Consider the following 42,794-nt stretch of genomic DNA (forward strand, 5'->3'; position numbering starts at 1 on the left):
ATTGCAAAAATACAGCAATAGATGATGAGAATAGTGTTAATAGACACTCATAAAAAAAGGCCATCAAAACAATGTTTTGATGGCCTTTTTAAGCTTATTTAAGAACAACGCTAGTAATTCCAGAGATCCTGCTCTATATCACGTATGCCTTCTTTAATACGATTAGACTCAAGTAACTGCATCATTGCATTGTCACTTATGTACTCTTTAACCTTACGATCTCCTTGTACATTGTCTTCTTTATAAATTGTAGCATTAAATCGTCTACTATTGAGTAGATGGTCAAATGATATGGGTAATGAGGTATTCTTGCGGTTAAAGGCTTTTGCATTATGCAATACCTCTCTTGCTCCTGGAAACCATATCCAGAAGAGCTCAATATCTGCCGCACTAGAATCATCTAAAAAGTTTACATCACCAGATACTGGTGCGATACCTAATAGACGGTACTTTAACTCACCTTGACGCTTATCTATATACCAGTACCCACGTACGTGATATGCATTAATGTCATAAGATGTAATCTCTGTACGCTCAATGTTATAATCTGAAATAGACTCTCCTGCGTTAAACTGATCATACCCCTCATCTGAAGTATCGATCTTTACCATTGCCGCAGAAAGGTCTTCTAGCTGAATCTTTTCTGTAAAATATGAGTCTCTATATATCGCATCAATTTTACCGTTTTTAATGTTCTTTACAAGAACATCAAAAAGTGAACGACGATCTGACCCCATATTTACCGTATCAATAGGGTAATATAAAGGAAAGTTAACGCGCTCATCAAGATCAATAACTTCCCACGTATTTTTTGCCCATAATACATCACGTTTTTCAACGTAACCATATGGTAATGGTTTGTCATTATCTTTTGCTTTTTGCTCTTCAGTTACTTCAAACATCTCGTCTGGCGTCTTTGCATTAAGGATGTTTCCTTGTGCAAATGCAGGTACAGCCATTAAAAGACCTAGTGCAACAAAAATTAAACGTTTAAGACTCATAATAAAATTTATTTTAGTTTGATAGCTCAATGATAATTGGAGACACCGTCTTCAATCTTATAGAGTTACCTGGTATACTTGCTTTAATATCAAATATCTGTACTGAAGATCCTCTCTTTGCTCTTTTAAGAGCAGACTTTGCAGCAGCATTAAGCTTGTTTCCTTGTACAGCAACAGTAGCTTGATCACCAGCTCTAAACTTGAAACTATTAACTCTTAAGTTAAGGTCAAAGTCAAAATCTGGAAGTACTGCATTAATAGGCGCAGCACCTACTGTGTTACGAGGTTTCTTAAGGTTACCACCGTCATCTCCTCCTAAAGCTCCTACTGGACGTGGGATATCTTTAATACGGAAAACAGCTTTATCAGAAACAGTTCCACCACCATCTGGCAACTTTGCTGTAACGTTAATAGTCACCTCTCTACCTTGCGAAGGTTTCATATTGTACTTGCTTCCTGATCTTTTAGAAAGGCCTGCTCCAGATGCTGTAACAGCATTATCTGCAACACCAGCAAATGATATCGTCATAGGGTTATCTACACCACGGTATACAACATTCATCTTATCTGCAGCTATTGTTGCAGAGTTAGGCTTGTTTATTGTTGTAAAAGCCTGCTCTACAGCAACCTCTATTTCTTTACCGTCTTGAGGGTAAAATAATGTACCTGTGATTTTGTGATCACCTACTCCACCAGTGTTTACTCCTAATACTAGTTTACCACCGTCATAAGAAATCTTATCTGAAGGTATTGCTCTTCCATCAAGCTTAAGCTCAACTCTAGAAGGTTTTGTAGAAGCATCTACACGACCTAAAGAAAGAACACCATCAAATGTTGACCCTGTGTAATAAGCACCTTTTGAAGTAGTCATTACAGTCTCGTAATTATCTAAAGAAGCAAGCTCCTTAAGATTACCAGAAAGTAACTTTGTTAAAAGCTCGTTTTCTACAACCTTGATATCATTTTGTAATTGAGACATCTTAGTTAATGAAGAAACAGATGGAAACCCTACAAAATTGTAAGAGATATAATCTTTTTCTACACCTTCTCCATCTACAACATCACTTGTACTAAAATCTTCATTGATTTGAGCAACTAGTGCTTTATTGTCACCTGCAAGCTTTACCATACCGTCACGGTACTTTGCCATCTCATCAAGAAAAGTTTGCCCTTCTGGTGTGATTTTTCCTCCTTTATAGAAGCGCTCATCTAGAAAGTTAGACTTATCCATCGCTTCATAATCTGTCTTATCTTCTACTTCTGCAAGTAGCGCATCTTTCTCTGAAGCTAGATAAGTAAAGTATGCATCTCCTAGTTGCTTTGCAGACTGAGCTGTTGCTGCAGCTGCTTTGAACTCTTCATTTTCGTTTGCTTTCTTAGAAAGATCTGCTAGTGCCAGATTATTCTTAGTTTCAAACGTAGTATTAGAACGATCAAATTTTTCATTTATCGATCCAAAAGCCGATAGTACCTCCTTAGACATATTAAGTGCTAGCATAGCTATAAACACTAGATACATCAGGTTAATCATCTTCTGCCTTGGGCTTTGTTTTCCTCCTGCCATTGTTTTTAATTTTAGCTGTTAGTTAGTTAATTGTAAAAACAACTAGAATTAGTTTTTGTTCATAGCAGAAAGCATTCCTCCATACACACCGTTCAGTGAAGAAAGGTTTGTTGCAAGGCTTTCCATTTGCTCTTTAAGTTTTCCTGCGTTTGCAGTTACTTGCTCATTGATTTCTGCCTGACGGCTAGAAGACTCAACCTGCACTTTATAAAGGCTATTTAAAGATTCCATTTGAGCAGCAGCTAGTGCCATCTCTTCAGAGTATTTTTTAGTAGAGCTCATTGCATCTGCAGTAGGCGCTATTTCTTTTGCTGCTCCTTCAAAACCTCTTATGCTTGCACCTAAGCTAGACATAAGTTCAGAATCGATTTTTGCTTCTTTAAGCATATTATCTAATTTTTTAGATAATTGTGCTTCTGCATCTGCAGGAGCTGTAGCTTTTTTCTTAGATCCACCTGCTCCGCCTGCTAGTTCTGGATATACTAGAGCCCAATCAAGTTCGTCATCTACTGGTTCAAATGCAGAAATTGCGAATACTATTGCCTCTGTAACAAGACCTACAATAAGCATCTCGTTTCCAAAAGGCCAGTGCATAATTTTAAATAAAGCACCAATAATTACAACTGCTGCTCCTAGTCCGTAGACCATATTCATTAATTTCTTTCCAGTTTTAGATTTTGCCATGACTAATAAAATTTTTTAGTTTAGTTAAGTTAATTTAGTTAAGTAATTGAATAATATAATTTGGGTAAATAATATTAGTTATTTCTTCGGTTTTCTAAGGTTGATTTTCTCATCAATTCCCATAAAATCCTGTACGGTTCTAAAACCGATATAACTACGTGCAGAGTCTTGATACTCATAATCACGTGAGCTTACCTGTAGGAAGTAAGCAACGTCTTTCCAAGAACCACCACGTATAACTTTACGACGGTTGTCCTTATCGTTTACGTTAGGGTTAATAGTAGACATATATTCATAAGAAGCTGGATCATAAGAAGAAGCTACCCACTCAGACACGTTACCTGCCATATTGTACAGGTTGTAGTCGTTAGGTTCGTAAGCATCTGCCTCTACAGTATATAGCGCTTGGTCTGCACCATAATCTCCTCTTAAAGGTTTAAAGTTTGCTAAGAAGCATCCTCTATCATTTTTTGCATATGGTCCACCCCAAGGGTAATCACCACTTTCCAGTCCGCCACGAGCAGCATATTCCCACTCTGCTTCACCAGGAAGTCTAAAACGATTTACAAATTGTCTCTTTTTTGATTTTTGGTAAGAGTTCTTATACATTGTTCTCCACTCACAAAATGCTTTTGCTTGCATCCAAGTAACACCTACAACAGGGTACTCTCCGTAAGCATCGTGCCAGAAGTAATCATTGTGCATAGGCTCATTGTAAGAGTATGCAAAATCCTTAATCCATACAGTCGTATCAGGGTAAACCGGAACAACCTCTGTCTTAATGTGATCTTTACGACGACCACCGTTCTTCTTTGCGGCAGCTTGTATGTCTAAGTATGTGTAACGGAAGTTAAGTTTATCTACGTCTATGGTGCGCTGTCCATTATAAGCCTCTTCTAGCGGGATATACATTGTATCCATCACCTCAGCATAATACTCATCTGGATACTCTGCAGTATCCCATATGATATCTATATCCTTATTAAGTTTACGACCTTCAAAGCCAGTCTCGCCTAACCCATAATAGTTATCGTACATATATTGCTCGTATGGCGTCATATTTTCTGGATCTGCATCACTAAATGCAAAATCACCTATACTCGCACCATCACCAGCTCCTGGAGTCTCTCCAAGCTCATCTGCCAGTATAGCAAGTTTTGTACGTACAGTAGAGTCTTTAACCCACTCTACAAACTGCCTATATTCGGCGTTTGTGATTTCTGTTTCATCCATATAAAAAGAACGAACCGTAACAGTTTTAGTAGGAGCATCGTTTACCGCAGCAAAGTCATCATCACTTTTACCCATTATGTATGCACCTCCAGAAACGAGAGTCATACCAAATGGTTTTTCGGGATTCCATCGCTTGCCTTGAGCGCCAACGAGTTCTCCACGATCGCCTTTGCCACAACTAGACAGCAAAGCTACTATCGCAATAAATGCAATATACTTTTTCATAGGATATTAGGTTAAGTATTCTAAGTTAAGGGCGTAAACCTATTTATTTTATTTGAAATAAACAATTTATTCGCCAAAAATAATCTTTTCATCGTTGAAACACACAATCAAACCTCGTTTTTCTTTCTCGCTTTAAACCATCTTTCGGGGATATTTTGGTTACAAGCGTCCAGATAATCTTGGTATGTGCAAGGTAATAACGTGTGCCTTTTTAATTTATTATTCAAGCCCATAATAAATGGTATTTCTATCCACCATCGGGCTGTTTTCTCACTTTTATAAAACGTAAGCACCTCATCTTCAATAGGTACTTGATAGGTAAGGAAATTACCTTTTTCTACATCCATATTTTCGCTTGCGCGAAAATTCACTCCCTCAATAAAGTACCACATCATCTGTGCAACTAGCATAGCAGCCTTTTCTTCTTGTGCATCATTATGGTATTCAAAAATCCCAAAAGAACTTACACGATCACTTATGCCTGCATATCTTGCAATGGTACAAATCTCTTTTCCATCAAAGCCATTAGGCATTTTATTATGTCGTGTACTCAACTCACTACTGCGTATAGCATTAAGATCTATAGCTACAAGATCTGCATCACGCATAACAGGCTCAGTAATATTTATAGCTGCCGAAACATTACCTAGTCTATAGGAGTCAAAATACAACTTATCCATCAAATCTATTTCCTCTTGAGGATTAAAATAGGTTTGATACCCAATATTTGAGTAATTAAATAAATTATAAGGCTCTGTGACAATAATTTTACCCACATAAGACTTGTTGTTTATGGGCTGGCTGGCATCACCTAGATCAAAACGGCTATCTACATTAACGATATTAACCATTTGATCTAGCTTATCGTAAGAACGATAAATAGGATACACTAGATCCTGACTTCCTCCTATATAAATAGGTATGATTCCTTTTTTAAACAAAGACTCATTAAGTGTGCGTATTGCAAAGTACGTATCATCTACAGATGCGCCCGGGTCTATATCTCCCAGATCTGCAATAGTAGTATGCCAGTTTCCGGGAAACAGTTCATAAAATGTTCGGCGCACTTCGGTAAAAGAGAGCCCATCTGAAAGATTATTGGGGTCTCTTCTTTTTTCGCGTAAGCAAACTATAGCTATGCGCACCCCTTCTAATTCTGGTAGTCCTTCTTGCTCGCTGTGCAGCCTTATGTTATTACCTAGTGACTGGTGGTGCTGCAACTGTATATGTGCAAGCGCAAGATCTGGAATAGGGAGGAGCACCTCAAATGCCATATATTATTTCTTTTTTGCTGTGGTTTTTTTCTTAGCCGGAGCTTTCTTTTTTGCTGGCGCCTTCTTTTTGGTAGCCTTCTTTTTTGGAGCTTTCTTCTCGATGTAGTCTTTTATCTCATCAAGACTTAAAGCAGCAGCATCTATATCTTTACTAAGCTCTATTTTGAGCTTACCTTTTATAATATTAGAACGTCCCCAGCGTGCTTTTTCTACACGTATTCCTTCTTCTGGAAAATCCTGAAGTACTTTATCTATTTCCTTTTGCTTTTTGACTTCTATAAGCTCTACAATATCCTCATCAGAGAGGTTATCAAAATCGTACTTCTTGTTTACGTTTATAAACATTCCGTTCCATTTTATATACGGGCCAAAACGCCCTGTACCTTTTTGAACCGGAAGGTCCTCATACGTATATATAGGAGCATCTGCCTTTTGCTTTTCTTTGATGTACACTATAGCCTCATCTAGATCTACATCCATTGGGTCACGTCCTTTAGGGAGTGATACAAATGTTTTTCCAAACTTAACATATGGTCCAAAACGACCATTATTTACAGACACTTCCTCTTCTTCAAAAGTTCCTAAATCTTTAGGTAGTTTAAAGAGGTCCATTGCCTGCTCATACGTAAGGTTACTAAGCGTTTGATCTGGGCCTAGACTTGCAAATCGAGGCTTCTCATCATCCTCTACAGAACCTATCTGAACCATAGGACCAAATTTACCTAGACGCACACTCACAGGTTTACCTGTTTCTGGATCTTTACCTAGTATGCGCTCTCCTACTTCACGCTCTGCATTTTTTTCTACATCTTTTACGTGAGGATGAAAGTCTTTATAGAAATCCTTCATCATTTTAGTCCACTCCTGCTTTCCTTCTGCTATGTCGTCAAAATCTGCTTCGACCTTTGCAGTAAAGTTATAATCAAGGATGTTTTCAAAATGCTGAACCAAGAAGTCGTTTACGACCATCCCTACATCTGTAGGAACAAGCTTTCCTTTATCTGACCCTACAGTTTCTGTAAGAGTTCTATCTTTTATCTCGTTGTTTTCAAGACTAAGCACATCATAAGATCGCTCCTTCCCTTCTACAGTACCTTTTTCTACATACTTACGATTTTGGATAGTCGTAATAGTAGGTGCATATGTAGATGGACGTCCTATACCTAGCTCTTCAAGTTTCTTCACTAGAGAAGCTTCTGTATAACGGTATGGTGGTCTTGTAAAACGCTCTGTGGCGGTAATGTATTTATTAAGTAATGTCTCTCCTGTTTTAAGATCAGGAAGTAAACCTGTTTCTTCTACATCTTCATCATCACTACCTTCTAGGTATACTTTTAAGAAACCTTCAAACTTTAAGATTTCCCCATTTGCTGTAAAATTATCTGTACCTGCACTAGAAGCTATTTGCACATTTGTGCGCTCTAGTTGTGCCTCGCTCATTTGTGAGGCAATCGCACGTTTCCATATAAGTTCATATAGACGTATCTGGTCGCGGTCCATATTTACAGAATGCTTTGAGAAATCTGTAGGACGTATCGCCTCGTGAGCTTCTTGTGCTCCCTTAGACTTCCCTTTATAGTTACGTTCTTTATGAAACTCCTTACCATAAGCAGCTACAATCTCTGCCTCTGCTCCAGCCTTTGCATCTTTAGATAGATTTACACTATCTGTTCTCATATATGTAATATGCCCAGCTTCATAGAGTCGCTGTGCCATCGTCATCGTTTTACTTACAGAGAAGTACAGTTTTCTACTTGCTTCCTGTTGTAAGGTAGAGGTAGTAAATGGTGGTGCTGGTGATTTTTTTGCTGGCTTTTTAGTAAGCGCATCTACTTTAAAAGTAGCACTAAGGTTTTTCTCAAGAAAAGCCTTCGCCTCTTTTTTGGTAGTTATATTTTTAGGAAGTTTTGCTTTAAAAGATTTTCCATCTTGCGTAGTAAACTCTGCATCTACTCTATATGATGCTTTAGGCTCAAAACCTAAAACCTCACGCTCACGCTCTACAATAAGTCTTACAGAAACAGATTGTACACGCCCCGCCGAAAGACCTCCTTTTACCTTTCTCCATAATACTGGAGAGAGCTCATACCCCACTAATCTATCAAGCACTCTACGCGCTTGTTGTGCATTTACAAGATCATAATCAATCTTACGAGGGTTCTCAATCGCTCTTAATATAGCCGTCTTTGTAATCTCGTGAAAAACAATACGTTTTGTACGGTCTGGTGTTAACCCAAGCTCTTGTTCTAAGTGCCAGGCTATAGCCTCTCCCTCGCGATCCTCATCACTAGCGAGCCACACCATCTCTGCCTTATTTGCAAGAGACTTAAGATTTCTCACCACCTTTTTCTTATCGTCTGAGACTTTATATTTTGGAGTAAAATCTCCATCTACATCAACACCTAACTCCTTAGAGGGAAGGTCTGCAATGTGTCCAAAACTACTCTCAACTTTATAGTCTGAGCCTAGAAATTTTTCTATCGTTTTAGCCTTTGCAGGTGACTCCACAATGACGAGATTCTTTGCCATACATTTTATTTTTTCAGATTACAAAAGTAGATGTTTTATTTATATCGCAATCCGCAAGGCCGTTATTTCTGTAATAAATGCATTTTTAAAGCCTTGTAAATTGTGGTTTAATAGGGCTTATTACGCTTTCGCGAAAGCGCACTCACACTACACACCTATCTGAGCAATGAGGTCTTCATCTTCGGTAAAGCCTACCACTTCTTTATACACCAGGTAAGCCGGTAAATACACAATTGAAATCGTTGCATACACCCCTACAAAACAAGCCATCACCCCTACCACAAGCGCAAGAAAACCTATAATAAGACAAGCCCCAAAGGTGATTCCCCACTTTTTTGTTCCAAGAGCAAAAGCAGCTTTTAAAATATCGTTTACAGAGAGTTCTGGGTTAAAGGCAAATATGATAACGGCAAATTGCAACGGCACAAGCACAAAAAACAAGGGGAGAATAAAAAATAACATCGCAACCACGGCAATGCCTATTTGAGCCATAGACAAGATGAGCACCTTTTTTATATGCTGTTTTTTTATAAACATCCCAAAGCCTACACCCAGCTCGCTGCGCTTGTTTCTATCTTTCATACGCACGATTCTATAAAACGCGGCTTGCAATGCAAAGTTTACCACCGCCATTACAACGGTAATTATTAGGTATAAAAAAAACATTGTGATAATTGCCACGATGCCTACTTCCTCATCACTATAACTATTGATATCATTATAATCTATAAATGCTCCACCTAGACTAAAAGGCAACATAACAAGCATAGATATCCCGTAAGAAATAGCTACGGTTAGTATCTGCAAGAGTAACCCTTGTAAGAACACTTTTTGAAATAGGCTGATAGACTCTCCAAAGAGATTGCCAAAATCTACGTGTGGTGCATTTTTTATTTTGGTGAGTAAGTCTGTGTGGGTCATAAATAATACTGGTTTATACTTATAAAGATGAACGCTCTAAAATAAGGTAATTTAAAATCGTCTGGCAAATTCAAAGGTTACGTACTGACTTCTTCCCTCTCTTTTGGTTTCTTTGGTTCTAAATTTATAGATTATACGGTAGGTGTTGCGATGCGATCGATAGACACCTCCTGCCTTAAAAGAAAAAACTACTGGCACTGCAGGTAAGGTAAAAGGAGAACCATCACCTAGGGGATTACCTTCTATAAGCGCGTTAAGCACTACATACTCAACTCCTACACCGCCTACACCATAAAATTCTGTTGTGTTTCCTACTTGGCCATATGCACTAGAGGTACTCACTTGCGCCCTATCACCTATGTACAAAAGTGCTTCCTGACGTGCATACATTCTTCTTGAACCTATAGCCACAGAAGATTGTAGTGCAGCGTTTTTAAACAGATTAGAATTAGGTATCACATAGTCCTTTACATAACTTCCATAAAGATTAATGTGTGTACTATTTGCAATCTGGCCAGACCATACGGGCATAAATGCTCCTATAAGGCTGTGATAATTGAGTTGTAAGGTACGCGCTCCAGATTGCTCTCCAGCAAGACCTATCTCAAGACCCACAGCATACAAGCTATTTTTCTGAGCTTTTGTAAGATTAAACCTTGCAAATAAATAGCCCGCATAAGGTCGCTCTAAGCTGTCAAAGTTTTCTACAAATAGCTCACGTGGTGTATAAGTCTCTTGACCTATTATGATATCATATTGTAACGGCGCCTCTTGCGTATTTTTAAAAATAAAATCCTGTTCTAACTTTCTACTATATCTCAAAAAACTTCCTGCGGTATAATAACGGTCTATTGCAAAAAGAAAGTCATTATCGTGTTGTATAGAAAACTCTTGTGTATACAGTTGCTTAGAAGCAGGCTCGACATCTTGAGACCAAGCTTGATGCGTGAGTATACAAACTAAAATAGGGAGTAGCTTGAGTTGCAATTTTTTAATTTTTGCTACAAATTACGAGAATTTATGTCAATTCTAAGCGCCTGCCACTTTGTCACAATTCTTTATTAACTGTATCTTTGCATAATCCTTGACAACGTATTCAGGACGATTAAGCAGATGGAAAAAATAATAGACGAGCATAAACAAGGGGAAGCGCTTACACTAGAGCGAAAACTCGAGAACAGTAAAAAACTTTTTATTGAAAGTTACGGTTGCCAGATGAACTTTGCAGATAGTGAAGTGGTGGCTTCTATACTAGCAAATGAAGGATATAACACCACTCAAAATCTTGAGGAAGCAGACCTCGTGCTTGTAAACACGTGTTCTATACGCGAGAAGGCAGAGGTTACTGTAAGAAAGCGACTCGAAAAATACCAAGCCGTAAAGCGCAAACAAAACCCTACAATGAAGGTAGGTGTGCTAGGCTGTATGGCAGAGCGTCTTAAAAGCAAATTTCTTGAAGAAGAAAAAATTGTAGATCTCGTTGTAGGTCCAGATGCCTATAAAGACATTCCTAACCTACTAAGTGAGGTAGAAGAAGGACGTGATGCTGTAAACGTTATCCTTTCTAAAGAAGAAACGTATGGTGATATCTCACCAGTGCGATTACAAACTAACGGAGTTACCGCTTTTGTATCTATCACACGTGGTTGTGATAATATGTGCACATTTTGTGTGGTACCATTTACAAGAGGTCGTGAGCGTAGCCGTGACCCGCAATCTATACTAGAAGAAGTACAAGATCTTGCAAATAGAGGGTTTAAAGAAATTACCCTACTGGGTCAAAACGTAGATTCTTACCTATGGTATGGCGGTGGCCTCAAAAAAGATTTTGACAAAGCCAGTGAGATGGCAAAGGCTACTGCGGTAAACTTTGCACAGCTTATGGATATGGTGGCTAGAGCACAGCCTAAAATGAGAATACGCTTCTCTACCTCAAACCCTCAAGATATGACGCTAGACGTTATTGAAGTGATGGCGAGCCATAAAAACATCTGTAACTACATACACCTACCAGTTCAATCTGGAAGTGACAGAATACTCAAGCTTATGAACCGCCAGCATACGGTAGCAGAGTATAAAACGCTTATAGATAATATAAAAAACCTTATTCCAGACATTGGGATAAGTCAAGATATGATAACAGGTTTCCCCACAGAGACCGAAGAAGATCATCAAGGCACACTAGATCTTATAGACTACGTAAAGTATGACTACGGTTTTATGTTTTACTACTCTGAACGCCCAGGAACCCTTGCTGAACGTAAAATGGAAGATGACATTCCTCTAGAAATTAAGAAAAGAAGATTGCAAGACGTCATAGACTTACAGCGTGAGATCTCAAGAAAAAATCTATTAAGATATCAAGATCAAACCATAGAGGTATTAATAGAAAAAGAGTCCAAAAAGAATAAAGATGAGTGGAGCGGCCGCAATGACCAAAACGTAGTTGCCGTTTTCCCTAAAGGTGATTATAAAGTAGGTGATTTTGTAAACGTTAAAGTAAATGAGTGCACTACTGGAACGCTAATAGGAGAGGCTGTGAGTTATGCAGATTACTGGTATAACAATGTAGACTAATACATTTTAAAGGGCTTAATTACGCTTTCGCGAAAGCGTAAAAACAACCATCACAAGCGAGCGCTGTGACACGACAAACGAGTTAAGTAATTATGGAAGGAATACAAACCACAAAACAAAGATTTGGTATTATAGGAGATAATCCTGGGCTTAATCGTGCAATCGAAAAAGCAATACAAGTGGCGCCTACTGATATATCTGTACTTGTTACGGGAGAGTCTGGGGTAGGTAAAGAAAGTATCCCACGCATTATACACTCGCTTTCACATAGAAAACACAATAAGTACATCGCCGTAAACTGTGGAGCAATTCCAGAAGGAACGATAGATAGTGAACTTTTTGGCCACGAGAAGGGAGCTTTTACTGGAGCTACCTCCACCAGAAGTGGCTATTTTGAAGAGGCAGATGGTGGTACCATTTTTCTAGATGAAGTAGGAGAATTACCGCTGCCTACACAAGTGCGCCTTTTAAGAGTTTTAGAAAATGGAGAGTTCCTAAAAGTAGGATCTTCAAAAACACAAAAAACAGACGTACGCATTGTCGCTGCAACAAACGTAGCGATGTTTGATGCCATTGAAGAAGGAAAATTTCGTGAGGATTTATATTACAGGTTAAGTACTGTAGATATTGCTTTGCCACCATTAAGAGAGCGCAAAGGCGATATACACTTATTGTTTAGAAAGTTTGCTTCAGACTTTGCTATGAAGTATAAGATGCCTACCATACGCCTAAGTGATGAGGCTATACAACTACTCGTGCAATATAGATGGAGTGGTAATATAAGACAACTACGCAACGTAGCTGAACAGATATCTGTACTTGAGACTAACCGCGAGGTAGACGCTACAACTATAAGAAACTATTTACCAGATACAGGATCTAGACTTCCTGCGGTTATAAAATCACAAGAAAAGTCAGACTTTTCTAACGAGCGAGAGATTCTTTACAAAGTGCTTTTTGATATGAAAGCCGACTTAAATGATCTTAAAAAGCTCACGCTCGAGCTTATGAAAAATGGCAACACGCAGGATGTTCGCCAGGAGAATGAAAGTCTTATAAACAAGATTTATAATGATGACCAAGACGACTCTTATGAGACGGTAGAAGAAGTGATGGATGTATTACAGATACCTCAAAAATCACAACAAGCCCCTACTCCACCTCCTACAGAGCCAGTAATAGATCCATATCACTTTGCAGAGGAGATAGAAGAGGAAGAAACTTTATCGCTACACGACAAGGAGCTCGAACTTATAAAGAAATCATTAGAGCGTCACAAAGGAAAACGCAAGGCTGCCGCACAAGAACTAGGTATAAGCGAGCGCACACTTTATAGAAAAATCAAACAGTTTGATCTATAACCTTAGGCTTGTACATTCAATTTTTAAACCGCATCTTCGTTATCTACATATGAATTCTATAAAAAGCACCTTACTTATTATCTTATTTGCACTTGGCTTCCAGAGTTGTGGTGTGTACTCTCTAAGTGGAGTTTCTATTGTAAATGAAGAAACTTTTGAAGTTCGCTTTTTTCAAAATGAAGCGGCCATTGTAGAACCCGGTATAGACCGTGAGTTTACAGAGCAACTTAGAGATATTATACAAAACCAGTCTCCACTAGTGCTAACAAATAGTAATGCAGACGTCATTTATGAAGGTGAGATTGTAGAGTACTACATTGCACCACAAGCCTCAACCTCAGAAAATACAGCTGCTCAAAACAGATTAACCATTACTATAAACGTGCGTTTTTACAACAACACGCAAACAGACGGTGAATATGACTTTGAGCGTAGGTTTTCTTTCTTTTCTGACTTTACCGGTACGGCACAACCAGTAGGTAGCGTGCTAGATACTGCTATAGATGAGATTTATGAACGTATAACTCAAGATGTTTTTAATGCATCACTTGCACGCTGGTAATGAATACAGAGCAATACACATACCTGCTTGAACATCCAGATAAAATCACGGCAGAAGAAACTGCAACTTTACGTGATATCGTAGATGCATTTCCATTTTTTCAGAGTGCTCAAGCACTCTACCTCAAAGGATTAAAAAACCAAGAAAGCTTTGCTTATAACAAGGCCTTAAAGCGTACTGCTAGCCACACGTCTGACAGAGCTGTTCTTTTTGACTACATTACCTCAGAGCGTTTTTTACAAAATGACGTAAGCGCACAAATCAAAGAGCAAGAGACAGCACTCCGCAACCTTATTATCACAGATATAGAAGATGTCTCTACTATACTTGATGAAGAAGAACAAGCCAAAGCTTCCAAAATACTAGACCCAGATCTCTTTGTAGAAAAAGTAGACTCTGAGATGACAAGAGCGAGAGCAGAAGAGACCCTGCAAGTAGGGAAACCATTACCGTTTACTAAGTCTGAGGCACACTCTTTTAGTGAGTGGTTACAGCTCTCAAGCTTCACTCCTATTGATCGCTCTCAAGATGAGACAGTTCAAACAAAAACTAACGACACTAAAGAGGTTATTGCAACACCTAAAAGTGAAGATACTAACGAAACCCAAACTCCTGTACAAGAAGATAATAGCAAGGAGCGCAAGCGCAAAATCATAGATTCTTTTATAGAAACAAATCCCAAAATAAGCGCATTAAAACCTGCTAAGTCAGAAAAAAAGAAGATTATTAAAGAATTACCATATTCTTCTGAGTCGTTGATGACAGAGACTTTAGCTCGAGTTTATGTAGAGCAAAAGAACTTTAAAAAAGCAAAACAAGCTTACCGCATTTTAAGTTTGAAATATCCAGAAAAAAGTGGTTTCTTTGCAGACCAAATTCGAGCAGTAGAACAACTCGAAGAACAAAAAGATTAAAATATTATGAGTACTACGTTTTATATATTTTTAGCACTGATCGTTATTGTAGCATTTCTACTAGTTGTAGTTATTATGGTACAAAACCCAAAAGGTGGTGGACTTTCTTCTTCTTTTGGAGGCGGAGGTACACAGCAAATGGGTGGTGTGCAAAAAACTACAGACTTTCTTGATAAAGCAACGTGGGCTCTTGCAACGATACTATTAGTACTTATCCTTGCTAGCAACCTTACTATTTTTGACGGATCTGTAACAGGAGAATCTCAAGTATTTGATGCAAATGCTGTAGAGCAATCTACTCCTGCACCAGCACCGGTAAGCTTACCAGATACAGACGGAGGAGACCAGTAAATCTTCCCATTACAATATTTAAAAAAGCCAGCTTTAAAGCTGGCTTTTTTGTTTTATGCAAATTTGTCAGTGCATAATCACTGGCATAATTTCTGCCACTTACGCTAGCGTAACTTACAGAGGTTACAACTAGAATCAAACTTTATAACTTAAATTAAATACCAATGGCAATTAAAATTCAACCATTAGCAGACCGCGTTGTAATAGAGCCTGTAGCAGCAGAAACTCAAACAGCATCTGGTTTATATATTCCAGATAGTGCACAAGAAAAACAACAAAGAGGTAAAGTAGTTGCTGTAGGATCTGGAACAAAAGATCATACGATGACGGTTAAAGTAGGTGACACTGTGATATACGGAAAGTATGCAGGTAGTGAACTAAAATTTGACGGTGCAGATTATATGATTATGAAAGAGGATGATATCCTTGCGATTGTATAATACCGCAATAAGCAATATGCTATAAGCTTTAGGCTATGAGAGATTTTAGAAAGTATAATATATGGGAGTTAAGCCACAAACTTACTTTAGATATTTATACTGTTTCTAGAGAATTTCCTCAAAATGAAAGTTATGGCATTGTATCACAAATACGAAGAGCATCTGCCTCTATACCTACAAATATTGCTGAAGGGTGTGGTAGAGATAGTGATGCAGAATTCAACCGCTTTCTGACAATAGCAATGGGATCGGCAAGCGAAACAGAATATTTACTTATTCTATCAAAAGATCTTCAATATATAAATGATGAATATTTTGAAAATCTAAATTCAAAGGTGAACATTATTAAACAGAAGATTTATTCTTTAAAACAAAAATTAAAATAACAGCTTAAAGCTTATTGCATACAGCATAAAGCTTTTCGCGAAAGCAAAAGAAAATGGCAAAAGACATTCAATTTAATATAGAAGCACGCGACGGATTAAAGCGTGGTGTAGATAAACTTGCAAACGCGGTAAAAGTTACTTTAGGACCTAAAGGTCGTAACGTGATTATTTCAAAATCTTTTGGAGCGCCACACGTAACAAAGGATGGTGTAACTGTAGCAAAAGAAATAGAACTAGAAGATGCTCTTGAAAATATGGGAGCACAGATGGTAAAAGAAGTTGCTTCAAAAACTAATGACCTTGCTGGTGACGGTACAACTACAGCAACAGTACTTGCACAAGCTATCGTAACAGAAGGACTTAAAAACGTAGCTGCTGGTGCAAACCCAATGGACCTTAAAAGAGGTATTGATAAGGCAGTAGAGGCTATCGTTGCAGATCTAGAAAAGCAAACTGCAAAAGTGGGCAACTCTTCAGACAAGATAAAGCAAGTAGCGTCTATCTCTGCAAACAATGATGAAGTGATAGGAGAGCTTATCGCAGAAGCTTTTGGAAAAGTAGGTAAAGAAGGTGTTATCACTGTAGAAGAAGCAAAAGGAACAGAAACGTATGTAGATGTTGTAGAGGGTATGCAGTTTGATCGCGGTTTCCTTTCTCCATACTTTGTGACCAACAGTGAGAAAATGAGTGCAGAGCTAGATAGCCCGTACATCTTACTATTTGACAAGAAGATTTCAAATATGAAAGATTTACTTCCTGTGCTTGAGCCTGTGGCGCAAACAGGAAAGCCACTTCTTATCATTGCAGAAGATGTAGATGGAGAAGCACTTGCTACACTTGTGGTAAATAAACTACGTGGTGCTCTTAAAATTGCTGCTGTAAAAGCACCAGGTTTTGGAGATCGTCGTAAGGCTATGCTAGAAGATATTGCTATCCTTACTGGAGGTACTGTAATCTCAGAAGAGAGAGGCTTTACACTAGAAAACACAACGCTAGATATGCTAGGTACTGCAGAGACAGTAACTATAGATAAAGACAACACAACTGTTGTAAACGGATCTGGAGATTCAGATATGATTAAAGCTCGCGTAGGGCAAATCAAATCTCAAATAGAGACTACTACATCAGACTACGATAAAGAAAAACTACAAGAGCGCCTTGCAAAACTTGCAGGTGGAGTTGCTGTACTTTATGTAGGTGCTGCCTCTGAGGTTGAGATGAAAGAGAAAAAAGACCGTGTAGATGACGCTTTACACGCAACTCGTGCCGCTGTAGAAGAAGGTATCGTTGCTGGTGGTGGTGTTGCTCTTGTGCGTGCAAAGAAATCTCTTGACAAAATCAAAACAGAAAATGCAGACCAAGAGACTGGTGTACAGATTGTAAACCGTGCGATTGAGTCTCCACTTAGAACGATTGTTTCTAATGCTGGTGGTGAAGGAGCTGTTGTGATTTCTAAAGTACTAGAAGGAAAGAAAGACTTTGGTTTTAACGCAAAAAATGGTGAGTACACAGATATGCTTAAAGCAGGAATTATCGATCCTAAGAAAGTAACACGTGTAGCACTAGAAAATGCTGCTTCTGTTTCTGGAATGATTCTTACTACAGAATGTGCACTTACAGACATTAAAGAAGATGCTCCAGCAGCAATGCCACCTATGGGAGGAGGCGGAATGCCAGGAATGATGTAATGGCAAATCGCCATAGATATTTATGAGCTACTCTCGGAGTGGTTCTAAAAATCAAAAACCTCTGCTTTTCGGCAGAGGTTTTTTTATGGTTCTTGTTACGCCTTCGCGAAAGCGTAATTACTTCTTTACAAATTGCCAGATAGATATACTCACCAAAACAAGCAATAAAGGGACAAGCAGCAGAAGGTCTAGACGTGTCTCAAAAGAATTAGACAATCCGTTTACCGAAATAAATTGCTGCATATTATACTCCCAGACTAAGTAGAGCGTAAATACAATCAAAGTGCAAATTTGTACAGCTGTGAGTTTCTTTTTCATAAAAGATTTGTAAGCATTATAACCGCCATTACAATCATAATAGCATTCTCAATTAAAGTTGCCTCTGTCATAGGTAGTTTTAAAGCTGTACCTAGACAAGCACATTGTATCTCTTTCTTACTCAACAAACTTCTAGTCACGCCTACCGTTGTAATACCTAGTATGACAATAGTAAGTACAAGTGCTATGACTATTTGTAATCGCATTAAAAACATAAGTCCCAGTGCAAGCTCTATAAATGGGTATACGTAACCATATGCAGGTACTGCACCAGCTAGTGGATCATACATCGCAAAGCTTGTTTTAAATCCGTTAATGTCTAAAAATTTAAAAAAGCTAAAAACAACATAAAACAGTCCCATAAAATCTAGCATTGCTTGATCCCACAAACCATCTTTAAAATGAAGTAATACGGCTGCTCCAGTTATAAACAAAAAGATAAGAAAGAGTGGCTTGAGTTGTTGCATTTTTGATTCGCTTGCTTCTGGCGTAGCAATCTCATTACTTGCAAAAACACCAGTGCTCTTCTCTTGCGTTTCACTCTCTGCTTTTGAATACTTCTTTAATGATATACGATACTTTTCTGGCAATGCACTTTTTAAATGGTCAAGTGTTACCTCGTCGTCCATTGTAAGGGTAGCCTCTTCGTTTTCTAAGGAAACAATAGCCTGCGAGACGCCCGTAACTCCAGCAAGCTTCTGCTCTACTCCAGTACGACAACCATTACAGGTCATTCCCTTAATTGTATAATCTCTTGTTTTCATTAATCTTTGTGATCTTCGTGGTCGTGATGAGCATTATGAGTATCGTGACCTTCTTGACTACTTATTTCAACTTCTTGCTGGGTGTAGAGACTTAACGACTTGCCTTTATAATTTGTCACATACAGCACCTCATCAATTATGATTAAATCTGTAGGTTTTGAAATATCTGCATCAAGCACTTGCTTGAGACTTCCTTCTAGATCAAAAACAAGTACTCTATCGTTTTCAAAATCTGTTGAATAAGCATTAGTATCTGATACAAATATCCCCGTCGCTGCATTCATCTTTTGATCTTCGCCTATAGTTTTAAGATGATTGCCTTTTTTATCAAAGACCTGCAGCCTATTATTATAAGCATCTGCAACCCATATATTACTTTCTGTTATGTGAACATCTGTGGGATAATAAAAGTCTCCATCTTCTTTTCCTTCTTTTCCAAAGGTTATCCAGTCGCTTGAATTTACGGTATAATGGATCCTATTATTATAAAAATCTGCAATTGCCATCTCAGTAACATTTATCGCTACTCCAGCTGGAGCATCAAGACTGTCCCAGGTACGAACGATTTCTTTTTCGCTTTCGCGAAAGCGTAATACCTCATCATTACCATATTGAGGTATAACAAGCATCTGCCCTTCTGAGGCGATGTGCATAGGCCTGTCTAGTGAGTCTATGGTTTTTAAAATTACACCGCTCTTATCTATTAACACCACCCTATTACGATCTCCATCACTGAGCCAGATTCCTTTTTCGCCCTGAGCGATACCTATAGGATTTACATCTGCTAGAGCAATAGTTTTAGTATGTACCCAGCGTGTTTCTGTTTGTTTCTTTTCTTGACAGCTGACTATAAGCATCGCTGTCAATAGTATAATTATATACTGTTTCATACTATTGATCTAATCGTTCATATTTACAACATCCAGGTAAATCTGCATAAGCCTCATCTGTAGCTTTATGAGCTTTTGTGTCGTGGCCTATTCTTGCAATTTCAGACTGTATACCATCTAGTGTAACCTGGCTCTTGTCGTAAGTTACCTTCATCATTTGTTGATTTTGCTTCCAGGCAGCGGCAGTTACTCCAGGTATGCTACCTGCAGCATTTATAATACGTGCCTCACACATACCACACTTGCCAGCCACAAGCACTTGCTGGGTCACTACTACACTCTCTGCAGAGAGCTCTGTCGTATTTGCTTCATTTGCCTCGATAGTACCATCTGCTCTTGTGATTTTTGAAGTGATGGGTGTATACCCTGCTTTTTCTACTTGCTTTACCACAGCCTGCATTGTAAGATTCTTTTCTGATGGGTATTGAAAAGAGAAGTCTCCTGTCTCAATATCGATAGCTACTTTCTTTATTCCTTTAAATTCTTTGAATTTTTTCTCTAGTCCGTATGCACAAAATGGGCAACCTAGACCGTCTACTTGTACCTCAAAGGTGTCCATTGTTTTTTGCGCTTTCGCGAAAGCGGAAACCATCACAACCGCTACGAGTAATATTATTGCTTTTATTTTCATCTGTATTTTCTTTTTAAAATGTATATCTAGTGCCTAAAAAGACACTGTAGTTTAATGCTCTATTTTCTGGAATATCTTTTATGAGTGGTAACTGAACTGCTAGGTCAAAAGTGACCGTTTTAAGCGCATACTGTATACCCTGAGCATACAGTAATTGATACCAATCTCGATCTGTAAGCCACGAGCTCGTGTACTCAAAATAAAGGTTGACTTGCTTGTTTGGGTATTGCGGTTTAAGCAATGGTAGCCCTACACCAAATTTTGCTCTAAACTCATCTTGATTACCATCTGGAGCCCAGTTATAGCCTATCTCTGTTGAGATTCCATACTTTAAGGTTTCTAGTCCAGAAACTATGCCATAATAGCCTTGATATTCTCCAGTGCTGAGCTCTAATAAGTCTAGCTCCTTACCGGTGGGTAAGGTTTGAATAGTTTTGGCAACCATACGCCAGGTTCTACCTGTACCGTCCTTTCTAAAAAACTGGTATTTACCCTGTACTTTTATATCTGCTAGCGTGCTGCCAGAACCCACATCATCTAGATCATAACTTAAATATGGTAAATGAAGTGCTATTAATGAGTTAGACGTAGGTAAGTAATGCAACATAACAGGTACATATACTGCGGTGCCTCTGTCATTATTTCTTATCTCTGCAAGGGTCTTAGTAGTGAAGCTATTACCACCTAACATTATGGGCTTATCTGCCGTTATAGGTGGGCCTTGAGCAAGAACTTTTACAAGCACTAAACTCAATAATGTAGTGAAAATTATTTTTTTCATTAGTATTTGATTTTCCTCTAAAAGACTGAGGTTAAATTAATTAAATAAACGTTTTATTCAATTTAAAACGCGTTAAATAATTGCGTATCAAGATATTGATACGCAAAAGACCATCCGCCAGTGCGGAGACTTTTAATAAATCAAATTAGGTATTGCTCAAAGAGCTCTTGGTAATCTTGCGTTATAAGTGGTGGCAAGTACCTGTCTGTTATTACTACTTTTTTTACATCTGTATCAAATAGTAATAAGTAAGTGTGCGTGTAAGCCTCAATAAACTCAAGATTCTCTAGCGAGAAATCTTCGAAGTGATGTTTGAGCTCATCTTGTGCGTCAAGCACAGTTTCTTGATCTGAACAGCATTCCATTTTTTTAGAATGGTCGTCACCATATTTGTGAGTAAGTGCTGCTTGCATCTCACAAGCTTGTGCATCTCCAAAAATGCTTACATCTACAAGATGCTCGCCACAATAATGCTTTGACACCGTAAACGACATCGTAGACCCTAGCACTAATACCGCTAGAAGGACAGACATTATATTTTGGAAAATTGCTTTCATATCTTATTACAAAGATACAAAAAAGCCCCTCGTGATGCACGAGGGGCTCTTAAATCTATATTAAATCTACTAGAAAGCATACTGCAAGCCGGCAGTAATTGTCTCCTTGCGTTTAAGTTGTACACCATTTACGTCTTGTAAAAGTGGTGTTGCAAACTCAAACCCAAAACGTACATTTTTGAGTGTTCCTTTATTTGCATAAAGGTTAAAGCCTAGACCACCATCTATGTAAGTACCACCAGAGTTTCTAGTATCTGCAGTGATTACCATAAGCGGATTTAAATCTGGATTTGCACCATCTATTTCTGAAACGACAGTTCCTTTTACTCTTGCAGAAAAACTAATCCAATCTGTTGCCTTGTATGCCACCCAGTTATTTAGAGCATAGCTATTACCTAAACGGTAGTCGCGATCATTAGTACCCGTGCGCACAACAGCATCTAGCTGGTTACCTCCAGAAAAAGAGTCTGACTGCCAGATATAAGTCGCACCTAGTAATGCATCTAGTGTACCACTACCTAACTGCATAGGGTAAGGCAATATAACTTCATTACCCATAGAGGCAGGCGTTACGTCCATCTCATCTATACTACCCGTAGGCAGCGAGACACCCACCTTTGCGTGTAGCTGCTGTCTGTTCTTATTAAAAAGTGTAACTAGGGCAGAGATTTTAAGATCTGAGATGCCACTAGATGAAGTTTCAAAATTTCCTCCCATTGCAGTAAGGTGCTCCATATCCATAGATGTATATCCTAGCATTGCAGCTAGTGTTACTTTATTTGATACAGCATACATACCTCCTAGCATATGCATATTCATAGGCATATCTGTAGGAGTTACCATATACTCCCCACCATTAGGAAGTAATACACTCTCAAAACTTACATCATCACTCCCTCTTTTGAGGTCGTTCATTTGCATATTCATATATCTATAAGAAATCATAAACTCACCTTTTTTATGTGTATGATCTCCCATTACAGAGATAGGTGCGTGACCATCTGGACGATTACTTGACCAAGGGTTTTGAGTTTGAGTTTCTTGTGCGCTTAATACTGTGGTCATTGCTATAGCTAGCAAAGCCATTATAAAATTTTTCATTATTATGTGTAAATTATTGTATAGTAAAATGAGCATATCCCTTTATAGAGAATGCTTAAGGTTTTGAACAGTACATATAAGTACCATTCTCGTAAATAACTATACTGATAGTTGAGGAGGCCAATCTATATCAGATTGATATGAGGCTACTTTACCCTCTATTAGCGGGTAAGAATTCTGAGTGTAACTTCTTACTAAGGAGGTGATAGTAAATGACTGTTCTGACTGAAAGTATAAGGGGTAAAATGCTTCTACAATACGTATACTCAGATTCTCACTACTACTATCTGAAGTATCTAGTGATAGCTGCTTAGATAAATAACATTTACCGTTACACTGTAACTTGGGTTTATCTTTATTTACACAATACGTCTCTACTATATAATCTATATTAAGCTCATAGTATAGTACATTGCCTACGTTCATAACTGGACGTAGTGCAAAAATAGAAAAGAGTATAAGTGTGTAAATTGCTTTCAACAGGTAGGTCTGTTATTGATAAGAAATTTATTAAATAAGTTCTTATTGTATCTCCTTATCTACTACGCCGCACTTAAGCATTTTATCACCGTAGTAAGGATTGCGTATTTCTTTAGAATCTGATAACCAGTAAGCACCTTTACCTTCAAAGGCCATAGGGCAATATTGCTTTATGAGTGATCCAGTTGCAAGTTGACCAGAAAGGTACACCTCAACGCTTTTTGACACATCCTCAAAAACTTCACGTTGCTTATCTACATTAGTAGATGTAGCGATTTGATCTAGATTAGATTTTAAAGCAGAAAAAGTCTCTGCACTAGGTACTACAGTAAGCATCTGGCTAAAATCTTTTGCGACAGATGCTGCATCTTCTGCATCTGTATTTACAAAAGCCCCTTTAAGATTTAAGTAAGCACGATGTACTTGCGTAGCCTCTTCTGTTTTAAAAGTCACCTCAACAAACTCTTCTGTCACATTAAGATCTCCAGTAGAGGTTATTACTGCAGTATCACTATGTTGCGACGGTGCTGTTTTTACTTCTGCCTCTTGATTTTGCTTACAAGAAAATAACGCGATTGCGATGGCTACAAAAAATACATTTTTCATTTGCTAGGGTTTTAACCCTGCAAAAATACAACGTACTCACTTATTTACCTTGCGGTAATAAAAAAATGCCGGCAATAATAAGAAAACAAGTAATGGCTGGATTAAAAAACGGCGCACATAAAAAAGCCCCATATACTCAGAGGGTGTATGGTGATGTAATAAAATATAGTAAACGATACTGAGCACAATAAAAACAACTGCATAAAATACGACCGTAAACTTAATAATACCCTTATCTCTAAAGACAGCCCATAGCAAGCCCAGCGACAACAGCATATTTAATAAGTATCTAAATAATATATGCATCATTAACTTGCCTTTTGCAAAAGTAGGCAGTGCCGTGTTTTGATAATCTCCGTGAAAATAATCTATGAGAGGATCGTAGAAGAGTACGCTTTCGCGAAAGCGTATTAAAAGCAACCCAAACAGGCATAGCACAGCTAGCAACATATAGAATACCTTATGCATCTTTTACAGGTTTTTTATACGAGTTTATCCAGCCTAACCACAGCAAGAATACGGTACCATAAATAACCGCCGGAAAGATAGTGCCGTGTAGTACATCTGCATATGCTGGATATTCATAAATACCTATTGTAAGTAAGGCAATGCGCAAGACATTCATACCATAAAGAAGTACGACACCTCCAAAAATGAAAAGTAGTGTTCTTTTTACATCTCCAAAAAATGCAAGCATAAACGACACAAAAAGCAGCATCACACTTACGGCATTACAACCTTCTACTACGCGAGCGAGGGTTTTACAGTTCATAGTGAGATTCATTGCTGGCTCCCAAGTGCTAGGTTCTACCTTCATATCATACCCAAAAGCAGTAATTAATGCCTGACTTTGTTTTGCAACGTTATGTGTAATATAATCGGGAAAATAGCGACTACTAGCTCCATAGGTTAAAAATAGTTGGTAAAGCGACACGAAAACCAAATAACTTCCTATAAATATGGCTAAAAATCGGAGGACGGGCTTATATTTGCGGACTAATTTGAGCAAGGGATGTTTTTAACGTCTAAAATACAAGAAAAATGGCTTTTGAAGATTTAAAAATACAAGTAAGCAGCATTGCCTCAAATAATGAAGGCAGTGCAAAGGGTAAAATGACAGCAATTTGTGAGCTGTTACAAGAACATATAGACTACTATGACTGGGTAGGTTTTTATATGGCAAATCACGAGGCACGCACGTTGCACCTTGAGGCTTTTGCTGGAGAGCCTACAGACCATACAGTTATCCCTTTCGGGAAAGGAATTTGCGGTCAAGTAGCAGAGTCTAATGAAAACTTTGTAGTTCCAGATGTTAAGGCGCAAGATAATTATATAGCCTGCTCCATCACTGTTAAGAGTGAGATAGTAATCCCACTTTTTAAAGATGGAAAAAATATAGGCCAGATAGATATAGATTCAAATAAAGTAGATCCTTTTACAAAAGCAGACGAAGATTTTCTAGAGTTTGTAAACGAGAAAGTTGCTGCTCTTCTATAAGACCGTTATAACTTTAAAACAATAAACCCCTTACTAATCTAATTAGTAAGGGGTTTATTATTTTATATACATAATACTACATCCCTGTTCTAATAGCCTCTACAGGATCTAATTTTGAAGCTCCTATAGCGGGTACAATACCAGCTATAATCCCAATAACAAAAGTCGTAAACAGACCTAAGAAGATATTATCAAAAGAAAGCACAAACTCAAAATCACCAGCTATTTTTGAAACATCTAGCAACCAGACGACTACCTGTACCATTATTAAACCTATTAGCCCCCCAAAAATAGAAAGTAAGATAGACTCAAAAAGAAATTGAAATAATATAAACCTACGCTTTGCTCCTAGTGCTTTTTGTATACCTATAAGATTGGTACGTTCTTTCACACTCACAAACATAATATTTGCGATACCAAAACCTCCCACTAGAAGTGAAAAACCACCTATACCCCACCCTACAAATGTAAGTATGCTTATTATACCGTCTATCGCATCTGCAAAGCCGCTCAATCTATTGATAAAAAAGTTGCTATCATCTCCAGATTTTATAGATCGACCTTGCCTCATTTTTTGTTCGGTTAGTGCATAAAGTTCATCTGGGTCACCTCCCTCCTCTGGGATAATTGTAATGGTAGGAAATGTAGATCTATTATTATCTCCATATATTCTACGTATGATATTTACGGGCACTACTAATTTTTCGTCTTTAGAATCTCCAAAGGCGTTTATACCCTCTTTCTTAAGCACACCTATAATCGTAAACTTTCTACTTAATGTTTTTACTTGCTTACCTACTGGGTTTACTCCTACACCAAAAAGATTATCTCTCAATATAGACCCTATCACAGCAACAGGTGCACCATTAACAGACTCTCGCTCATTAAAAAAACGACCATCCTCAAACTCTAACCTCTCAATATCATATAATCCTTCTGTAGCATTATCTATTCTAACACTTTCTATAACCGTGCCTTCGTAGCTTACTTTTTGAGCAGCCACGTTCATCGAGTAGTTTATGGCACCTAGACCGGGAAGATTACGTTGTAAGTTTTGGTAATCATCATAAGTCACAAGTGGGAAGCGTTCCCTTTTCCAGCGTGGCACCTCACTAGGACCAAAAGAAATGTGACAAATTATCATTGAGTTAGAATCTAGAGAAGACAGGCTTCCCTTTATATCTTTCTCAAGTGAATCTACAGCGGCTAGCACCCCTATAATAGAAAAGATTCCTACCGTTACACCCATTAATGAAAGAAAGGTACGGGTCTTATTATTGCGCAAGGCATTTACAGCAAATCTAAAACTCTCCCCTAAGGCTCTAAAATATGTAAACATTGATTGATTTTATCTAAAGATACGAGTAAGACGTCACTCGAGATAAATTGTTACAAAGTAGTTCCATTTTGTTAATAGAAAGCGTTAACAAAAAGTGTTGAAATTGCTATTTTTGACACTTCAAAATCCCATATGCGAGGGAGGACACAAAATCTATCAATAATCTCACAATGAGCACAACAAAAAAAATAGGCGCAGCCCTTATTTCAGTATTTCACAAAGACGGCCTTGCCCCTATCGTTCAGAAACTTCACGAGTACGGAGTAACCCTTTATTCTACAGGAGGGACTGAAAAATTTATTAAAGATTTAGGTATCCCTGTGGTACCGGTAGAAGATGTGACTTCTTACCCATCTATACTAGGTGGTCGTGTTAAAACATTACACCCTAAGGTTTTTGGAGGGATTCTTAACCGTCAGGATCACGATGGTGATGTAAAAGAAATGGCAGAGTATGAAATCCCACAACTTGACCTAGTTATTGTTGATTTATACCCTTTTGAAAAAACAGTTGCATCTGGAGCACCAGAGCAAGACATTATAGAAAAAATAGATATAGGCGGTATCTCACTTATACGCGCCGCTGCAAAAAACTTTAAAGACACACTTTGTGTATCTTCTATGGAAGACTATGCAGAGGTATTAGATATTATCACAAACGGTAATGGTAGCACAACAATGGCAGAGAGAAAACGCTTTGCTGCCAAAAGCTTTGCTGTATCATCTCACTATGACACTGCTATCTTTAATTACTTTAATGCAGATCACGAGATACCATCACTTAAACTAAGTGCAAATAATGGTAAGACCTTACGTTACGGAGAAAACCCACACCAAAAGGGATTCTTCTTTGGAGATTTTGACGAAGTTTTTGACAAGCTACACGGTAAAGAGCTTTCATATAACAACCTTCTTGATGTAGATGCGGCCGTAAATCTTATTTCAGAATTTCAGGGAGAGGCACCTACCTTTGCCGTACTAAAACATAATAACGCTTGTGGCTTTGCACAACGTGACACTATGCACCAAGCTTATGTAGATGCACTTGCTGGTGACCCTACATCTGCTTTTGGAGGCGTACTTATTGCAAACGGTGAGATAGATGAGCTTACCGCTCAAGAGATTCATAAATTATTTTGTGAAGTAGTAATTGCTCCATCATTTACACCAGAAGCTTTAGAAATTCTTAAAGGAAAGAAAAACCGCATCCTTCTTACTTTAAAAAATATTGTACTACCAGAGATGACAGTACGTACTTGTCTTAACGGGACACTTTTACAAGAACGTGATCATAAAACAGACACTACTGCAGATCTTACTAATGCTACAAACACGCAGCCTACAGAAAAGGAACTAGAAGACTTACTGTTTGCATCAAAAATTTGTAAACACACTAAGTCTAACACTATCGTACTTGCAAAAAATAAACAACTTTGTGCAAGCGGTACTGGGCAAACATCACGTGTAGATGCATTAAGACAAGCTATTGAAAAAGCAACATCCTTTGGCTTTGACCTTCAGGGGTCTGTGATGGCTAGTGATGCATTTTTCCCTTTCCCAGATTGTGTAGAAATTGCAGATAAAGCAGGCATTACTGCCGTGATACAACCAGGTGGATCAATAAAAGATCAACTTACCGTAGACTATTGTAACGAAAACAACGTATCTATGGTAATGACGGGAACACGTCACTTTAAACATTAATAACAAAAAGGGTTAGTATTACGCTTTCGCGAAAGCGTGATGTTAACCCTAATATTTGTACTTTTAAGCAGCACGCTTAAAAACTAACGCATAACGCTTTGATTACCCTATGGGATTTTTTGATTTTTTAACTGAGAATATAGCAATTGACCTTGGTACTGCCAACACGTTGATTATACACAATGATAAAGTAGTAGTAGATAGTCCATCTATAGTTGCTCGAGACCGCACGACAAAAAAGATAATTGCCGTAGGTAAAGAAGCTGCTCAAATGCAAGGTAAAACTCACGAAAACATCAAAACCATACGCCCTCTTAAGGATGGAGTAATTGCAGATTTTGATGCCAGTGAGCAGATGATTGCAATGTTTATCAAAGAAATACCAGCACTTAAAAAGAAATTATTTCCACCTGCATTGCGTATGGTAATCTGTATACCTTCTGGAATTACAGAGGTAGAGATGCGAGCAGTAAAGGAAAGTGCAGAACGTGTAAATGGTAAGGAAGTATATCTTATACACGAGCCTATGGCAGCCGCTATAGGTATAGGTGTAGATATTATGCAACCTAAGGGTAATATGATTGTAGATATAGGTGGGGGTACGACAGAGATTGCCGTAATTGCACTAGGAGGTATTGTATGTGATAAGTCTGTAAAAATTGCAGGTGATGTATTTACAAACGATATTATCTACTATATGCGCACCCAGCACAACCTTTATGTAGGAGAGCGCAGTGCCGAAAAAATAAAAATACAAATAGGTGCCGCTACCGAAGATCTTGAAGTGCCGCCAGAAGAAATGAGTGTACAGGGTCGTGACTTACTAACTGGTAAGCCTAAGCAGGTACAAATAAGCTTTAGAGAGATTGCAAAGGCATTAGATAAATCTATACTTCGTATAGAAGATGCTGTAATGGAAACATTATCACAAACACCTCCAGAACTCGCTGCAGATATTTATAATACGGGTATTTACCTAGCGGGTGGTGGGTCTATGTTACGTGGTCTTGACAAGCGTCTTTCTCAAAAAACAGACCTTCCAGTTTATATTGCAGAAGATCCACTTAGAGCTGTGGTAAGAGGTACCGGTATATGCTTGAAAAATCTAGCTAAGTATAAGAGCGTTCTCATAAAATAGAAATCTCTTAAGGTATGCAACAGATTATCAATTTTTTGATCAGGAATAAAAATTTCCTGCTGTTTGCTTTTTTACTAATGCTGTCTCTTGTATTTACCATACAGTCACACTCGTATCATCGTAGCAAGTTTGTAAACTCTGCAAACTGGTTTACGGGAGGAATATATGGCTCTGTAAGTAGTGTGCAAGATTATTTTAATCTCAAAACCTACAACCAGCAGTTATTAGAAGAAAATGCACGTTTAAGAACTATAGTGAGCGCCACAAAAACTGGTGATGAATCTATAGAACCCCTTACAGCAGCAAATTCTCCTATCCCGGCAGATAGCACAGTGCAATATGCTTACAACCCAGCTAAAGTTATAAATAACAACTACGCAAAGACTGACAACTTTATCACCTTAAAAGGAGGGGGGGCTAGTAATATCAAAAAAGATCAAGGTGTGATTACGAGCCAAGGTATTGTAGGCATAATAGATAATACATCATCAAGTTATAGTACAGTTCTGTCTATACTTAATTCCAACTTTACTACACAAGTAAAATTAAAAGGCTCTGAACATTTTGGGACACTACAATGGGACGGTAAAAGTCCTAATGTCGTTCAAGTAATAGATATGCAACAACAGGCACCTGTTACAAAAGGAGATACGATTGAGACGAGTGGAAAATCGGCAATTTTCCCGAAAGGGATACCTGTAGGTGTGGTACAAGATTACACGCTAGATAGTAGTAAAAACTTTTACACACTATCTGTAAGGCTTATGAATGATATGACCAGCCTAGGTCACGTATATGTTATAGAAAACAAGGCAAGAGTAGAGATTGAGCAATTAGAAAACGAGAACTATGAAGAATAATGTTCTCAAAAATATTGTGCGCTTTGTAGCGCTTATGTTTGTGCAAATCTACTTGTTTAATCACATAAACTTTTTAGGTTACATTAATCCGTATCCATATGTGTTGTTTCTTTTAGTATTCCCGTTTACTGCAAATAGGTCTCTATACATATTTATAGCATTTTTAACAGGTCTCACTATGGATATGTTTGGTAACAGTGGTGGTATACACGCTGCGGCTTGTTTATTTCTTGCATATTTAAGACCTCTCACATTACGATTTGCTTTTGGGGTGAGTTATGAATACAATGCGATTAAACTATCTAAGGTGAGTTTATACGGCCGTTTTGTCTATATATCCATATTGGTTTTTACGCATCATCTTGTTTTATTTTTACTTGAGGTTTTTAACATAAGTAACATACTCTACACCTTAAACAAAACGTTAGTCACTAGTATCTTTACAATCATACTTTGTATTGTATTTAACATCCTTTTCAGCCGACGTATTGAATGAGAAAAGCCTTATTACTTTTTATTGTATTAACGACTGGTATTCTATTTGTATCCAGACTCTTTTACCTGCAAGTTTATGATACTTCTGCAGCCGTATTGTCTGAGAGTAATGCTATAAAGAAGCAGTATGAAATCCCACAACGAGGTCGTATTTATGACCGTAATGGCAAGTTATTAGTATCTAACCAGCCTTCTTACGATCTTATGGCGATACCACGTGAGGTAAAACCTTTTGACACCTTACAGCTTTGTAAGCTGCTTAATATCACAAAAGAAAAGCTTGTAAAGCAGTTAGACAAAGCACGTAAATATTCTCCTAGACACCCCTCTGTAATTGTACCTACAATGTCTCAAGGTGAATTTGCTTACTTAGGTGAGCAAATGCGTAAGTATGAAGGCTTCTTTATACAAAAGAGATCGCTTAGAGATTATCAAGTAGATTTTGGAGCAAACTTTTTAGGCTACATACAAGAAGTTCATCAAGGCATTATAGATAAAAACCCCTATTACACCGGAGGTGATCTTATAGGTAGGCAAGGAGTTGAGCAGCAGTATGAAGATATTTTACGAGGAGAGAAAGGTATTAAGTACCTACAGAAAGACCGTTTTAATCGAGTAATAGGCCCTTACAAAGAAGGCGCACTTGACAAAGAGCCTGTAGAGGGAAAAAACATACACCTCACTATAGACGCAGAGCTACAAAAGTATGGTCAAGAACTTATGAAAGGTAAGCGAGGTGGGATAGTCGCTATTGAGCCAGCCACAGGTGAAATACTTGCCCTTATCACTGCGCCTAACTATGACCCTGCACTTATGGTAGGACGTGAACGTTCTAAAAATTATTCATTACTAGATCAAGACTCTATCGCAAAGCCACTTTATGACAGAGCACTTTTAGGAGAATATGCTCCTGGATCTCCTTTTAAAGCACTCACTGGACTTATAGCTCTTCAAGAAGATGCTATGGATATAGACGAAAAGGTATATTGCCACGGCGGTATGCGTTATGGTAGAAACAGAAACTTTGGATGCCACCATCACCGTAGCCCTGTGAGTATGATAGATGGTATTGCATACTCGTGCAATGCGTATTTTGGTACAGCATATCTTAACAGTATAAATAAATACAACACACCACAAGAAGGTATAACAGTCTGGGAAAACCACCTCAAAAGTTTTGGACTAGGGGATTTTATGGGTTATGATTTGCCTATAGGTAAACGTGGGCTCATACCTACTGCAAAGATGTATAATAGAACCTATAATTACCCTAAAAGAAGATGGGGTGCAGCAGCAACACTATCAAACTCTATTGGTCAAGGTGAGGTACTTATGACACCTGTACAAATGGCACACTTTACAGCTACTATAGCAAATAGAGGCTGGTATTACAAACCTCATATTCTCAAAAAAATTGAAGGTACAGATACTATCCCACAAGACTTTGCTACAAAAAAATACACTACTATAGAGCCAGAGCATTATGAGCCCATTATACAAGGTCTTAATGATGTTTATAATTACGGAACAGCTGCTAGTTTAAAAGTACCAGGGATAGAAATATCTGGTAAAACAGGGACTGCAGAAAATTTTGCTCGCATAGATGGAGAAAAGGTACAACTTACAGACCACTCTACGTTTGTAGCATTTGCTCCTAGAGAAAACCCCAAAATAGCCATCGCTATTTTTGTAGAAAATGGATATTGGGGCTTTAGGTACGGAGGACGTATCGCATCACTTATGATTGAAAAATACATTAATAGAGAAGTGACTCGCAAAGACTTAGAAAACTGGATACTCACCCACTCTCTAGAAGAAGAATATGCAAAACCATTAAGTGGAGAACCGTTTAGAATTAATTATTAATGGGTAAATTTTCTCGTAACGTAGGCAGTTTTGACTGGGTGCTCATTGTGCTTTATCTCGCTTTAATAAGTATAGGCTGGATAAACATCTACTCGGCGTCTTATGATGCTACGGCAGACAGCTTTTTTAGTATGGATAACCTGCATAGCAAGCAGTTACTCTGGATACTTCTAGGCTTTTTTATCATCTCATTTATACTCTTTCTAGAGGCTAAGTTTTTTGAGCGATTCTCAAGTGTTATTTATATCGCCTCCCTGCTCTCATTATTACTTCTATTTATTTTTGGAAAAACTATTTCTGGGGCGACCAGTTGGTACAACCTTGGTTTTATGAGTTTACAACCTAGTGAGTTTGCAAAAGCCGCAACCGCACTAGCCCTTGCAAAATACCTAAGTGATATACAAACTAATATAAAAACCATACGTGATCAAGTAAGAGCACTAGCAATTATAGCGCTTCCAGCTTTGATAATTATCCCGCAACCAGACCCTGGTAGTGCACTTGTGTATGCGGCGTTTATATTCCCTTTGTACAGAGAAGGCCTTGCAGCGAGTTATCTTATACTTGGGGCATCATCCATAACCCTATTTGTCCTCACCTTATTAATAGGACCTTTATATGTAGCACTTGCCGTAATACTTATTGCTGCTTTTCTGTTTTATAGAAATAGAAAACGACGTCCGTCAAAACGTCTTTATATAGGCATTACCTTTGTGGCCTGCCTCTTTGCTTTTTCTGTAAACTACATTTTTGAAAACATCTTTGAGCAACGACATAGAGATCGTTTTAACATCGTACTAGGTAAAGAAGTAGATGCAAAAAGTATAGGGTATAACACACAACAAAGTGAGATTGCTATAGGAAACGGAGGCTGGTTTGGCCGTGGTTTTTTAGAAGGCACGCAGACTAAAGGAAAGTTTGTACCAGAGCAACACACAGACTACATATTTTCTACCGTAGGTGAAGAGTGGGGCTTCTTGGGGAGTACACTAGTTATCGGGCTTTTTATCCTCCTTATCTTAAGGATAATTCAACTTTCAGAAAAACAAAAAAATGACTTCTCTCGTATATATGGATATAGTGTTGCGGGTATATTATTTATACACTTTGTAGTAAATATAGGTATGGTGGTAGGTTTACTTCCTACTGTGGGGATACCACTACCCTTCTTTAGTTATGGAGGTTCTGGGCTTTGGGGCTTTACGATACTATTATTCATCTTTGTAAAGCTAGATGGTAATCGAGTAAATGAGTGGTAGGTTATTCCGCTTTCGCGAAAGCGTAACTTTAATATATAAAAAAAGCGAGCATCACTGCTCGCTTTTTTTATATGCTAGATGAGACTAGTTATTGTCATCATCGCCATTATAATCATCTGTTCCTTCTATTTCCTCTTCAATTTCTTGTCCAGCATTTTCTATTGCGTCACCAGCTTCTTCAAGACCGTTTTCGATGTCTTCTCCTACTGCATCTGCAGAGTTTTCTATTTTATCTTGAGTTGTCTCTCTACAAGATACTGTTGAGAATGTAAAACCTACTAGTGCTAAAATTATAAATACTTTTTTCATAATAATGATTGTTTATTGGTTAGAGTATAAAATTACGGCTTAAGTGTCTCGGGCTGTGTTAATGGGTAGTTACAATAAACTTATATAATTCACAATTTTAAACTTAATATCAGATACCTTTGCGCCAAAATTTAAGACTTGCTAAGAGGAGTAATTTATATGCTTATTGCCGCATTCGCTTTTTCGTGGATGAATTTACTGGCAAAATATCTTGAAGATTTTCATCCTTTGCAGGTTGTCTTTTTTAGATGTGTAGGGACATTTATTTTCATATTTCCATATATGATTATTAAGAAGGTACCTATACTGGGAAGTAATAAACTATGGCTAAGTGCAAGAGGTTTTTTAAGCTTTGCTTCGCTTGCCTTATACTTTGTGGTTATACAACGCATACCGCTAGGATCTGCCGTAGCACTGCGTTATACAGCACCTATTTTTAGCGCCATATTTGCATTACTATTTCTTAAAGAGAAAGTTAAAACCTGGCAATGGGCAGCGCTTACACTCTCTGTGGTAGGTGCATTTATCCTCAAAGGGGTTGATTTTAGAATAGATACACTAAGTTTTGTTCTGGTTATTATTTCTTCTATTCTAGTAGGTGGTGTGTTTACTATAGTGCGCTATCTAGGCTCTCGCGAGCACTATCTTACTATTATTAATTACTTTATGGTCTTTTCTATAGTAGGGAGTTTATTTTTTATACAACACTGGCGTATGCCCGTGGGTGTAGAGTGGTGGTATGTGTGTGGCATAGGTGTTTTTGGACTTTTTGGACAAATCTTTCTCACTCGCTCTTTCCAACTGGCAGACACGGCAACTGTGGCTCCTATAAAATATATGGAGCTTGTGTATGCTTTAATCTTTGGCTACTTCCTTTTTGGAGAGACGTATGCCGGTCTTCCGGTGCTTGGTATGACTTTACTGGTACTTGGAATGCTCTGGAATGTGTGGATAAAAAGAAAGGGATAGTAGTACGCTTTCGCGAAAGCGTAAAAAAAAGCGAACCCTAATTAAAGAATCCGCTTTTGTTTTTAAAATATATAGATTTTTAATCCTTTACCGTTTGTTTTTTCTCATTGAGCAATATAGGTGTGCCATAACCTAGTTGCTCGAGTTTATCCATTTGTGTTTTCTTATCTCCTACTACGAGGTAAATCATTTTATCTGGATTAAGGTACTGCGCAGATAGTTTTTTAATTTCGGCTACTGTCATATTTTCAACTATAGACTGGCGCTCTTTTACATAATCTGGAGAGATGCCTAGGTTTGCTATATCATCTAGCATATTAAGTTTTGCTCCTATAGTTTCAAAAGCACGCGCCTGGCTTTTAAGCAAGAAACTTTTAGATACATCTAGATCATCTTCTGTAAAATTCTTTCCGTAGTTTTTTAAGATATCCTTTACGAGCGCTGTAGACTCATAGGTTACATTAGATCGAACACCACTTGAGATTGAGAAAGCACCTGGCAATGTAGAACCAGAAAAACGAGATCTAATACCATAAGTATAACCTTTTCCTTCTCTAAGCTCTTGAGTGAGCTGTGAGGCAAAGCCTCCACCACCTAGACGGTAGTTCATCATTTGAGCTGGATAAAAATTTGGATTTGTCTCTGCCATTGCTGGATACCCAAATCTCAGTACAGATTGCTTTGCATCTGGCACATCATAAAAGTATACATTAGACTGCTCTGGAGCCTGAGGAACTACTGGTGTAGGTATCACCACTTCTTTAGACTTCCAGTTATCATTAAGTCCTGCTAGAGCACTTGTAGCAACACGCTCATCTATGGCTCCTACTACTTGTAGCTTTGCTACACTAGGAGAAAGATTATTTGTATAAAACGCTTTAAGATCTTCTAGGGTTATAGACTTTACAGAGGCTGGTGTACCTAGCGTGTTTTGTGCAAGTAAGCTGTTTTCTCCATAGATTAACTTATCAAACTCAATAGCAGCTATACTATTTGGGTTTGCCTGTTGTTGCTCAAGACGGCTCAGGGTACTTTGTTTTAAAAGGTCAAACTCTGTCTCATCCCACCTAGGCTCAAGTAAAATCTCTTGTACAAGCGCTATGGTTTTGTCATAATTTTTGGCAAGGGTATTACCTCCTATGTATACATTTTCTTTATCTGCATAGGTATAAATACTTGCACCTAGACTTTCTATTTCATTTTCTAGTTGGGCAGTTGTTTTTGTCGCAGTACCTTTCATAAGTAAATCTGCAAGTAAGTTTGAAACTCCTACTTTTTTGATATCCTCAAGCAGTAAACCACCACGTATATTCATTTGAAATTGTACTAGCGGCACCTCGCTATTTTCTATACCATACACTTCAAGTCCAGAAGAGAGCGTTTCTTCCCACACAGTAGGAGCATTTATTTGTGGCGCGTCACCATATGGTGGCTCCTTAGATCTATCAAAAGACGACGGCGTACGCTCATACTCTGCTGCTATACTAGCGTCAAAAGACTCCTCTGCGCCCTCTACTATTTTTTCTTCTACTACTTGTGCAAGTTGAGAATCTTCTAGCACAAGAGCTGTTTGTCCTTTAGGCACAAAACTAGTAGCAATATAGTTTTTACCTTTTATGTAGGTATCATACACGCGTTGTACATCTTCTTTTGTTACTGCGAGTATACGTTTTACATCTTCTGAAATATAACCAGGGTCACCAGCAAAAATTTCATACTGCGCTAGCTGAAATCCTTTACCTAGCACACTAGACAGACCATTATAAAACTGAGTTTCTTGACCAGCTTTAATACGATCAAGATCTTTTTGTGAGATTCCCTCTAGTTCAAATTTTGTAAAAGCTTCATTAACTCCCACAAGTACATCATCTAGATCTTTACCTGGATATGCATTTACACTTAACGCAAACTCACCAGCAAGCTCAGACCCATAATTATACATTTGTACTCCAGCAGTAAGCTGCTTGTTGTCTATAAGAATTTTATTAAAAGGAGCATTTTTACCATCTGCTAGATATGCAGATAGTACGTCTAGTGCATAAGAGTCTTTATCATAATTTGGCACCGTAGGCCAGGTCATTGTAAGTTGTGGTAGGCGAGCAAAATTATCTTCATAATATAATCGCTTTGTTGTCTCAACCTGTACAGGTTGCTTCTCCATAGTTGGGATTTCTTCACCTCTAGGGATTTCTCCAAAATACTTTTCTACCCACTCCTTAGTCTGAGCGATATCAAAATCTCCAGCAATAGTGAGCGTTGTATTATTAGGAGTATACCAGCGATTATAAAAATCTTTTACATCTTGTAACGTAGCATTCTGCAGGTCTTCTAGCGAGCCTATTACTTGCCAATTATAAGGGTGACTTTCTGGGTATAAATTTTTCCCTACCACGTAGCGAGCGTGACCATAAGGTCTATTATCTACAGACTGTCTTTTTTCATTTTTTACTACTTGCTTTTCTTTTGCCAGTACTGGATCTGTCACCGTATTTATGAAGTACCCAAGCTTATCTGCCTCTGCCCAAATCATTTTTTCTAAAGCATCTTTTGGTACTGTCTGAAAGTAGTTTGTACGATCACGACTTGTAGATCCATTTGCACCAGAACCACCTATGCGAGCACTCATAGCATCTAGCCCACCTTTACCTAAGTTTTCAGATTCTAAAAATAATAAGTGTTCAAATAAATGAGCAAATCCCGTACGCCCTTCTATCTCTCTGGCAGAACCTACGTGTGCCGTAAGTGCAACTGCCACCACAGGGTCTGATGTATCTTGATGAAGTATAACAGTAAGACCATTATCTAAAGTAAACTTCTCAAAAGGAACTTCAAATTGTGAGTTTTCCGCTTTCGCGAAAGCGGTATCACCCCCACCCTCTTCTTTACAAGAAAGGGCACTTATTACTAAAAAACTTAGAGCTAAAAGACGCGTGATTTTCATCAAAAAATAGATTAAAATTTGAGTATTCAAGATAGCTAAAAATTAAAGACAAGTGTAAACAGATAGTGTTAAGAGAAAAGTCAAAAATCTAAAGGCTGTTGATAACTTAAAAATTGTTCTCAATACTAAAATTAGGAATATTTCCATAATTTTGGATAAATTCTAAATTATGCAACGCACAATAATACATTTTGACCTAGACACTTTTTTTGTGTCTTGTGAGCGCAGGCTAGATAGTAGACTTATGGGTAAGCCTGTAATAGTAGGCGGTACAGGTGATCGTGGTGTGGTAAGTGCTGCAAGCTATGAGGCTCGCTCTTATGGTGTGCATAGCGCGATGCCTATAAAAGCTGCAAAGCAGTTGTGCCCTAACGGTATTTACATAAGAGGTAATGGTGGCACGTACTCAAAAATGTCTAAGGAGGTAACAGAGATTTTACAAGAAGAGCTCCCTGTGTTAGAAAAAGCAAGTGTAGATGAGTTTTATGGAGATCTCACGGGTATGGATAGATTTCATAACGCTTACAAATACTCAAAAGAGTTGAGACAGCGTGTGATGAGAGAAACAGGCTTGCCCATATCTTTTGGAATGTCTCCTAATAAAACGGTCTCAAAAGTAGCAACTGGTGAGGCAAAACCTAATAATGAGATTAAGGTAGACCCTGGTTATGAAAAAACATTTCTCGCTCCTTTATCTATAAAAAAGATTCCCTCTGTAGGTCAGAAAACCTTTATTCAGTTTTGTAATCTAGGAGTACGCACGGTAGATCTTGTGCAACAAATGCCTGTAGAAATGATGACAGCCGTTTTCGGTAAAAACGGACGTATTATATGGGAGCGATGTAACGGTATAGATAACAGCCCTATAATAGCATATCACGAGCGTAAGTCTATATCTAGTGAGCGTACCTATGGGCAAGACACTACAGATGTAACAAAGCTACATACCACCATAAGTGCAATGGCAGAGAATCTTGCTTTCCAGCTTAGACGCGGTAATAAATTAACCTCTGTGGTGACTGTAAAAGTGAGGTACTCAGATTTTCAAACCTACTCAAAACAAATACGCATTCCCTATACCGCTGCAGATCATATTTTAATCCCAAAAGCTATGGAGCTTTTTAATAAACTCTATAACAGACGGATGCTCATACGTCTTGTAGGTGTACGATTTTCTGGACTTACAGAGGGTCATTACCAAATAGACCTTTTTGAAAACACAAACAAGACGGTAAATCTTTACAAAGCTATGGATGCCCTGAGGGATAAATATGGAGACCACACGGTAAGACGTGCAAATACTATAGGAGATGGCTCCAGAACTATAGGTAATCAAGGCAACCCCTTTAGTGGGCAACCACCTATTCTTCTCGCTCACAGACACCAGTAATTTTTAATCCCCACTTAAAATGTATCTTAATAATCACTCATACTACAGCTTGCGTTATGGCACTATCTCAGAGGTAGAGCTTATAGATCTTGCTGCAAAGCGAGGTTTAGCTTACTTTGCCCTCACAGATATTAATAACACCTCTGGGTGTCTAAGCTTTATAAAAAACGCACAAGAAAAAGGAATTAAACCTATAGTGGGAGTAGATTTTAGAAATGGTAACCACCAGTGTTATATCACCCTAGCAAAAAACAATAATGGCTTTTTAGAAATTAACAACTTTCTATCTCACCATCTTCATCACAAAACTAACTTTCCAGACCATAGTCCCACTTTTAAAGACGTGATCACTGTATATCCATTTGAAAATGTTCTAGAACTAGAAAAAACAACTTTTAGTGATAATGAGTATATAGGTATTACCCACAAAAACCTTAACAAGCTTCGTTTCTCACCACTTAGCAAGCTTACCCATAAACTTGTAATGCTACATACGGTAAGCTTTCGCCATAAGCGAGATTTTAACACACACAGATTACTACGTGCTATAGATAAGAATATGCTTTTGAGTATGCTGCCTAAAAAAGAGGAAGGGCATCCAGAGCATACGTTTATAGAAGCTAAAGATTTACGACTACAGTTCTCTCAATACCCTCACCTACTATCTAATGCAGAGCATATACTTAAAAGTTGCAGCATATATTTTAATTTTAAAAAAGGAAAACCCTCTCAAAATTTAATCACGCTTTTAGGTAGTGAAGAGAAAGATTATAACAAGCTTGTAGCGCTTTGTAAAAAAGGATTACCAGAGCGATATAACGATAATATTACATATGCAGTAAAACGGAGACTAGTAAAAGAACTTTCCCTTATAAGGCAGCAAAAGTATGTAGCCTTCTTTCTCATAAACTGGAAAATTATTGAGTATGCTCGCAGTAGGGACTACTTTTATGTAGGTCGAGGTAGTGGGGCAAATAGTATTGTGGCTTACCTATTGCGCATCACAGATGTAGACCCCATTGAGCTAGATTTATATTTTGAGCGATTTATGAATCTCTATCGCGCCACACCACCAGATTTTGACATAGACTTTTCTACCTGGGATCGTGAGGATGTGACGAGATATATTTTTGAAGAGTTTGGCTCAAAATCACAAGTAGCACTACTAGGCTCTTACGTTACCTTTAAGCATAGTGGCGCTGTTAGAGAGCTGGGTAAAGTCTTTGGTCTGCCCAAATTTGAGATAGATAAATTAAGTAAAGGACTTTATAACAGTAGTCACCTAGACAACATAAAAAAAACTATTATAAAGTACGCTCAAATACTGCACGGTAAACCTAATTACACAAGTATTCACGCAGCAGGAATTTTAATCTCACAGTATCCCACGCATTACTTCTCTGCAACAAACCTTCCTCCTAAAGGTTTTCCCACTGTACAATTTGATATGCACATTGCAGAAGATGTAGGCTTGTACAAATTTGATATTTTGGGTCAGCGCGGTCTCGGTAAAATAAAAGATGCCATAGCAATTATTAAGGATAACAATCCTGGAATCACCCTACCAGATATTCATAACGCTCGACAGTTCTTTACAGACCAAAAAATCAATCAAATGATTTCAAATGCAGACTGTATAGGCTGCTTTTATGTAGAGTCACCCGCAATGCGTATGCTACTACGTAAGCTCTCTGTAGATAATTACCTTACTCTCGTAGCAGCGAGTTCTATTATAAGACCCGGAGTGTCTAAGAGTGGTATGATGCGCGAGTACATCCTCCGCCATAAAGATCCAGAACGCGCAAAGCAAAAAGGGCACCCCGTATTACTAGATATTATGCCAGACACCTATGGCGTGATGGTTTACCAAGAAGATGTAATAAAAGTTGCACACCACTACGCAGGTTTAGATCTAGGAGAAGCAGATGTATTAAGAAGAGGTATGAGTGGTAAGTATAGATCTAGACAAGAATTTTTAATGGTAAAAGAAAAGTTTGAAGCAAATTGTCTTGCAAGAGGTGAAAAAATTGAAGTAATAAATGAAGTATGGCGACAGATTGAGAGTTTTGCTGGTTACGCTTTCGCGAAAGGGCACTCAGCCTCATACGCTGTCGAGTCATACCAGAGTTTATATCTCAAATGTTATTTCCCATTAGAGTATATGGTTGCAACAGTAAATAATGGAGGAGGCTTTTATAGAACTGAAACCTATTTGCAAGAAGCCAAAAAAAAGGGAGCTATAATCCACCCACCTTGTATAAACAAAAGTCAAATTAAAACAATTATAAAGGGTAATAATATCTATCTAGGCTTTCAGCACTTACAGAGCTTCGAAAAGAAAAATATCGTCGCCATCATAAACGAGAGAAATAATGGACTATTCTCATCGCTTCATAATTTTATAGACCGAGCACCTATGAGTTTAGAACAACTTGATCTGTTAATCAGGATTGAAGCATTTAGATCATTAAATATAAATCAACGACAATTATTGTGGGAAGCCCACTATAAAAATAACTCCGCACCTAAGGTAAAGAATCAAAAAGAGCTATTTAAAGTATCTATTAACAGCTTTAAGCTACCAGAATTCTATATACCCAATTTCGAAAAAGCAATGGATCAATTAGAGATCCTAAGCTTTTCCTTGTATGATCCATTTATATTACTAAAAAAACCAACTACAAATACACTCTTAGCTGCAGACTTAAAGCAATACATAAATAAAAGAATTGAAATTTTTGGCTATTTAGTAACCGCAAAAACTACAAGAACCACAAATGGAAAACATATGTGTTTTGGCACTTTTTTAGATAGAAAAGGCAACTGGTTAGACACCGTACATTTCCCTCCTACACTAAAGAAGTATCCACTTGAAGGTAAAGGAGTCTACAGATTAATTGGTAATGTGGTTGAAGAGTTTAACTTTTTAACCATAGAAGTACTTAAATCAGAACGTAAACATTATCGTTCAGACACAAAGACATCTGTATTTTATAACCGTAAAGAAGGAATAGATAATAAGGCCGTTCCAACATTACTCAGATAATAGACAATTATAGCTTAACTATAGTGTAATTCTAGATAATACTTATCTATATATTGGCGTAACTTCCTTGACTTTCTTGTATAAAAAAAGCTCCAACACATTTCTGTATTGGAGCTTAAAAAGGCGGCGACCTACTCTCCCACG

At 37.9% G+C, this 42,794-nt stretch carries 40 protein-coding genes; 18 read left to right on the forward strand and 22 right to left on the reverse strand.

The features are described from left to right. Positions 1-110: 110 nt before the first annotated feature. The 8 genes from gldN to Q0948_RS03750 form a co-directional block, all read right to left on the reverse strand. A complete protein-coding gene (gldN, locus tag Q0948_RS03715) occupies positions 111-1,001 on the reverse strand; it encodes a gliding motility protein GldN (protein WP_298347612.1) in 891 nt (296 codons plus the stop codon). Positions 1,002-1,014: 13 nt separating this feature from the next. Further along, positions 1,015-2,565, reverse strand: a complete 1,551-nt coding sequence (gldM, locus tag Q0948_RS03720; protein WP_298347610.1) for a gliding motility protein GldM — start codon at positions 2,563-2,565, stop codon at positions 1,015-1,017. Positions 2,566-2,613: 48 nt separating this feature from the next. Then, positions 2,614-3,249, reverse strand: coding sequence for a gliding motility protein GldL (gene gldL / locus Q0948_RS03725; protein WP_298347608.1), 636 nt, complete (start codon positions 3,247-3,249; stop codon positions 2,614-2,616). A 78-nt stretch (positions 3,250-3,327) separates the two neighbouring features. Beyond that, complete coding sequence (gene gldK, locus Q0948_RS03730) at positions 3,328-4,707, reverse strand: gliding motility lipoprotein GldK (RefSeq protein WP_298347606.1); 1,380 nt, start codon at positions 4,705-4,707, stop codon at positions 3,328-3,330. A 107-nt stretch (positions 4,708-4,814) separates the two neighbouring features. Beyond that, complete coding sequence (locus tag Q0948_RS03735) at positions 4,815-5,981, reverse strand: formimidoylglutamase (RefSeq protein ID WP_298347604.1); 1,167 nt, start codon at positions 5,979-5,981, stop codon at positions 4,815-4,817. Between the two features lie 3 nt (positions 5,982-5,984). Beyond that, entirely contained in the window at positions 5,985-8,510 is a 2,526-nt protein-coding gene (gene topA / locus Q0948_RS03740) for a type I DNA topoisomerase (RefSeq protein WP_298347602.1), read from the reverse strand. A gap of 147 nt (positions 8,511-8,657) precedes the next feature. Then, the gene (locus tag Q0948_RS03745; protein ID WP_298347600.1) at positions 8,658-9,431 is read right to left on the reverse strand and encodes a hypothetical protein; all 774 of its coding nucleotides are present in this window, start codon (positions 9,429-9,431) and stop codon (positions 8,658-8,660) included. A 51-nt stretch (positions 9,432-9,482) separates the two neighbouring features. Then, positions 9,483-10,418, reverse strand: coding sequence for a lipid A-modifier LpxR family protein (locus tag Q0948_RS03750; RefSeq protein WP_298347598.1), 936 nt, complete (start codon positions 10,416-10,418; stop codon positions 9,483-9,485). A 126-nt stretch (positions 10,419-10,544) separates the two neighbouring features. Here Q0948_RS03750 and miaB point away from each other — a divergent pair, with 126 nt between their 5' ends. The 8 genes from miaB (at position 10,545) to groL (ending at position 17,710) form a co-directional block, all read left to right on the forward strand. After that, positions 10,545-12,008, forward strand: coding sequence for a tRNA (N6-isopentenyl adenosine(37)-C2)-methylthiotransferase MiaB (miaB, locus tag Q0948_RS03755; protein ID WP_298347596.1), 1,464 nt, complete (start codon positions 10,545-10,547; stop codon positions 12,006-12,008). A 92-nt stretch (positions 12,009-12,100) separates the two neighbouring features. After that, the gene (locus Q0948_RS03760; RefSeq protein WP_298347595.1) at positions 12,101-13,369 is read left to right on the forward strand and encodes a sigma-54 dependent transcriptional regulator; all 1,269 of its coding nucleotides are present in this window, start codon (positions 12,101-12,103) and stop codon (positions 13,367-13,369) included. Positions 13,370-13,418: 49 nt separating this feature from the next. Then, positions 13,419-13,931, forward strand: coding sequence for an LptE family protein (locus tag Q0948_RS03765; RefSeq protein ID WP_298347593.1), 513 nt, complete (start codon positions 13,419-13,421; stop codon positions 13,929-13,931). Then, positions 13,931-14,845: a hypothetical protein gene (locus tag Q0948_RS03770; RefSeq protein WP_298347592.1), complete on the forward strand. Its 915-nt coding sequence runs from the start codon at positions 13,931-13,933 to the stop codon at positions 14,843-14,845. Before Q0948_RS03765 ends, Q0948_RS03770 begins: the two co-directional genes overlap by 1 nt. 6 nt (positions 14,846-14,851) lie before the next feature. Next, positions 14,852-15,196 (forward strand): preprotein translocase subunit SecG, encoded by a 345-nt coding sequence (secG, locus tag Q0948_RS03775; protein WP_298347590.1) that lies wholly within the window; start codon positions 14,852-14,854, stop codon positions 15,194-15,196. Between the two features lie 164 nt (positions 15,197-15,360). Beyond that, entirely contained in the window at positions 15,361-15,636 is a 276-nt protein-coding gene (locus Q0948_RS03780) for a co-chaperone GroES (RefSeq protein WP_021778236.1), read from the forward strand. 35 nt (positions 15,637-15,671) lie between these two features. Next, a complete protein-coding gene (locus tag Q0948_RS03785; protein ID WP_298347588.1) occupies positions 15,672-16,022 on the forward strand; it encodes a four helix bundle protein in 351 nt (116 codons plus the stop codon). 53 nt (positions 16,023-16,075) lie between these two features. After that, positions 16,076-17,710, forward strand: a complete 1,635-nt coding sequence (gene groL, locus Q0948_RS03790) for a chaperonin GroEL (RefSeq protein ID WP_021778235.1) — start codon at positions 16,076-16,078, stop codon at positions 17,708-17,710. 117 nt (positions 17,711-17,827) lie between these two features. Here groL and Q0948_RS03795 read toward each other — a convergent pair whose 3' ends face one another. From Q0948_RS03795 to xrtF, 11 genes are all read right to left on the reverse strand, one after another. Next, positions 17,828-18,028, reverse strand: a complete 201-nt coding sequence (locus Q0948_RS03795; protein WP_035325413.1) for a hypothetical protein — start codon at positions 18,026-18,028, stop codon at positions 17,828-17,830. Next, positions 18,025-18,792 carry a MauE/DoxX family redox-associated membrane protein gene (locus tag Q0948_RS03800; protein WP_298347584.1) on the reverse strand — a complete coding sequence of 256 codons (768 nt, stop codon included), beginning with the start codon at positions 18,790-18,792 and terminating at the stop codon, positions 18,025-18,027. The genes Q0948_RS03795 and Q0948_RS03800 overlap by 4 nt, the downstream gene beginning before the upstream one ends. Beyond that, positions 18,792-19,682, reverse strand: a complete 891-nt coding sequence (locus tag Q0948_RS03805; protein WP_298347582.1) for an NHL repeat-containing protein — start codon at positions 19,680-19,682, stop codon at positions 18,792-18,794. The genes Q0948_RS03800 and Q0948_RS03805 overlap by 1 nt, the downstream gene beginning before the upstream one ends. A gap of 1 nt (position 19,683) precedes the next feature. Next, positions 19,684-20,313, reverse strand: a complete 630-nt coding sequence (locus tag Q0948_RS03810) for a heavy-metal-associated domain-containing protein (protein WP_298347580.1) — start codon at positions 20,311-20,313, stop codon at positions 19,684-19,686. 13 nt (positions 20,314-20,326) lie between these two features. Next, positions 20,327-21,094, reverse strand: coding sequence for a hypothetical protein (locus Q0948_RS03815; protein ID WP_298347578.1), 768 nt, complete (start codon positions 21,092-21,094; stop codon positions 20,327-20,329). 140 nt (positions 21,095-21,234) lie between these two features. Next, positions 21,235-21,651, reverse strand: a complete 417-nt coding sequence (locus Q0948_RS03820) for a hypothetical protein (RefSeq protein ID WP_298347575.1) — start codon at positions 21,649-21,651, stop codon at positions 21,235-21,237. 69 nt (positions 21,652-21,720) lie between these two features. Beyond that, on the reverse strand, positions 21,721-22,752 hold the full coding sequence (locus Q0948_RS03825) for a transporter (protein ID WP_298347573.1): 1,032 nt from the start codon (positions 22,750-22,752) through the stop codon (positions 21,721-21,723). A gap of 99 nt (positions 22,753-22,851) precedes the next feature. Further along, positions 22,852-23,232, reverse strand: a complete 381-nt coding sequence (locus Q0948_RS03830; protein ID WP_298347571.1) for a hypothetical protein — start codon at positions 23,230-23,232, stop codon at positions 22,852-22,854. 42 nt (positions 23,233-23,274) lie between these two features. Further along, complete coding sequence (locus Q0948_RS03835; protein WP_298347570.1) at positions 23,275-23,838, reverse strand: DUF3347 domain-containing protein; 564 nt, start codon at positions 23,836-23,838, stop codon at positions 23,275-23,277. Between the two features lie 36 nt (positions 23,839-23,874). After that, positions 23,875-24,306 (reverse strand): exosortase F system-associated protein, encoded by a 432-nt coding sequence (locus tag Q0948_RS03840; protein WP_298347568.1) that lies wholly within the window; start codon positions 24,304-24,306, stop codon positions 23,875-23,877. Further along, a complete protein-coding gene (gene xrtF, locus Q0948_RS03845; protein WP_298347566.1) occupies positions 24,299-24,847 on the reverse strand; it encodes an exosortase family protein XrtF in 549 nt (182 codons plus the stop codon). The genes Q0948_RS03840 and xrtF overlap by 8 nt, the downstream gene beginning before the upstream one ends. A gap of 32 nt (positions 24,848-24,879) precedes the next feature. Here xrtF and Q0948_RS03850 point away from each other — a divergent pair, with 32 nt between their 5' ends. After that, a complete protein-coding gene (locus Q0948_RS03850) occupies positions 24,880-25,335 on the forward strand; it encodes a GAF domain-containing protein (RefSeq protein ID WP_298347564.1) in 456 nt (151 codons plus the stop codon). 76 nt (positions 25,336-25,411) lie between these two features. Here Q0948_RS03850 and Q0948_RS03855 read toward each other — a convergent pair whose 3' ends face one another. Beyond that, positions 25,412-26,674: an ABC transporter permease gene (locus Q0948_RS03855; RefSeq protein WP_298347562.1), complete on the reverse strand. Its 1,263-nt coding sequence runs from the start codon at positions 26,672-26,674 to the stop codon at positions 25,412-25,414. A gap of 170 nt (positions 26,675-26,844) precedes the next feature. Here Q0948_RS03855 and purH point away from each other — a divergent pair, with 170 nt between their 5' ends. From purH to rodA, 6 genes are all read left to right on the forward strand, one after another. After that, positions 26,845-28,377 carry a bifunctional phosphoribosylaminoimidazolecarboxamide formyltransferase/IMP cyclohydrolase gene (gene purH / locus Q0948_RS03860; RefSeq protein ID WP_298347560.1) on the forward strand — a complete coding sequence of 511 codons (1,533 nt, stop codon included), beginning with the start codon at positions 26,845-26,847 and terminating at the stop codon, positions 28,375-28,377. 109 nt (positions 28,378-28,486) lie between these two features. Beyond that, on the forward strand, positions 28,487-29,515 hold the full coding sequence (locus tag Q0948_RS03865) for a rod shape-determining protein (protein WP_021778220.1): 1,029 nt from the start codon (positions 28,487-28,489) through the stop codon (positions 29,513-29,515). Between the two features lie 14 nt (positions 29,516-29,529). Continuing rightward, positions 29,530-30,375, forward strand: coding sequence for a rod shape-determining protein MreC (gene mreC / locus Q0948_RS03870; RefSeq protein WP_298347556.1), 846 nt, complete (start codon positions 29,530-29,532; stop codon positions 30,373-30,375). Beyond that, positions 30,365-30,871, forward strand: a complete 507-nt coding sequence (locus tag Q0948_RS03875; protein ID WP_035325432.1) for a hypothetical protein — start codon at positions 30,365-30,367, stop codon at positions 30,869-30,871. The genes mreC and Q0948_RS03875 overlap by 11 nt, the downstream gene beginning before the upstream one ends. Continuing rightward, positions 30,868-32,736 (forward strand): penicillin-binding protein 2, encoded by a 1,869-nt coding sequence (mrdA, locus tag Q0948_RS03880; RefSeq protein WP_298347552.1) that lies wholly within the window; start codon positions 30,868-30,870, stop codon positions 32,734-32,736. Before Q0948_RS03875 ends, mrdA begins: the two co-directional genes overlap by 4 nt. Beyond that, the gene (gene rodA, locus Q0948_RS03885) at positions 32,736-33,995 is read left to right on the forward strand and encodes a rod shape-determining protein RodA (RefSeq protein ID WP_298347550.1); all 1,260 of its coding nucleotides are present in this window, start codon (positions 32,736-32,738) and stop codon (positions 33,993-33,995) included. Before mrdA ends, rodA begins: the two co-directional genes overlap by 1 nt. Positions 33,996-34,079: 84 nt before the next feature. Here the strand turns inward: rodA and Q0948_RS03890 are convergent, their stop codons facing one another. After that, positions 34,080-34,304, reverse strand: a complete 225-nt coding sequence (locus Q0948_RS03890) for a hypothetical protein (RefSeq protein WP_298347548.1) — start codon at positions 34,302-34,304, stop codon at positions 34,080-34,082. Between the two features lie 138 nt (positions 34,305-34,442). On the opposite strand from Q0948_RS03890, the gene Q0948_RS03895 reads away from it, so the two are divergent. Then, positions 34,443-35,273, forward strand: a complete 831-nt coding sequence (locus Q0948_RS03895; protein ID WP_298347546.1) for a DMT family transporter — start codon at positions 34,443-34,445, stop codon at positions 35,271-35,273. Between the two features lie 79 nt (positions 35,274-35,352). Here Q0948_RS03895 and Q0948_RS03900 read toward each other — a convergent pair whose 3' ends face one another. After that, a complete protein-coding gene (locus Q0948_RS03900) occupies positions 35,353-38,214 on the reverse strand; it encodes a pitrilysin family protein (protein ID WP_298347544.1) in 2,862 nt (953 codons plus the stop codon). 169 nt (positions 38,215-38,383) lie between these two features. Between Q0948_RS03900 and dinB the strand changes: the two genes are divergently transcribed. Then, complete coding sequence (dinB, locus tag Q0948_RS03905) at positions 38,384-39,604, forward strand: DNA polymerase IV (protein WP_298347542.1); 1,221 nt, start codon at positions 38,384-38,386, stop codon at positions 39,602-39,604. Positions 39,605-39,623: 19 nt separating this feature from the next. Further along, the gene (dnaE, locus tag Q0948_RS03910) at positions 39,624-42,650 is read left to right on the forward strand and encodes a DNA polymerase III subunit alpha (protein ID WP_298347539.1); all 3,027 of its coding nucleotides are present in this window, start codon (positions 39,624-39,626) and stop codon (positions 42,648-42,650) included. Positions 42,651-42,794 lie beyond the last annotated feature (144 nt).

It is taken from the genome of uncultured Dokdonia sp., from assembly GCF_947496725.1.
Classification (GTDB): Bacteria; Bacteroidota; Bacteroidia; order Flavobacteriales; family Flavobacteriaceae; genus Dokdonia.

Bases quoted from the DNA above. Each gene is read 5' to 3' on its own strand.
- topA (WP_298347602.1), bottom strand. From the start codon at position 8,510: ATGGCAAAGAATCTCGTCATTGTGGAGTCACCTGCAAAGGCTAAAACG.
- Q0948_RS03850 (WP_298347564.1), top strand. From the start codon at position 24,880: ATGGCTTTTGAAGATTTAAAAATACAAGTAAGCAGCATTGCCTCAAAT.
- Q0948_RS03760 (WP_298347595.1), top strand. From the start codon at position 12,101: ATGGAAGGAATACAAACCACAAAACAAAGATTTGGTATTATAGGAGAT.
- Q0948_RS03800 (WP_298347584.1), bottom strand. From the start codon at position 18,792: ATGAAAACAAGAGATTATACAATTAAGGGAATGACCTGTAATGGTTGT.
- Q0948_RS03820 (WP_298347575.1), bottom strand. From the start codon at position 21,651: ATGAAAGCAATTTTCCAAAATATAATGTCTGTCCTTCTAGCGGTATTA.
- Q0948_RS03770 (WP_298347592.1), top strand. From the start codon at position 13,931: ATGAATACAGAGCAATACACATACCTGCTTGAACATCCAGATAAAATC.
- gldL (WP_298347608.1), bottom strand. From the start codon at position 3,249: ATGGCAAAATCTAAAACTGGAAAGAAATTAATGAATATGGTCTACGGA.
- Q0948_RS03785 (WP_298347588.1), top strand. From the start codon at position 15,672: ATGAGAGATTTTAGAAAGTATAATATATGGGAGTTAAGCCACAAACTT.
- gldM (WP_298347610.1), bottom strand. From the start codon at position 2,565: ATGGCAGGAGGAAAACAAAGCCCAAGGCAGAAGATGATTAACCTGATG.
- Q0948_RS03840 (WP_298347568.1), bottom strand. From the start codon at position 24,306: ATGCATAAGGTATTCTATATGTTGCTAGCTGTGCTATGCCTGTTTGGG.
- mreC (WP_298347556.1), top strand. From the start codon at position 29,530: ATGCAACAGATTATCAATTTTTTGATCAGGAATAAAAATTTCCTGCTG.
- Q0948_RS03745 (WP_298347600.1), bottom strand. From the start codon at position 9,431: ATGACCCACACAGACTTACTCACCAAAATAAAAAATGCACCACACGTA.
- Q0948_RS03780 (WP_021778236.1), top strand. From the start codon at position 15,361: ATGGCAATTAAAATTCAACCATTAGCAGACCGCGTTGTAATAGAGCCT.
- Q0948_RS03735 (WP_298347604.1), bottom strand. From the start codon at position 5,981: ATGGCATTTGAGGTGCTCCTCCCTATTCCAGATCTTGCGCTTGCACAT.
- mrdA (WP_298347552.1), top strand. From the start codon at position 30,868: ATGAGAAAAGCCTTATTACTTTTTATTGTATTAACGACTGGTATTCTA.
- Q0948_RS03765 (WP_298347593.1), top strand. From the start codon at position 13,419: ATGAATTCTATAAAAAGCACCTTACTTATTATCTTATTTGCACTTGGC.
- Q0948_RS03890 (WP_298347548.1), bottom strand. From the start codon at position 34,304: ATGAAAAAAGTATTTATAATTTTAGCACTAGTAGGTTTTACATTCTCA.
- gldK (WP_298347606.1), bottom strand. From the start codon at position 4,707: ATGAAAAAGTATATTGCATTTATTGCGATAGTAGCTTTGCTGTCTAGT.
- Q0948_RS03795 (WP_035325413.1), bottom strand. From the start codon at position 18,028: ATGAAAAAGAAACTCACAGCTGTACAAATTTGCACTTTGATTGTATTT.
- Q0948_RS03900 (WP_298347544.1), bottom strand. From the start codon at position 38,214: ATGAAAATCACGCGTCTTTTAGCTCTAAGTTTTTTAGTAATAAGTGCC.
- Q0948_RS03855 (WP_298347562.1), bottom strand. From the start codon at position 26,674: ATGTTTACATATTTTAGAGCCTTAGGGGAGAGTTTTAGATTTGCTGTA.
- Q0948_RS03835 (WP_298347570.1), bottom strand. From the start codon at position 23,838: ATGAAAAATGTATTTTTTGTAGCCATCGCAATCGCGTTATTTTCTTGT.
- Q0948_RS03810 (WP_298347580.1), bottom strand. From the start codon at position 20,313: ATGAAAATAAAAGCAATAATATTACTCGTAGCGGTTGTGATGGTTTCC.
- miaB (WP_298347596.1), top strand. From the start codon at position 10,545: ATGGAAAAAATAATAGACGAGCATAAACAAGGGGAAGCGCTTACACTA.
- dnaE (WP_298347539.1), top strand. From the start codon at position 39,624: ATGTATCTTAATAATCACTCATACTACAGCTTGCGTTATGGCACTATC.
- Q0948_RS03865 (WP_021778220.1), top strand. From the start codon at position 28,487: ATGGGATTTTTTGATTTTTTAACTGAGAATATAGCAATTGACCTTGGT.
- Q0948_RS03805 (WP_298347582.1), bottom strand. From the start codon at position 19,682: ATGAAACAGTATATAATTATACTATTGACAGCGATGCTTATAGTCAGC.
- dinB (WP_298347542.1), top strand. From the start codon at position 38,384: ATGCAACGCACAATAATACATTTTGACCTAGACACTTTTTTTGTGTCT.
- groL (WP_021778235.1), top strand. From the start codon at position 16,076: ATGGCAAAAGACATTCAATTTAATATAGAAGCACGCGACGGATTAAAG.
- rodA (WP_298347550.1), top strand. From the start codon at position 32,736: ATGGGTAAATTTTCTCGTAACGTAGGCAGTTTTGACTGGGTGCTCATT.
- Q0948_RS03825 (WP_298347573.1), bottom strand. From the start codon at position 22,752: ATGAAAAATTTTATAATGGCTTTGCTAGCTATAGCAATGACCACAGTA.
- purH (WP_298347560.1), top strand. From the start codon at position 26,845: ATGAGCACAACAAAAAAAATAGGCGCAGCCCTTATTTCAGTATTTCAC.
- gldN (WP_298347612.1), bottom strand. From the start codon at position 1,001: ATGAGTCTTAAACGTTTAATTTTTGTTGCACTAGGTCTTTTAATGGCT.
- Q0948_RS03815 (WP_298347578.1), bottom strand. From the start codon at position 21,094: ATGAAAAAAATAATTTTCACTACATTATTGAGTTTAGTGCTTGTAAAA.
- secG (WP_298347590.1), top strand. From the start codon at position 14,852: ATGAGTACTACGTTTTATATATTTTTAGCACTGATCGTTATTGTAGCA.
- Q0948_RS03875 (WP_035325432.1), top strand. From the start codon at position 30,365: ATGAAGAATAATGTTCTCAAAAATATTGTGCGCTTTGTAGCGCTTATG.